This is a genomic window from Amycolatopsis sp. NPDC088138 (assembly GCF_044741685.1).
Lineage (GTDB): Bacteria > Actinomycetota > Actinomycetes > Mycobacteriales > Pseudonocardiaceae > Amycolatopsis.
Map to the genome: position 1 here is coordinate 1,198,929 of NZ_JBIUTB010000003.1, position 55,876 is coordinate 1,254,804.

The window sequence follows — 55,876 nt, forward strand, 5'->3', positions numbered from 1 at the left end:
AGCCACGCCCGCCGCTCGACCAGGCTTTCCACGCCACCGAGGCTCGTCGCGGGGCGGATCAGCCGGACCGCCGCGCAGAGCTTGTCGGCGGCTTCGGCGTCGGCCAGTTCGAACGCGACCATCATCCCGAAACCCGGGTAGCGCACCCGCGTCACCGACGGGTGCCCGTCGAGGCGCCCGGCCAGCAGCGCGGCCGTGCGGGACTGCTCGGCCAAGCGCACCGGCATCGTCCGCAGGCCCCGCAGCGCGAGCCACGCCTCCAGCGCGCCGGGCGTCGATCCGACGCGGGTCCGCGCGCCGCGCAGCTCGTCGGCGACGGCCGGGTCCTTGGCCACGGTGATGCCGAGCAGCAGGTCGCTGTGCCCGCCGATCAGCTTGGTCGCGCTGTGCACGACGACGTCCGCGCCCAGCTCCAGCGGCCGCTGCTGCAACGGCGTCGCGAAGGTGTTGTCGACGACGACCCGGCCTCGCGCGGCGGCGGCGATGGTCTCGATCTCCATGACGTCGAGCGTCGGGTTGGTCGGCGACTCCAGCCAGACCAGATCGGACGTCGCGGCCTCGGCGACCCAGGCCGCGGTGTCGGTCGGCTCGAGCTCGGTGACGGCGAGCTTGCCGAGCTTCTGCGCGTGGGTGAGCACCCCGCGGGTCACGGCGTAGCTGAACGTCGGGACGACCACCCGCGAACCGACCGGCAGCAGGTCCAGCACCGCGGACAGGGTGGCGACACCGGACGCGAACGCCGTCGCGTGGCCGCCTTCGAGCGCCCCGATGGTCTCCTCGAGCGCGTGCCAGGTCGGGGTGCCGTCGCTGCGCGCGTACACGAAGTCGCCACCGGCCTGGTACGTGCTGGTGGCGACGAGCGGGGTGTTCAGCGGCTCACCGGGACCGTGCGGCCGGCCGGCGGCGATGGCCTTGGTGCGGGGCGTCCAGTCGTCCATGCGATCACCGTAACCGCAGGTCATCCCCCGGTCACTGTGACGAAGACGGCCGGCCCGCCCGCGCGTCCGCGGGCGGGCCGACCTGGCTTCAGTGCGCGTACACCTCGAACTCGTACAGCGAGTAGCCGTACTTGGTGCCGCGCTGGACGCCCTGCAGCTTCACGAACCGGGCCTGCGTCGGCGTGAAGGACAGGTTGTCCTGGCCGCCGTCCCCGTTGGTGACGACCGCCGCGTCCGTCCAGTGCACGGCGTCCGGCGAGGTCTGGATCTTGTAGCCCTTGCCGTACGCCGATTCCCAGCTGAGTGCCACCCGCGAAACCGGCTGCACCGAGCCGAGGTCGACGGTGATCGCCTGGTCGTCGCTCCAGTCGCTGGCCCAGCGGGTCGAGGCGTTGCCGTCGATCGCGTTCGACGCCGGGGACGGGTAGAAGCCGGTTTCGGCGCTGGTGGCGCTGACCGTCTTCCCCGGCGCGAGGTTGGCGATGTTGTCACCGCGGTGCGCGGTGTACTCGACGACCTGCTGGAACGTCGGGCGGTTCTGCCAGGTGATCTTGTCCTGCGTGATGCCGCCCAGCGGGTTGTGCACGATCGTGTCGGCACACCACTGGTCGCCCGCGGAGCAGTTCGCGTCACCGGGGTAGACGGTGTTCGCGGCCTGGCCCGCGGCGGTGGTCAGCGAGTCGACGAGCGCCTGGCGGCACGTGGTGACGTTGCCGCCGCCGCAGAACGTGCTGCCGAGCGGGCCGGCCACCGGCTGGCCGAGCACCTGCCGGATGTCCTTGCTGACGTAACCCCACCAGCCGAACTGGAACGACGAGCCCTTGTGCGGCTGGCCGGTGTGCTGGCCGTTGCCGTTCTGGAAGCCGGACGGGCTTTCGTTGATGCCCAGCACGCCCGTCATCGCGTTGTAGGCGTTGTCGCCCATGCCCGGCTTGAACTCCGCCTGGACCAGCAGCGGCCACCACGCGTCGAAGATCCGGATCGCGTCGGCGTCGGCGTAGGCCTTGCTGCCGGGCGTGGTTTCCGTCCGCTGGTGGCCGTTGGCCATCCACGCCTTCAGCTTCGCCTCGGCGTCGGCGGCCGCACCGGTGGTCGGCGTCTTGTCGAGCACCTGCAGCAGCAGCGGCAGGACGCGCTCGGCACGCAGGTCGGCCAGCGCGGCGTCCTCCATCGCCTGGGTCAGGTTGACCCGGGTGACCTTGGTGCCGGTGAGGATCATCGTCTTGACGCGCGTGTCGAGCAGGTCGACACGGTGCACGGCCGACTTGTCGGCGCCCGCCGCCGCGTAACCGTTGGCCTGCGCGTTGTTCCAGCTGACGTAGTAGTCCTGGTTGACCGACTGCGGGTGCTGCGACGCCGGGGTGTAGGTCGCGACGTTGCCGGCCGGGTACCAGCCGATCCAGTCGTGCCCCTGGTCACCCCACACCGGCATGTTCGGGTCCACATTGGACTGACGAGCCGGGTTGGCGCCGGAGTTGAAGTACGCGATGTCCTTCGAGTCGGCGTAGAACCAGTTGAACGTGAAGTTGATGTCGGCCGCGGCCTTCTGGAAGTCCGCCGCGGACTTGACGTAACCCGGGTCGTTCAGCTCCTGGAAGCCGATCAGCGAGTCGGCCTCGTGGAAGAGCGAGGACCGCAGCTGCGCGTACGCCACGGGTTTGCCGCCGACCGTCGCCCGGCTGGTGACCGGGCCGTACTTCGTGCGGTAGGCACGCAGGGTGTACGAGCCGGCCGCGGTGCCGTCGGCCACCGTCGGGCTCCAGGAGTCCTTGACCTCCACGGTGTCCATCGGCAGGCACTGGCCCTGGTAGGTGTAGTAGTTCGAGTCCTTCGTCGGCGCCTTGCCGCTCGGGTCGCACAGGTTCAGCGCGTAGGTGTCGATGATGTCCTGCGCCGACGTCGTCGCGCTCCACGAGTAGTCCTGGCCGCGGCCCAGCAGCACGTACATGCTCAGCCCGGCGAAGGCGGCGCCGCGGGCGCTGATGCCCGGGCCCTGCAGTTCCTGCAGCAGGAGCAGCTGCGGCGCGAAGTACCCGGTCTGCGGGCCGAAGACGGCGACCGGGTGGCCGCTGGCGGTCTTCGAGCCGGACACGACCAGCGCGTTCGACATGCCGTGCTTGTCGGTCAGCATGTCGCCGGGCAGCACGCCGTTGTCGAACATCCCGCGGGCGGGCTCCTGCGCGGCCGGGGCCGGGACGTCCACAGTGGACGGAGTCGCGGTCGACGCCGAGCCGGTCTGGTCGAACACCAGCTGCTGCGGGGTCACCGAACCCTTGTCCGGCGGGGCCTGCCCGACCGGGTTGGCCGGGGTCTTGCCGTACGGGAACGTCTGCCCGTCGTGCAGCGTCTTGACGGCCTCGGGGTCGTCCTCGGACCGCAGGCTCTGCCAGACCTTCTCACCCTGCACGGCGCCGTACTGCTCCTGCAGCGCCAGCTTCGCGACCGCGTTCTGCACCTCGCCGCCGCCACCGGCGCCGAACTCGGCGCCGACCAGCGACGCGAGCGCGACCAGGTCGGTCAGCTTGAACGGGTCGATGGTGCCGGCGTTGGTGATCGCGTCGACGTGCCCGGTCAGCACGTACTCGCCCGGGAAGTAGCGGCCGCTGTGGGAGTCGGTGATGTACTTGTTGATGCCGTCGACGTACGCCTGCGCGTCCGCGAGGCCCTGCGCGCCGCGCGGGCCGCTCGCGGCGACGTGGTCGATCTGCTGCTGCAGCTCGGCTTCGGTGTACGGCGCGTTGGCGAAGAAGCTCTGCTCCAGCTCGCGGTTGGCCTGGGCGCCGCCGGCGAACGACGTCACCTGGCCGCGGGCGGCGTGGCGCAGGACGTCCATCAGCCACAGCCGGTCCTGCCCGGCCGCGTACCCGGCGCCGAACTCGGTGCCGGAGCGGGTGGTGCCGGTGATGTGCGGGACGCCGAGGGACTTGTCACGCACGATCGTCACGTCGGAACGCGGCTGGATCGTGCTGGCGACCTGGTCGGCGGCGACGCCGAACGACGAGTCGTTGAAGTACTGGTTGATCGCCCCGGTGGTCAGCGTCTGGTAGCCGCCGGCCAGCGAGGAGTACTTGCCGAGCTGGTCGGCCGCGTGCGCCGGGCGGGTGCCGAGCACCTTGTGCGCCAGGATGTCCGCGAGGGTGGCGCTGCCGTTTTCGCCGGGCGGCAGGATGTCGCTGCACTGCCCGCCGCAGTAGTCGTTGGGCGCCGCGGCCGCCTCGGCGGCCGGAGCGGTGACAGCGACCTGAGTGAGCCCGGCGACCAGGCCTGCCAGTGCCGTCAAGGTCAAGGTGCGGATGCCACGTCGCATCAAGGCTCCCTCGTTCCAGGAGAGTGACGAAGCGCACGCTACCCACCGGTAGGACAAGTGTGAAGACTTTTCGCGTTTTTCAGTCCTTGGGCGTAGTCCGAACGGCGCAGCCTCGCGCGCGTGGGTACGGTGGCTGCCATGACCTTGGAAAAGCCCCAAATCGACCGCCCGGACGGCACCCCGCCGGCCGACCTCGAGATCACCGACATCACGGTCGGTGACGGTGCGGAGGCCACGCCCGGCAAGTCCGTCACCGTGCACTACGTCGGTGTCTCGCACTCGACCGGCGAAGAGTTCGACGCCTCCTGGAACCGCGGCGAGCCGCTGCGCTTCGGCCTCGGCGCCGGCCAGGTCATCTCCGGCTGGGACCAGGGTGTCGCCGGGATGAAGATCGGCGGACGGCGCAAGCTCGTCATCCCGCCGCACCTGGGCTACGGCGACCGCGGCGCGGGCGGCGTCATCAAGCCCGGCGAGACCCTCGTCTTCGTCGTCGACCTGGTCGGCGTGAACTGACTTCCCCCGGCGGTGGCGGGGATCCCGCCACCGCCGCACCGGGTTTCGCTACCCTCGCCCCCATCGCCGGCCGGACGCCGGCCCAACCAGGGGGTTGAGAATGCGCATTCGCGCTCTGCTTTCCGCAAGTCTCTTCGCGCTCGCCGCGGCGGTCGTCACCGCCGCGCCGGCCTCGGCCGTGGCCAACGGCGCCGACGTCCCGCAGGGGACGTTCAAGTTCGCCGCGAAGCTGACCATGACGGACATCCCGCGGACCGACGGCACGAAGTACAACAGCGCGTGCTCGGGTTCGCTGATCGCCAAGAAGTGGATCATCACCGCCGGGCACTGCTTCCACGACGCGGCCCGCAACCCGGTCTCCGGCCCGGTGCCCTACCCGACGTCCGTGCTGCTGGGCACCACCACCGTGGACAAGCCGGGGGTCACCCGCAACGTCGTCACGGTGTACCAGTCACCGAGCAACGACATCGCGATCGCCGAGCTCGACAAGCCGGTCTTCGGCATCGAGCCGCTGTCGGTCGGCCGCAAGGCGCCCGTCGTGGGCCAGAAGGTCGTGCTCGCCGGCTGGGGCAGCCTGACGTCGGTCGACCCGACGCCGGGCACGAAGCTGCAGCAGGGCCTGATGAAGGTCGCGACGGTCGACCCGCTGTACACCGGCGTGACGGGCTTCGCCCCGACGTCGACGACGAGCGCGTGCACCTACGACTCGGGCGCCCCGTACTTCGTGCCGACGGGCAAGAGCGGCGGCCGCCTGGTCTCCATCGAGAGCGACGGCCCGGACTGCCCCCACGACCAGGCCGAGACGACGGCGCGTGTCGACGTCGTCGCGGACTGGATCGCTTCGCACATCGGCTGATTCCCGGCAAAACGGCCCCCGGCACCGCGCCGGGGGCCGTTTTGTTACTCCAAGCAGCGCATTTCCGGCCCCTGAGCCGTCGCTACGCTCGAAGGTGATCACCGGCGCGAGCCGCCGGTGCGTGACAAGGGGGATCCACCGATGCGCGTTCGCGCTGTGCTTTCCGCTGCCCTTCTGACCCTCGCCGCCGGCCTCGCCACCGCGGGACCGGCCTCGGCCGTGGCCAACGGTTCCGACGTCCCGGCCGGCCAGTTCCAGTTCGCCGCGAAGCTCACGATGACGAACATCCCGAAGCCCGACGGCACCAGGTACAACAGCGCCTGCTCCGGCGCGTTGATCGCGTCCACCTGGATCATCACCGCCGGGCACTGCTTCCACGACGCCAACCGCAACCGCGTCTCCGGCCCGGTGCCGTACCCGACGTCGGTGCTGCTCGGCACGGTCGACCAGAGCACGCCGGGCGTGACGCGCAACGTGGTGACCGTCTACCAGGCCGCCGCGAACGACATCGCGATCGCCACGCTCGACGCCGACGTCACGGGCATCACGCCGCTGACGGTCAACCGGGTGACGCCGTCGGTCGGCCAGCTGCTGACGCTCGCCGGCTGGGGCAGCCTCACCGCCACCAACCCGGCGCCGTCGACGAAGCTGCAGCAGGGGACGGTGAAGGTCGGTCAGGTGACGGCGGCCAACCTGGGTGTCCAGGGTGTCGCGCCGACGTCGACGACGAGCGCCTGCGTGTACGACTCGGGTGCGCCGTACTTCGTGGCGGCCGGCTCCGGTGGTCAGCTGGTCTCGGTGGAGTCGACCGGCCCGGACTGCCCCCACAACCAGCTCGAGACGACCTCGCGCGCGGACGTCGTCGCGGACTGGATCGCTTCGCACACGGGCTGACCTCCTTCCGGGCGTCACCCGGTGGTCCACCGGGTGACGCCCGGCCAGGGAATTCCCCTCAGCGGGGCGTCGGCAATAACCTCGAACGTCGATCATCAAGTCGACGAAGGGGAAGAATGCGCCTGCGCGCCCTGCTAGCCGCTGTTGTCCTGACCACCACCGCCGCCCCTGCCGCCTTGGCCGCGCCAGGGATCGCCAATGGCACGGACGTCCCCCAGGGGCAGTTCGGGTTCGTCGCGAAGCTCGCGATGACGAAGATCCCCCGCCCGGACGGTTCGACGTACAGCAGCTACTGCACGGGCGCGCTGGTCGCCCCCGGCTGGCTTTTGACCACGGGTCACTGCTTCCACGACGCCAACCGCAACCGCGTCTCAGGCAAGGTCCCCTACCCCACCACCGCAACACTGGACCTAACGGACGAAGCCACCGAATCAGGCGTAGCCCGCAAGGTGACCGAAGTGATCCAGGCAAAAGAGAACGACGTAGCCCTAGCCCACCTGGACACCCCCGTGAGCACGGTCAAGCCCCTGACGCTGAACCGAGCGCTCCCCAAGGTGGGCGACCAGCTCACACTGGCAGGCTGGGGCAGCCTGACCAGCACAAACCCCAAACCGGCAACCCGAATGCAACAGGGCACAGTGGCGGTGGCCAACGTGGCCCCGACGACACTGGGAGTCCGCGGCGCAAGCCCAGCAATCACCACAAGCGCCTGCACATACGACTCAGGAGCCCCGTACTTCACAGAAGCGGGCTTGGTAGCCCTGGAAGCAACGGGCCCAGGCTGCCCCCACGCAGGCATCGAAACCACGTCAAGGACAGACGTCCTGGCAGACTGGATCAAGAAGACAACGGCCTAAATACACCCGAATCTCAGCCGTAAGCGAACACCACGCAGAGCCAAACGGGTGATATTCACCACCCCCAACCCGGCGAGAAGCCGAGCCAACCGCACCGTGGGGGGTCCGGGGGGCTCGGCCCCCCCGGGAGGAACAGGGACAACGGGAAGAGGCCCCGACGCGCTAGCGTCGGGGCCTCTGAACAGCGTGGGCGAGGAGGGAGTTGAACCCTCACGTCCTTTCGGACACACGGACCTGAACCGTGCGCGTCTGCCATTCCGCCACTCGCCCGAGTGCTTCCTTGCGGCAGCGAGGAGAACACTAGCAGGTCGTTCGCACGGGTTTCACCGGGGGCCGTGTCGAGGCTCGCTCTCCCGGATAGGATCGGTGCGGAAGTACACGTGTGAGGAGGTTTTCCCCGGTGGGCCGCGCTGAGCGATTCGACAGGCGACTCGAGAACCTGGTGGGGAACACTTTCGCGCGCATGTTCGGTGGCAACGTCGTCACGCAGGAAGTGGCGATCGCGCTCGAGCGGGAGAGTGAGGAGAACGTTCGTGAGCTGGCAGGCGGTCGGCAGCTCGCCCCGAATCACTACATCGTGTCCTTGGGGACGGCTGACCACGAGCGCATGGCCGGTGACGAGCAACGCGTCACCCAGGTGCTGGCGAAGGCGGTGGCCGAACACCTCGCCGCCGAAGGCCTGGACACCTATGGTGACGTCGTCGTATCACTCGAGCGCAACGAGGCGCTGCATACTGGACAGTTCAAGACCCGTTCGTCCGTCGATCCCGACGCCCGCCCCGCAGGCGCCGGTTCACCACGGTCGGCACGACCCAGCAACGCAGGAGACCCAGCAATGAGCCAGCCCCCCGGCTACGGCCAATACGACCAGGGTGACCCGTACGGCCAGCAGGGCCAATACGGCTACGGACAGCAGGGTGGCCAGCAGCCCGGGTACGACCAGGGTTATGGCCAGCAGCAGGGCGGCTACGACCAGTACGGCCAGCCGCAGCAGGGTGGGGCCTACGACCAGGGTTACGCCCAGCAGCAGGGCGGTTACGACCAGGGTTACGCCCAGCAGCCCCAGCAGGGTGGTTACGACCAGGGTGGGTACGCCCAGCCCCAGCAGGGTGGCTACGACCAGGGCGGGTACGCCCAGCCCCAGCAGGGTGGCTACGAGCAGGGCGGCTACCAGCAGGGTGGGTACGACCAGTACGGCGGCCAGCAGCAGGCGCCCGGGTACGACCAGTACGGCGGCCAGCAGCAGGGCGGCTACGACCAGTACGGCCAGCAGCAGGCGTACGGCCAGCCGGCCGGCGACCCGTACGCGCAGCAGCAGGGCGGCTACGGCCAGCCCGCGGCCGGGCGTCAGCTCGCCGCGAGCCTGCAGCTGGACGACGGCTCGAACCGGACGTACTCCCTGAAGCAGGGTGGCAACGTCGTGGGCCGCGGCCAGGACGCCGACTTCCGGCTGCCCGACACCGGCGTCTCGCGCCGGCACCTGGAGATCACCTGGGACGGGCAGAGCGCGACGCTCGCCGACATCGGGTCGACGAACGGCACGACCGTGAACGGCACTCCGGTGCAGACTTGGCAGCTCGCGGACGGTGACGTCATCCGGGTGGGGCATTCGTCCCTGGTGTTCCGTACACAGGGCTGACTCCGGGCGCGAAATACTGTTCCCGCAGAATTGACGTGCGGGGGGACCGCGGCGTACCCGCGTCGCGGCTGCACGGAAGAGTCGGGAGCGGACACACCAAGTGCCAGAGCTGGTCGTACAACTCACCAGGGTGGGCTTCCTCGTGCTGCTCTGGCTCTTCGTGTTCGCCGCGCTCAGAGTCGTCCGCTCGGACCTCTACGCGGCGTCCGGCATGCGTGTCCAGGTGCCGACCTTCGGCCGCAAGAAGGAGAAGAAGCCGCGCGGCGGGAAGTCTCCGCAGCAGCTGCTGGTGACCCACGGCGCGCTCGCCGGGACCCGCATCGCGCTGGACGGCAGGCCGATCCTGATCGGCCGCGCCGACGACTCGACGCTGGTGCTCGACGACGACTACGCGTCGACCCGGCACGCACGGATCGCCCAGCGCGGTGAGGACTGGTACGTGGAAGATCTGGGCTCGACGAACGGGACCTATCTCGACCGGGCTAAGGTCACTGCACCCCTCCGGGTCCCGCTCGGAGTCCCCATCCGGATCGGCAAGACGGTGATCGAGCTTCGCCCATGACTCTCGTCCTCCGCTATGCAGCCCGCAGCGACCGGGGCCTGGTGCGTTCGAGCAACCAGGACTCCGTGTACGCCGGCCCTCGCCTGCTCGCGCTCGCCGACGGCATGGGTGGGCATGCGGCGGGCGAAGTGGCCAGCAAGGTCGTCATCGCCTCCCTCGCCCCGCTCGACGACGACGAGCCGGGTGACGACCTCCTCGCCCAGCTGCGCGAGGCGGTGGCGAACGGCAACGCCGCGATCGCCGAACTCGTGTCGCAGGACCCCGACCTCGACGGGATGGGCACCACGCTCACCGCCGTCCTGTTCGCCGGGACCCGGCTGGGTTTGGTGCACGTCGGCGACTCACGCGCCTACCTGTTTCGAAGTGGTCAGTTCGCGCAGATCACGCGCGACGACAGCTTCGTCAACGAACTGCTCGAACAGGGCCGGATCACGCCCGAGGAAGCGGCGGTGCACCCCCAGCGGTCGCTGCTGCTGAAGGCGCTGACCGGGCACGAGGTCGAGCCGAGCCTCACCGTGCGCGAAGCGCGCCCCGGTGACCGGTACCTGATCTGCTCGGACGGCCTGTCCGGGATGGTCAGCGACGAGACGCTCGCGGAGGCCGTGCAGATCAAGGACCCGCAGCAGTGCGCGGACCGGATGATCGAGCTGGCTCTCAAGGGCGGCGGCACCGACAACGTCACGGTGATCATCGCCGACGTCGTCGACGTCGACTTCGGTGAGGACGCGCCCATCGTGGGCGGCGCCGCCGGGGACGGCAGCGACGAGCGGCACCAGGGCGACTCGCCCGCGGCGCGGGCCAGGGCGCTGACCCAGCCCCCGCCGCAGCCGCGCCCGGAGCTGCCGCAGCCCACCGTGGACCCCAAGGCCAAGCGCCGGAAGCGGTTCCGCTGGCTGGCCGGCGCGCTGGTGGTGCTCGTGGTGCTCGCCGCGGCCGCCATCGCCACCCGCTACTTCGTGCTGAGTCAGTACTATGTCGGCGAAGGTGCGGACCAGGAGGTCGTGATCTACCGCGGCGTCCCCGGCAGCATCCTCGGCATCGACCTGCACACCTACGAGCAGGGCTCGTGCCCGCCGAACCAGGTGTGCACGGACAAGCTGCGCGTCGACCAGCTCCAGGAGGACGCGCGGCTGGCGGTGCAGAACGGCGTCAAGAAGGACAGCCTCGACGACGCCCGGAAGTACATCGACGACTTCCTGCAGCTGCACAAGCGCTTGAACAACTGCGCGCCGGCGGGGACCCAGCCGTCCCCGACGCCGACGCCCCCGGTCACGCCGACGACGACTCCGTCGGCACCGGCCGGTTCCACTGCTCCGTCGTCGGCGAACCAGCCTGCGGGGAGGGACTGCTCGACGCCGAGTTCGACGGCACCGACGACGGGAGGCGGTAACTGATGGGCCAGCCTGCCGCGAACACCGCCGAGCCGCTCGCGGCGCAGTTCCAGACGAACCCGCCGCGGGACGTCCCGACCCGGCGCAACACCGAACTGGTGCTGCTGGGGTTCGCGGCCTTCATCGTGACCATCGCGTTGGTCCTGGTGGAGGCGAACCAGGAGCAGGAACTCACCGCGTCGGTCCTCTGGCTCGGGCTCGCCTACCTCGGCGTGCTGACCGGGGCGCACCTCGCGGTGCGCAAGTGGGCGCCCTACGCGGACCCGGTGCTGCTCCCCTGCGTCGCGCTGCTCAACGGCATCGGCCTGGTGATGATCCACCGGCTCGACCTGGCCCAGGCCGAGAAGGCGCTGCAGAACGGCAAGGACTACTCGCCGGACGTCACCAAGCAGGTGCTGTTCACGGTCATCTCGCTGGCGCTGTTCATCGTGGTGCTGGTGGTCGTCAGCGACCACCGCACGCTGACCCGCTACGGCTACACCGCCGGCCTGATCGGCATCGTCGCGCTGGCGCTGCCCGCGCTGCTGCCGTCGAGCCTCTCCGAGGTCAACGGCGCCAAGGTGTGGCTGAAGCTGCCGGGCTTCTCGATCCAGCCGGGCGAGTTCGCGAAGATCCTGCTGATGATCTTCTTCGCCTCGTTCCTGGTGTCGAAACGCGACCTGTTCATGGTGGCGGGCAAGAAGTTCCTCGGCGTCGAGCTGCCGCGGGCCCGTGACCTGGGCCCGATCCTGATCTCCGCCGTCGTCTGCATCGGCGTCCTGGTGTTCGAGAAGGACCTCGGCACGTCGCTGCTGTTCTTCAGCGTCATCCTGGTGATGCTCTACGTGGCGACCGAGCGGGCCATCTGGGTCGTGCTCGGGCTGAGCTTCTTCGTCGTCGGCTGCGTGATCGCCTACAACCTCTTCGGGCACGTGCAGCAGCGCGTGGCCAACTGGCTGGACCCGCTGGCCACCTACGACGACGCCGGCGGCGGTTACCAGCTCGCCCAGGGCCTGTTCGGGCTCGGCACCGGCGGCGTCGGCGGCACCGGCCTCGGCGCGGGCCGGCCGGACATGGTGCCCGAGGCCGCCACCGACTTCATCACCGCGGCGATCGGCGAAGAGCTCGGCTTCATCGGGCTGGCCGCCGTCCTGATGCTGTACTTGATGGTGGCGATGCGCGGCATGCGGAGCGCGCTCGCCGTGCGCGACACGTTCGGCAAGCTGCTCGGCGGCGGGCTGGCGTTCACCATGGTCATGCAGATCTTCGTCGTTGTCGGCGGGGTCACGAAACTCATCCCGGAGACCGGTATCACCGCCCCGTTCCTGTCGAAGGGTGGTTCGTCGCTGCTGGCGAACTACATCCTGGTCGCCCTGCTGCTCCGGATCTCCGACGCCGCCCGCAGGCCCGGCACCCGTCCGAAACCGCAGCAGCCGCAGGCGCCGATCGCCGAGGCGCACACCGTGCTCGTGCAGCGCCCGCCGTCGGCGAACGGAGGCGCACAGGCATGAACACCCCGCTCCGCAAAGTCGGCATGGCGATGCTCGTGATGGTCATCCTGCTGCTGGCGAACGCCACCTACATCCAGGTGGTGAAGGCCGACGACTACCGCACCGACTCGCGCAACGCCCGCGTGCTCTACGACGAGTTCGCGCGCCGCCGCGGCCAGATCGTGTCGCAGGCGAACGGCGAGGTGCTGGCGAAGGTCGACCCGTCGAACGACAAGTACAAGTACATCCGGTCGTACGTCGACGGCCCGATGTACGCGCCGGTCACCGGCTACTACTCGATCAACTACGGCTCCGGCGGCCTCGAGCGCGCCGAGGACGACGTGCTGAACGGCTCGGACCCGCGGCTGTTCGTCCGGCGGCTGTCGGACATGGTCACCGGCCGCGACCCGAGTGGCGGCAACGTCCGGCTGACCATCGACCCGGCCGTCCAGAAGGCCGCCTACGACCTGATGACGCAGCGGGGCTACACCGGCGCCGTCGTCGCGCTGGAGCCCAGCACGGGCCGGATCCTGGCGATGGTCTCGACGCCGTCGTACGACCCGAACCTGCTCGCGTCCCACACGTCGAAGACGCAGATCGACGCCTGGAACGCGAACATCAAGAACGCCAAGAACCCCATGCTGAACCGGGCGATCTCGGAGACCTACCCGCCGGGGTCGACGTTCAAGCTGGTCACCGCCGCGGCCGCGCTCGAGGACGGCAAGGGCCCGGACACCCCGGTCAACCCGGCACCGAACACGAAGCTGCCCGGCACGAGCGTCACCCTGGAGAACTACGCCGGCGAAGCCTGCCCGGGCGCCACGTTCAAGGACGCGCTCGCGCACTCCTGCAACGTGCCGTTCGCGGAGTTCGCCGGTCAGCTCGGTGCCGACAAGATGAAGAAGACCGCGAGCAACTACGGCATCGGGCAGACGGACCTGACCGTGCCGATGAAGGTCGCGCCCTCCACCGTCGGGCCGCTGGACTCCCAGGGCGCGCTGTACCAGAGTGGCATCGGCCAGCGCGACGTGCGGATCACCCCGCTGCAGGACTGCCTGCTCGCCGCGACCGTGGCCAACAACGGGATGGCGATGAAACCGCAGCTGGTCCAGTCGGTCCTGGCACCGGACCTGTCCACCATCGAGGACTACAGCCCCACCGAGCTCACCGGCACACCGGCGCTGTCGTCGTCGAATGCCGCGATCCTCAAGGACATGATGATCGCTTCCGAGGGCTTCACCAAGGGCGGCGGCAAGCGCCCGGACATCCAGATCGCGTCGAAGACCGGCACCGCCGAGCACGGCACGGACTCCAAGAACACCGCCCCACACGCCTGGTACACCGCGTTCGCCCCGGCGAACGACCCGAAGATCGCGGTCGCCGTGATCGTCGAGGACGGTGGCAACCGCGGACTCGCGGCCACCGGTGGCTCGGTCGCCGCCGAAATCGGCCGCGCGGCGATCAACGCGAAACTCGGGGGTGGATAGCGCATGCTGTCCTCCGGTCACCTGCTGGCCGAGCGCTACAAGCTGACGAGCCGGATCGCCGTCGGCGGGATGGGTGAGGTCTGGCAGGCCAGCGACACCCGGCTCGACCGGACCGTCGCGGTCAAGATCCTCAAGTCCGAGCTGTCCGGCGACGCCGAGTTCCTCCACCGCTTCCGCACGGAAGCGCGGATGACGGCGTCCCTGAACCACCCCGGCATCGCCGCGGTGCACGACTACGGCGAGACCATCTTCGACGGCGATCTGTCGATCGCGTACCTGGTGATGGAGCTCGTCGACGGCGACCCGCTGGCCGGGTTGCTCGCCAAGCACGGCCGGCTGTCGGCGGAGTTCACGCTCGACATGCTGGAGCAGGCGGGCAACGCGCTGCAGGCCGCGCACGAGCAGGGTCTGGTCCACCGCGACGTCAAGCCGGGCAACATCCTGGTGACCCCCGCGGGCCAGGTGAAGATCACCGACTTCGGCGTCGCGAAGGCGGCCGACGCGGCCCCGGTCACCCGGTCCGGCATGGTCATGGGCACGGCGCACTACATCGCGCCGGAGCAGGCGCTCGGGCACCCGGCCGAGCCGGCGTCCGACGTCTACTCGCTCGCGGTGTGCGGCTACGAATGCCTCGCCGGGCACCGGCCGTTCCTGTCCGAGAACGCCGTGACGGTCGCCATGATGCACATCCGCGACATGGCGCCGCCGCTGCCGCCGGACGTCCCGCCCGCCGCCCGCGCGGTGATCGAGGCGACGCTGGTGAAGGACCCGCGGCAGCGCTACAACAGCGGCGGCGAGTTCGCGGCCGCCGTCGCCGCGGTGCGCGCCGGGCTGCCGCTGCCGGCGCCGTCCGGGCTGGTCAACGCGTCCTACTCGACCGGCCAGCAGCCCATCCAGACCGGGCAGCAACCGATCCAGCAGCAGCCCGTTCAGCAGCAGCCCGTTCAGCAACAGCCGGTGTCGCAGCAGATTCCGCAGCAGCAGCCGCACATGCCGATCGGGCCGCCGTCGCCCGCGATGAACCCGATGCCCGTCATCGGGCCGCCGTCACGGCCCGCGATGGGGCCGGTCATGGTGCCGGTCACCCGCAAGAAGCCGCAGTGGGGCTGGTGGGCGCTGCTCGCGGCGATCCTGCTCGTCGTACTGGTGGCGGGCATCGTGCTGATCGCCAAGATGATCGGCAGTTCCGGCTCGCCGCAGCACAACGGCCAGACGACGAGCCAGGTGGTCCCGGGCAGACAGCCGCCCGCGGAGGACCCGCCCGCTTCGAGTGCTTACCCGGCGGATACTCCCGGCACGACCGACGATGGCCAGCAAGGCATCATGACCACACCTTGGACGGAATGGAACGGCATCCAGAGATGAGCACACCCAGACTGCTCTCCAACCGGTACGAGCTGGGCGAAACGCTCGGCTACGGAGGCATGTCCGAGGTCCATCACGGCCACGACGTGCGACTCGGCCGGGAAGTGGCGATCAAGATCCTCCGTGCCGACCTCGCCAGGGATCCGCAGTTCCAGGAGCGCTTCCGTCGTGAGGCGCAGAACGCCGCCGCGCTGAACCACCCGGCGATCGTGGCGGTCTACGACACGGGCGAGACGAACACCGAGTTCGGGCCGCTGCCGTACATCGTCATGGAGTACGTCGAAGGCCGGACGCTGCGCGACATCGTCAAGACCGAAGGCCCCATGTCGCAGAAGCGCGCGATGGAGGTCATGGCCGACGTCTGCGCGGCGCTCGACTTCTCCCACCGCCACGGCATCGTGCACCGCGACGTCAAGCCGGCCAACGTGATGATCACGAAGAACGGCGCGGTCAAGGTGATGGACTTCGGCATCGCGCGCGCGATGCACGACGGCCAGTCCGCCATGACCCAGACCGCCGCGGTGATCGGCACGGCGCAGTACCTGTCGCCGGAGCAGGCCCGCGGTGAGTCGGTCGACGCCCGTTCCGACGTCTACGCCGCCGGTTGCGTGCTGTACGAACTGATCACCGGCGAGCCGCCGTTCACCGGCGACTCCCCCGTGGCGGTGGCCTACCAGCACGTCCGGGAGGACCCGAACCCGCCGTCGTCGGTCAACCCGGCGGTCGCGCCCGAGCTCGACGCCGTCGTGCTGAAGGCGCTGGCGAAGGGCCCGGCGAACCGCTACCAGTCGGCCGCCGAGATGCGCTCGGACCTGGTGCGCACGCTTTCGGGCCAGCGCCCGGCCGCGCCGATGGTGATGTCCGAAGACGAGCGCACGCAGGTGATGAACGCCGATCGCCGTCAGCCGCAGCGTTACGAGGAGTACGCCGAGCCGGACGACGAAGACCCGAAGGCCAAGCGTCGCCGCCGGACGCTCCTGGCGGTGCTGGCGGCGGTGTTCGTGCTGGGCGCGGTGCTGCTGATCATGTGGCTGTCGGGCTCGTTCAAGAGCAACCCGACCGCGGTGGAGATCCCGGACGTGCTGCACCAGACGGTGCCCCAGGCCCAGGAGCAGCTGCGGGGCAAGGGGTTCCAGTCGTTCACGACCAAGAACGTGACCTGCAACGTGCAGCCGACCGACGGCAGCCCGCAGTGCGGTCAGGACGACATCAACAAGGTCGTCAAGATCGACCCGAGCGTCGGGACCCCGGTCAGCACCGACGCGAAGATCACGCTGTACGTGGGTGTCGCGCCGGGCAAGGCCAGCGTGCCGGATCTCAAGGGCAAGTCGCGTGACCAGGCGGAGCAGGCCCTGACCGACGCGAAGCTCACGCTGAACCCGGACGTCACGGAGACCGAGGTCGACGACCCGAACCAGGCCGGCCTGGTGCAGTCGCAGACACCGGCCGCGGCGTCCGAGGTCGACGAGGGTACGAGCGTCAAGATCACGGTCGCGAAGTCCAAGGAACTGAAGCAGGTCCAGGACTTCACGGGCAAGCCGTACTCGCAGGCCGACTCGGCCCTGCGTGCCCTCGGTTTCAAGACCAAGAGGAACGACCAGGCTTCGGACACGGTCCCGAAGGACACCGTCATCACCCAGAACCCGAACGGTGGTTCGGTGGTGGCGGGCACCACGATCACGCTCACGGTTTCGACGGGTCCGGAGCAGACCGACACCCAGATCGAGATGCCGAACCTGGTCGGGATGACGGTCGACGAGGCCCAGTCGAAGCTGCAGAGCATGGGCTGGACCAACACGCTCAAGCAGCAGTCCGACCGGACCAGCAACAAGCCGGAAGGCACGATCACCCAGCAGAGCGCCAAGGCCGGCAGCAAGATCGACAAGGATCAAGCCGTGACGGTGGCGGTCTCGGAGGGCAACGGCTTCCCGACCGGGTTCCCGACGTCCACCACCGGGCCCTGACAGGCACATGAAGAAGGCCCGCACGGTTCCCACCGTGCGGGCCTTCTTTCGTTTCAGGCTTTGTCGAGAAACCCCTGGACGGCGCCGAGAACCTGCTCGGCGTCACTGCCGGCGCCGCAGTCGATTTCGAGTTCCTCGGCCGCGCCCGAGCGCTTGATCTTCAGGGACACGCGGGCCTGGCAGCCACGCAACCAGGCGAACAGGGACCGGCAGAAGACGACGGCGGAGGTGCTGGTCACGCCGACGACAACGGCGTCGAAGAGCTGAACCCGGCCGCGAAGCTCGTCTTCACCTCGCAACCAGGCGGCGAGGTCTCGAAGCTCGCCATCGGAGTTTGGCACGGTGATCGCTACGATCCCAGCCGTCACCCGGTCTCCCTTCGCCCAGAACCGGAGAGAACCCGAACCTTAGTCGTGTTCGACGATCCCCGGGAAGCCTCACCCGGGATTTGAAGATTGCAACTTGCACTCAGGAACGGCGTTGCACGAGCCGTGAGACGACGAGGAAACTCGCGGCGAGCACCACCACCGACGTGACCACCGCCAGCACCAGCGGACCGCCGACCGGTTCTTCGTCGGTCAGGGCGTGCAGCAGCGGGTGGACCAGCGGAATCTTCGCCAGCAGCACGACGACCAGGGTGATCACGGCGGCGAGCACCGTCCAGCCGATCCGGTGCACCAGCAGCCGCGAGCACGGCAGGGCGATCGCGATGCCCAGCAGCGCGCACGCGACGTGGGCGAGCAGCCCGACCCCCAGCGCGGCCGGCTGGATCTTGAGCGACTTGAGCGCCGACCACGCCTCGGTGATCACCGTCAGGACCAGCGAGCAGCCCAGCACGGTGAGGACGGCGCCGGTGATCACGCGCCGCCACTGCCGCGCGTGGCTCAAGGTGACCAGTCGCTGCACCGGGTCCTCGATGTCGAGCAGCGCGATCGTCAGCCAGCACGACACGACCAGCAGCCCGCCGGCGCTCACCCCGAACAACGGCAGCGGCGGGGAGTTCGGGTCGGCGTAGAGGATCACGCAGAGCGCGAGGTAGGCCAGCAACGCGGGCAGGTACCGCTGCGAATGTCCCAGCAGGGCCAGGTGATACCGCGTCAACGCGAGCACGGCGCGACCTCCCGGACCGACCAGCCGTCCTTCAGCGCGCGCAGCAGTACGGCGTCGACCGAACCGGCCTCGACGGTGAGCACGACCTGGGCTCCCTCGGCGACGGCGTGCCGCACGCCAGGCTCGTCCGCCCAGTCGGTGCCGTGCCCGCGCAGCACGACTCGCGTGGTCGGCTCGGAGTCTTCCGCGGTCAGCCGGCCGGCGGTCATCAGGTGCACGACGTCCGCGTGGTCGTGCACCACCTGCGGCCGGTGGTCGGTGAACACGACGCTCGCACCGCGCGCCCGCGTCTCGTCGACGAGCTCGCCGAGGATCGCGTGCGTGGCGACGTCGAGCCCGGACCACGGCTCGTCGAGGATCAGCAGGTCCGGCCGCACCAGCACGGCCTGCGCGAGCCCGACCTTCTGCGCGTTGCCCTTGGACAGCGTCCGCAGCGGTGCCGCCGGGCCGCCGACCAGCGCGAGCCGCTCGAGCAGCGGGTCGATCGCCGAGAGGTCGGTGAGCCCGCGGATGCGTCCCATGTGCCGCAGGTAGGCGCGCGCGCCCATGCGCTGGCCGGCCGGGAAGCGGTCCGGCAGGTAACCGATCCGCGGGCTTCCGCTGACGGTGCCGGTGGTGGCGTGCGAGACGCCGGCCATGATCCGCAGCAGCGTCGACTTGCCGGAGCCGTTGGTGCCGAGGATGCCCACGACCCGCCCGGGCTCGACGCTCAGGTCGACGTCGTGGAGGACGAAGTCCCCGCGCCCGTACCGCTTACCGACGCCCTCGAGCCGGATCACGCAACGGCGGCCTTCTGCAGCGCCTTCGTTGCCCGCTCCAGCTCGGCGACCCGCTTGGCGTCGACCGGGTGGCCGGCCGAAGCCATCCAGTTGGCCAGCATCCGGTGACCGCCCTCGGTGAGCACGGACTCGGGGTGGAACTGCACGCCTTCCAGCGGCAGCTCACGGTGGCGCATGCCCATCACGATGCCGGATTCGGTGCGGCCGGTGACCTCGAAGACGTCGTCCGGGATCGTCTCCGGGAGCACGGTCAAGGAGTGGTACCGGGTGGCCGTGAACTCCTCCGGCAAGCCCTTCAGGACGCCGACGCCGGAGTGGCGCACCTGGCTGGTCTTGCCGTGCAGCAGCTCGGGCGCGCGGTCGACGGTGGCGCCGTAGACGACGCCGAGCGCCTGGTGACCGAGGCAGACACCGAGCATCGGGGTCGACGTCTCCGCGCACTTGCGGATGACGTCCATGCTCTGACCAGCGCGTTCGGGGGTTCCGGGGCCGGGCGAGACGAGCACGGCGTCGAACTCCGGGACGCGGTCGAGGTCCACGACGTCGTTGCGCCAGACCGTGCAGTCGGCGCCGAGCTGGGCCAGGTACTGGACCAGGTTGTAAACGAAGCTGTCGTAGTTGTCGACGACCAAGACGCGCATGGCCGCGAGCTTACCGGCTCCCACTGACTGGACCGTACCGCAAATCACATTTTAGGTTAGGGCAACCTAACTTACGGTGGAGGGTGTGAGCCGATCCCTTCGCGTAGCCGTCGTGGGCGCTGGTCCCGCCGGCATCTACGCCGCCGACATCCTGGACAAGTCCGACGCCGACGTGACGATCGACCTCTTCGAGAGGATGCCCGCTCCCTTTGGCCTGATCCGCTACGGCGTCGCGCCCGACCACCCGCGCATCAAGGGCATCGTGACCGCGCTGCACAAGGTGCTGGACAAGCCGAACATCCGGCTGCTGGGCAACATCGACTACGGCACGGACATCAAGCTCGAAGAGCTGCAGGAGTTCTACGACGCGGTGATCTTCTCGACGGGCGCGTCCGCCGACCGCGCGCTCGACATCCCGGGCGTCGACCTCGAGGGCAGCCACGGCGCCGCCGACTTCGTCTCCTGGTACGACGGCCACCCGGACGTCCCGCGCACCTGGCCGCTCGAGGCGTCTTCGGTCGCGGTGCTGGGTGTCGGCAACGTGGCCCTGGACGTCGCGCGCATCCTCGCGAAGACGGCCGACGAGCTGCTGACCACGGACATCCCGGACAACGTCTACCAGGGCCTCAAGGCGAGCCCGGTGACGGACGTGCACGTGTTCGGCCGCCGTGGTCCGGCGCAGGCCAAGTTCACACCGCTGGAGCTGCGCGAGCTGGACCACTCGCCGAACGTCGAGGTCATCGTGTCCCCGGAGGACATCGAGTTCGACGAGGGCAGCATCGCCGCGCTGCGGGCGTCGAAGCAGATCGACATGGTCGTGAAAACGTTGCAGGAGTGGGCGATCCGCGACCCGGGAACGCGCCCGCGCCGGCTGCACCTGCACTTCTTCCACTCGCCGTCGGAGGTCCTGGGCGCCGACGGCCGCGTCACCGGCCTCCGCACGGAACGCACGGAGCTTACCGGCGACGGGAATGTGCGTGGCACGGGCGAGTTCCACGACTGGGACGTCCAGGCGGTGTACCGCGCGGTGGGCTACCTGTCGTCGCACCTGCCGGAACTCCCGTTCGACCACGTGAACGGCGTGGTCCCGAACCAGGCGGGCCGCGTGCTGGACCTGGACGAGAACCAGCTCCCGGGCGTGTACGTGACGGGCTGGATCAAGCGCGGCCCGATCGGCCTGATCGGCCACACCAAGGGCGACGCGGCGGAGACGATCGCCAGCCTGCTGACCGACGCGGACACGCTGACGGCCCCGAAGTACGACTCCCCGGACGCGATCCTCGACTTCCTGGCGGCGCGCGGAATCCCGTTCACGACCTGGGAAGGCTGGGGAAAGCTGGACGCCCACGAGAAGTCACTGGGCGAGGCCGGCGGCCGCGAGCGCATCAAGGTGGTGGAGCGCGAGGAGATGACCCGGGTCTCCCGCGCCTGAGTTTTCCCAACGCCGTGGCGGCCATTCCCGGGTAGCCCGGGATGGCCGCCACGGACCAGCCCCACGCGAAGTTCTTCCCCGGCCCAGCCCCCGCCCGTCCCTGGGGGGCGTCCCATGTCCAGCGTATCGGGACCTGGTCGCTCAAAAGGGTGACGCGGTGAATCTGTGGACAACTCGCCTGCTGTGGATGGTTTGTTTGCGCTTCAGCTCGCGCCGAGGTAGGCGAGTACCGCCAGCACCCGGCGGTTCGTGTCGTCCGAGGCCGTGATGGCCAGCTTGGCGAAGATGTTCGCCGTGTGCTTGCCGACCGCTCCTTCGCTGAAGTGCAGCCGAGCCGCGATCGCCGCGTTCGAACAGCCCTCCGCCATCAAGCCCAGGACCTCACGCTCGCGCGCGGTCAGGGCGGCCAGCGGGTCGGATGCGTTGCCCGCCACCAGTTTGGCGATCACCTCGGGGTCCATCACCGTGCCGCCCGCGGCCACTCGGCGGACCGCGTCGATGAACTGGTCCGCGTTGAACACGCGGTCCTTCAACAGGTAGCCGATCGCGCCGGTGCCGTCGGCCAGCAGTTCGCGCGCGTACAGCTGCTCGACGTGCTGGGACAGCACCAGGATCGGCAACGCGGGAATTTCGCGGCGGACGGCGAGGGCCACCTGGATGCCTTCGTCCGTGTTCGTCGGTGGCATCCGGACGTCCACAATGGACACATCCGGCCGATGAGAACGCAACGCCGACTCCAGTTCGGGGCCGGTGCCCACCGCGGCGACGATGTCGAAACCGTGGGCGGTCAGCAGGTGCGTCAGGCCGTCTCGGAGGAGGTATTGGTCTTCGGCGATGACGGCCTGGGGTCGCCCTCCTCGGGGGTTCCGGGTGGCGAAGCCCCCGGCCTGGGGCGAAGCCCCAGATGCAGCTGACACGGGACCTCCACCGTCGCGCTCGTCGGCCCGCCGATCGGGCTGGTCAGCGTCAACCTACCGTCGAAGCCGCCCAGCCGGCGCTCGATCCCGCGCAGGCCCGAGCCCCGCGCCGGGTCCGCGCCGCCCGGGCCGTCGTCGACCACTACCAGCGTCAGCAGGTCGTCGTCGAAGGAGACGGTGACGAACACGCGGCGCGAGCCGTGTTTTGCCGCGTTGCCCAGCAACTCCGACACCGCGAAGTACACACACGCCTCCACCGGTTCTTCGACGCGCCCGGGCAGCGAGCCGGTGACCTCCGCCTTCAGCGGGCTGTCCAGCGCGATCGCGCGCACCGCGTCGAGCAGCCCGCGTTCGGACAGCACCGGCGGGTGGATGCCGCGGATCAGCACCCGCAGTTCGGTCAGGGCCTCGGCCGACGCCGAGCGCAGCTCGGCCGCGAGCCTCTTCGCCGCCGCCGGATCGTGGTCCACCAACGCTTCGACCGCGCCGAGCTTCATCCCCATCGCGACCAGGCGCGACTGGATCCCGTCGTGCAGGTCGCGCTCGATCCGCCGCAGCTCCGCGGCCTGCGCGACCGTGACGTCCGTGCGCGTCTGCTTCAGCCGGTCGACCCGCTGGGCGAGCCGGGACGCCTCGGTCGGGCCCAGCAGCAGCCGCGCGAAGCGGACCGCCTGCTTCGCCAGGAACGTCGTCGGGACGAGCCCGAGGAGGAACGCGGCGAGCGCGATCGGGGTCAACGCGAGCGCGTCCGCGGTGTCCGACGGCTCCGGCAGGCCGACTATCGAGAACCACGGCCAGGTGACGTTCCACGTCGCCATGATCGGCCGCCAGATCCACAGGTCGATCAGGCCGAGGAAACCGCCGAACACCAGCACGGCCGTCGGCAGCGCCAGCAGCGCCGACACCGGCGGCAGCACGACGGCCGCCAGCACGTCGCGCCAGGTCGCCCGGTCGCGCATCACCCACCGCGTCCGCGAAAGCTGCACCGGCCACCACGGCTCTTCGTACAGTTGCTGGCCCACCTGGAAGAGGCCGTCGGGCCGCGGGGTCGGCAGCGGCGGCGCCGGCAGGTACGGGGTCGGGATCCGCACGCCCGTCCAGGTGCCGACCTCGCGGCGCAGGGTGTTCGCGATGGTCCGGCTCCACCGCACCACCGGCGCCGCCATCGGCGGGGCCACGAGCAGCAGGGCCACCGGCCACACCGCGAACGCCGTGAGCACCACCGAAAGCGCGAAGATCCCCAGCTGGTGCCCGAGCGATTCCAGCCGCTGGTGCACCCATCGCAACGCGCCGATCTTCACCACCGCGCCGGGCCGGCGGCCGAGCCACCAGCGCGTCCAGTGGCCGTAACCGCGCAGCGCCATCGGTCCGCCGAGCAGCGCGAAGACCGGCAGCAGCAACGTGACCAGCGGGTTCAGCAGCTGCCACATGAACTCGCGCTGCGCCGCCGGGTCCTCCATCACCCACGTGAGCCGCCGGCTCCAGCGGATCCAGAACGCGCGCTTGTAGAGCGTGTTGCCGTCGCGGTACCAGCCGTCGCGCTCCCGTTCGGGTTCCGGTGGCTCGGGCAGGTACGGCGGCTCGATTTCGACGCCGCACCAGCGCCCGGCCAGCACCCGGGCCGTCGCCGAGCGGTGCCGGGCCCATTCGATCGCGGGGCCGAGGAAGAAGACCAGGCCGAGGCACAGCAGCCCGAACGTGAGCAGCTCGAGCAGCACGTCGAGCCAGCTCAGCAAACCGAACGCGGCGAGCGCGAACGCCCGGCCGACCGCACGCACGTAGGTCATCGGCACCTCCTTCCCCGGTGATCCTCGCCGATCGGCCCGCGTCCGCGCACTGCCCGAAGGCCCCCGGCGAGGGTGGGCCCAGCTCTACCCCGGCGTCAGCAAAACCCTACTTGAGCTGGGGATTCAGGAGGATTCTCCGAGGGGCCGCGAGTTCGTAGTTTCGTAGCCATGCCACTCATCGAAGTCACCGACCTCCGCAAGCGCTACGGCAACCGGGTCGCGGTCGACGGCGTTTCGCTCTCCGTCGAACGCGGCGAAATCTTCGGCATCCTCGGCACGAACGGCGCCGGGAAGACCACCACGGTCGAATGCATCGAGGGCCTCCGCCAGGCCGACGCCGGCGAGCTGTCGGTGCTCGGCCTCAACCCGGCGACCGACCGGGCGGCGCTGACCCGCCGCGTCGGCGTCCAGCTGCAGGAGAGCCAGCTGCCGGCGAAACTGCGGGTGCGCGAAGCACTGGAGCTGTTCGCCTCCTTCTACCCCAACCCGGCCGACGTCGACGTCCTGCTCGAGCGGCTCGACCTGCGCGACCACGCCCGCAGTTACTTCGGCAAGCTCTCCGGCGGCCAGAAGCAGCGCGTGTCGATCGCGCTCGCCCTGGTCGGGAACCCGGAGCTGGCGATCCTCGACGAGCTGACCACCGGCCTCGACCCGCACGCCCGCCGCGACACCTGGAAGCTCGTCGAGGCCATCCGCGACGCCGGGGTCACGGTCCTGCTCGTCACGCACTTCATGGACGAGGCCGAGCGGCTCTGCGACCGCGTCGCGATCTTCGACGCCGGCCGCGTCGTCGCGACCGGCACCCCCGCCGAACTCCGCGCCACCGCCGGAGAATCCACTTTGGACGACGCGTTCGTCTCGCTCACGAGGAGTGCCCGGTGAACACGTTCGCCAAGATCACCGCCACCGAAACGAAACTCTTCCTGCGCACGCCGATGTGGGCGCTGTTCGGCCTCCTGCTGCCGCCCGCCCTGCTGCTCGGCATCGGCGCGATCCCCGGTATGTCGGAGCCGAGTGAAGTCACCGCCGGCTACCGGTTCATCGACCTGTGGGTGCCGTCGCTCATCGTCGTCAGCCTCGCGATGCTGGCGCTGCAGGCGATCCCGGGCGCCGTCGCGACCTACCGCGAGCAGGGTGTGCTGAGACGGCTGGCCACGACACCCGTCCACCCGGTGAACCTGCTGGGCGCGCAGCTGCTGATCCACGTCGCCGTCGCGCTGGCGGGCGTCGTGCTCGTGCTCGGGCTGGGCCACGCCGTCTACGACGTCCCGCTGCCTCGCCACCCGCTGACGTTCCTGGTGACGCTCCTGCTCGGCGCCGTCTCGGTGTTCGCGCTCGGCCTGATCGCGGCCGCGCTCGCCCGCACCGCGAAGAGCGCCGGCGGGCTCGCGATGATCGCGTTCTTCCCCATCATGTTCTTCGGCGGTGTCTACCTGCCGCGGCCGCTGCTGCCGGACGTCCTGCGCCGGATCGGCGACTACGTCCCGCCGGGCTCGCAGCCGCTGCAGGACGCCTGGGTCGGCAACGGCGTCCAGCCGCTGCAGCTGCTGGTGCTTGCGGCGTTCGCCGTAGCCGGGACGGCATTGGCCGCACGGCTCTTCCGCTGGGAGTGACCGGGTCTTCCGCCATATTGGTGATGATCATCGTTTTCTCTTGTGGCCGGGCCACCCGGCCGGTAGCCAAGAGGGTGGCCCTGCTCAAACTGGAGGTTCGATGTCCCTGGACGTGTCACCCGCGCTGCTGGAGAAGGCCGAGCGCGGGGAGGTCTCCGACGCCGAATTCGTCACGTGCGTCAAGGAATCCCTGCCCTACGCCTGGGAAGTCATCACCGGCGTCATCGCCGACGCCGAGGGCGCCGCGGACGGCTTCGCCGACAACGAGACGCCGCCGCCGAGCGAAGCCGCTCGAGGACAGCTGCTGCGGGCGCTGGCCTCGGACGCGATCCGCGGCGGGCTGGAGCGGCACTTCGGCGTCAAGCTGGCGTTCCAGAACTGCCACCGGGTCGCCGTGTTCAAGAACTCCGAGCTCGACGGCGACCGCTACCGCGCGTTCGTCTCGCCGCGCGGGCAGCTGCTCAACCAGAGCCCGGAGCTGCGGGACTGCTAGCCCGCAGCGCGGGCAGCACCTCGGTGCCGATCCGCGCGATGTTCGCGTAAGTCCCCTCCGGCGTACCGGACGCCTCCACGAGCATCAGCACGTGGGAGACGCCGGTGCGCCGGAGGCTCGTTTCCAGCGTCCGCACGCAGTGCCCGGCGTCGCCGACCGGGTGAATCGCGCACAGCCGTTCGGTGTACTCCCCCGGATCCCGCGCGGGCCCCGGCCGTCCGTCGACCGTGACGTGCGCGCCGAGCCCGTCGCGCAGCCAAGCAGGCAGCGCTTTGCGGACGACGTCGACGTCGTCCACCTGGCACAACACCGTGGACACGTGACCGGCGGCCGATCCGTAGGCCTCGACGGTCGCCGCCTTCTCCGCGTCGTCGGCGTGCAGGCCCAGCAGCATCGGCAACCCGCGCCGGGCGGCCACGCGCACCGCGTCCGACTTCGGGCCACCGACCGCCACCACGACGTCCGGCCGCCGTTCCGGCGACGGCACCACCGGCACCTCCCGGAAGCCGAAGTGCCGTCCGGCTGCGCTCACCCGGCCCGTCGTGGCGCGCAGGAAGACGTCGAGGCTCTCTTCGAAGCCGGTCTCGTAGCGGTCCAGGCCGGTGCCGAACACCTCGAGGTCCTGCCACGGGCCGCCGCGCCCGACGCCGAGCCGCAGGCGCCCGCCGGAGACGGCGTCGAGCATCGACCACTGCTCCGCGAGCGCCACCGGGTGCGTCGTCGACAGCACGCTGACCGCGGTCCCGACGCCGATCCGCGACGTCCGGCCGAGCACGTGCGCGGCGAGCGTGATCGCCGACGGGCACACGCCGTAGGGCATGAAGTGGTGCTCGGCGAACCAGACGTCGTCGAAGCCGGCTTCTTCGGCCAGCTCGGCGGCGCGGACCGACCGGCGCAGGACGTCGCCGTCGGCCTGGCCGGGAAATCGCCCGCTGACCAGGAAGATCCCGAACCTCACAGAGCCAGCTCGTTCCCCAGGTACCGCACGAACAGCTCGTTGTGCAGCACCCGCGGCGAATGGCGCGTCCGGACGAGCGCGATCGCTTCCGTCACCCCGAGCCCCAGCTCGACGAGCGTCCGCGCGACGACCAGGCCGGACCGGTTGTACCCGGCGTGGCAGCGCACGAGCGTCTTGCGGCCCCCGCGCACGGCCGCGGCGGCGAGCACGGCCAACCGCGCGACCTGCTCGAGCTGCTCCGGGGACAGCGGTCCGTCCGGGATCGGGACGCAGTGGTGCTCGACGCCGTCCGGCGGCCCGTGCCCTTCGCGGCGGTAAAGGCTGATCACGACATCGAACTCGCGCGCGACGACCACCGGCACCTCACCCGTCGCGTCGAACCGGGTGTGCCCGCCGATCCAGAGGCACGGCCGGACCTCGCTCCAGACCGGGTCGTCCACGTACCAGCTCAGTTGACCGCGACCTCGTTGAACCACAGGCGCGGCTCCAGCCACGGGAACACGATGAACATCAGCAGGGCGACCACGCCGAGCGCGAGGACGACGGACAGTGTCAGCTTCGCCGCGAACGGGCCCGGCAGTTTCCGCCAGATCCAGCCGTACATCAGGCTTCCCCGATCTTCGAGAGCAGGTCGCCGTAGTCCTTGACCTGGTTCTTCGGCACCTGCTGGGTGAGCACCGAGGTGATGATGAGCCGCTGCTGGGCGGAGAACTGCGGGTGGCACGTCGTGAGCGTGAGCAGCGCGGCCTGCTGGGCCTTCGGCAGCGTGTCGGCGCCCTTGTACGGGACCGGGTTCACCGCGGTGCCCTGGCTGGGCAGCACGACCTTGCGGCCGAACGTCTCGCTGTACGCGCCGCCGTCCTCGCTGTTCGTGTCACGCAGGGTCGAGACGCCCTTGCACCTGGGGTCGGCACCCTTGCCGCCGGCCCAGTCCTTCATCTCGTCGTCGTACGGGAGGACCTTGTAGATGTAGAAGTCGGTCGAGGTTTCGATCACGATCTGGTCACAAGATGAGAGGTTGTCCAGATCGTTGAACGGGGCGCCCTTGCCGACGCGGTGGCCGGCGACGGCGAAGTTGCCGGGCTCGCCGGGCAGCGACGTGCCCTTGTAGTGGCCGGGACCGACCTCCAGGGCGGCGTCGTCGGTGCCCTCCTGGATGGTGAAGTTGTAGTCGACGCCGAACGTCGGGATGTGGATCCGGGCGAACGCCTTGCCGTCGACCAGCTCGGGGTGCAGCGTGCGGTCGTGCGCCCACTCGCCGTCGAGCTGGTCGCTCGCCTCGGACTGCTTGCCCGCCGAGAACAGGTCGGTCACGTAGAGCTCGTAGACCATGAACAGCAGCACGACCAGGCCGAGCGTGATGAGGATTTCGCCGGCCGTCCGGATCGCCACGCCACCCTTGCCCAGCGGGGCCGGGGCGGGTTTCTCCTTGGTCGCGGTGCCGCCCTTGCCGACGGGGGCGAACACCACGGTCTCCTCGGCCGAGCCGGGCGGCGGGGCCGGGCTGGTGTAGCGCCGGGGAGGTGGACCCTGCGGACGACGCGGCGGCTGCCCCTGGGCCCGTCCCGGCGGCACCTGGCCGCCAGGGGGCGTCACGGGCGCCCGGCGCTGGGGCGCGGGCCGCTGTCCGGGTTGTCTGCGCCGGTCGTCATCCGGTCCTTCGCGCGTAGCCACGCAAGCTCCTCTCAAGCCGCGTCGAACCCTGGGTGACGCCGTTGTCACGGTCCGGGAAATCCGACCACTCCTGGCCGCTGCTTTCCTGCGGTCATTTACGTTAACGTGTGCACGTGGCGCCGGTTGCGCACCCTCAGCGGGACAGCGCCACCTGACGAGCCCGAAGAGCACCGCGAGGAATCACACGATGCCCAAGTCCAAGGTCCGCAAGAAGACCGCTTACACCCCGCCTGCCGACCGGCGTACGCCGGTGAAGGTGCGGGCCGCAGGCCCCACTGGCCTCGCCTGGAAGATCCCGATGTTCGGGTTCATGGTCCTGGGCTTGGTGTGGCTGCTCGTGAACTATATCGCCGGGGACAAGATCTCCTGGATGGCCGACCTGGGCAACTGGAACTTCGCCGGCGGGTTCGCGCTGATGATCGCGGGTCTGCTCATGACGATGCGCTGGCGCTGATTATTACTCCAAATGGCGGCTTGACGTCGAATTACACCGGTGTGACTCATCCCCAGTGTGGATAACCCCTGTGGATAACTACCCCACCTCGTGGGCACCGCGCCGGGCCCTTGTGGTATCGGCCTGGGCCCTCACGGCGTTGCTGGTGCTCGGCGTGGTCGTCGACGCGCTGACCGGCGACCGCGGCGGGCTGGTGCTGTTCGCACTGGCCGCCGTGGCGATCGGCGCGTTCTCGGCGCACGCCACGATCGTCCGGCCCCGGCTGGCCGCCGGGGCCGAGGGCCTGCTGACGCGGACGCTCGGCGGCACGCGGCAGCTGCCCTGGGGCGAGACCCGCACCCGGCTGCGCACCACGCGACGGCTGGGCCGCGACGGCGTCACCCTCGAGATCGAGCACGACGACCAGCTGTACGTCTTCGGGTGGCTGGAGCTCGGCGAGGACCCACGGGACGTCCTGGACGTCCTCAGCACGCTGCGCGCGCGAAGCTAGGTGCAGTTGTAGAGCTGGACCCCGCGGTACGGGACGAGGCCGCAGGTCTGGGCCGCGAACTGGCTGTCCTTCCAGACCAGCAGGCCGACGATCGCGACGACGATGATCACGAGCCCGATGGCCTGCCAGCGCGCCTGGTTGACCTCCGGCGCGTAGAGCAGCGCGACGGTGACCAGCGCCCCGGTCACCAAGCCGCCGACGTGCGCGTAGATCGAGATGCCCGGGATGCCGAAGGTGATGAAGGCGTTCAGGGCGAGCGTGATGAGCAGGCCGGTCGGGTTCAGCCGCAGCTTCAGCACGATCACCGCGTAGGCGCCCATCAGGCCGAACAGCGCGCCGGACGCGCCGGCGGTCGACTTCTGGGGGTCGTCGAACAGCAGCACGGCCGCCGACGCGCCGAGCATCGAGATGAAGTAGAGCGCCAGGTACCGGCCGCGGCCGGTGATCTGCTCCAGGGACCGGCCCATCATCCACAGCGAGAACATGTTGACCGCGACGTGGATCGGGCCGAAGTGCAGGAAACCGCTGGTCAGGACCCGCCACCACTCGCCGCCGCCGAGGGTCGCGCTGCCGTACAGCTCGCCGTACTGGAAAGCGTTCGAGAAGTCGTTGTCCGAGAGGCTCTTCGCCTGGAACGCCGTGAAGAGGAAGACCAGGACGTTCACCGCGAGGATGACCTGGGTGACGAGCACCGACTGGGACAGCCGCGCGCCGAAGACGGTGCGCTGGCCGAAGCCGGCGTCCTGGTAGCTGCGTTGCTGACGGCGCTGCTGCTGGCTGCCGGCCTGCACGCAGTCGGTGCACTGGAAGCCGACGGGAGCTTCCCGGAGGCAGTCCGGGCACGCCGGACGCCCGCACCGGGAACAGCTCAGCCCGGTCGGGCGGTTCGGGTGCCACCAGCACCCGGGGAGGGCGGCCTGGGGTTGCGCGGCGGGGTTCGGCGGTTGGCTCACGATAGGAACCAACCTACCGAAACTCCCGGCCGGTCAGCCCGCGTGGTCGATGGTGACCTTCTCGATGACGACGTCGGACAGCGGACGGTCCGCGGGCCCGGTCGACGTACGGCCGATGGCGTCGACGACGGAGCGCGACTCCTGGTCGGCCACCTCGCCGAAGATCGTGTGCTTGAAGTTCAGGTGGGTGGTCGGAGCCACGGTGATGAAGAACTGCGAGCCGTTCGTGCTCGGCCCGGCGTTCGCCATGGCCAGCAGGTACGGCTTGCTGAACTGCAGCTCCGGGTGGAACTCGTCGCCGAACTTGTAGCCCGGGCCGCCGCGACCGGTACCGGTCGGGTCGCCGCCCTGCAGCATGAAGCCGTCGATGACGCGGTGGAAGATCGAACCGTCGTAGAACGGCCCGGAGTTCGTGCCCGCCGCGTTCGGCTGGGTGTACTCCTTGGTGCCCTCCGCGAGACCGACGAAGTTCGCGACCGTCTTCGGCGCGTGGTCGGGGAACAGGTTCAGGTTGATGTCACCCTGGTTGGTGTGCAGCGTCGCTTTCACGCTTTCATCGTGCCATCTGCGGCGGGCGGCGGGGAAAAGGGGCACGATAGGTTACGGGCAACAGAGCAGTGTCAAAACGATTGATGAGGTGAAGGCCATGTCCCGGGCGACAGCCCAGGCCGTCGATGCCGCCGACAAGCTTGTCTCCGAGGGAGCCAAGACCGGCCGCCGCGTGCAGAAGCAGCTCGCGAAGAAGACGGAACTGACCCGCAAGGAGCTCAAGAAGAGCTCGAAGGCCGCCCGCAAGGAGGCCCTCGCCCGGCTCTCCGAGCTGCGCAAGCCTGGTCGCAAGGCGAAGAAGGCCGCCATCAAGGCCGCGAAGGCGGCCGGCGAGTCGAAGCGTCGCGGCAAGAAGGACTTCAAGTCCGCGAAGAAGGACTTCGCCGCTGCTGTCGTCGAGGCGAAGGCTGCTGCCAAGGGCACCCGCAGCCGTCGTCGCTGGCCGTGGCTGCTCGGGCTGGTCGTGGTCGGCGCGGGCGCCGCCTACGTGCTGCGCTCGAAGCAGGAGCCGCCGGTCGCCCCGGCGCCGCCGAAGGCCACCCCGCCCGCTCCGCCGAAGCCGGCCGAAGCGGCGAAGCCCGCCGCGGCTCCCGCGCCGAAGCCGAGCCCGCAGGCGAACGGCAAGTCGCCGTCCTCGGCGCCTGCCGAAAAGAAGAACTGAAGACGACGCGAAGAGGCCCCCGGGGTGCACCGGGGGCCTCTTCAGTCGTGCTCAGGTGGTGATCAGACCGCGGCGGCGTGCTTGTCGACCAGCTGGCCGAGACGCGGCAGCGCCTCCTCGACGTTCTTCTTGCCGTTCGGGCGCAGCTTGCCGTAGACCTTCTTGATGCTGTCGCGGCTGCTGCGCTCGGCGCGCGAGTCGGTGACGCTCAGCAGCGCGTCGGAAGCCTCGTCCGAGCGGCTGGTCAGGTAGGCGCCGAAGTCGCTGCCGCCCTGGGCGCGGTAGTCGCCGTAGAACGGCTCGAGCGCGCCGACGAAGTCGGGCAGCAGCGTGTCGACGGCCGAGGGGATGATGCCCGGCTTGATCTTCTTGACCGCGGCGAAGCCGGTCTTGACGACGGCACCCGAAACGCCGCCCTTGTCCGAGACCTCAGCGTCCACGAGGCCTTCGAAGTCGCTCACGACAGCCGGGCGACGGCTGGAGTCGAGCAGGATGTCCTTGAGGGTGTCAGCCACGAATCTTGTCCTTTGTCGTTGCAGAGTTGGTGCCCCGCCCCGGGGTGGGGATTCCCCGGCGGCTGCGGTGCGCGAGTCCACGAAGCCTGCGCGTGACGCACAGGGTAATACAAGATCAACTTCACTCACCCGTGTGGCTACGACTACCTAGAGCTTCAGGGCGGTGATGGCCTTCCTGACCACGGAGCGTGCCTTCACGCTCTGCTTCTGGTTCGTCGTCGCGACCACCGCCGCAGCCCCCTTCGAGACCGCGTAGACGGCGCCGTCGTCGGTGGACTGGTAGCCACCCTTCCAGCCGGTCGGGTCAGATGCCGGGTTGGACGTCTCGACCGGGGCCACCTTGTTGACCAGCGCCGTTGCCACCGCGGCGTCTCCGACGTACACCCGGACGGTCAGCTGGATCTTGCCGTCCGGGCGGTAGAAGAAACACGCCGGATGGGGCTGGTCGGCGGACACGCGTACCTTCGAAACGTGCTGACCGTTCGCGTCGGCCACGAACTGGCTGTCGAGGTACGGGCAGTCTTCGGTGTCCCCGGGCTGGGGGTCCGGCGGGAGCTCGGTGCCCGCGGCCGCGCCGGCGGACTTGGACGGCGGACTGGGAGTCGCGGTCCCGGACACGATGGTGGCGCTGCAGCCGGCCAGCAGGGCCACGGCTGGCGCAAGAAGTACGAGTCGTCGTCGCATAGCGTGCTCAGTCAACCATGTCCAGTCACACGAGCGAGTGCGGTCGATAGTTCAAGTACCACACCGTATTTGACCAATCACACATTGTGTTCCCTGGTGGATTAGGGTCACCTAACCTGGCGGTCACGTTTCTTTCCGACAGCCAGCCTGGGAGACGACGAAATGATGGTGTTCGACAAGGGCCGCGATCACGTGATGGCCCTCTTCCGCATTGTGTTCGGTTTCCTGTTCCTCTGCCACGGCGCTTCGCGGCTTTTCGGCCTTTTCGGGGCCCGTGCGGCAGAATTCGGCGCCTGGCCGTCCTGGTGGGCGTCGCTGATCCAGGTCGTCGGCGGCGTGCTGGTGACGATCGGCGTCGCCACCCGGCCCGCCGCGGTGCTCTGCTCCGGTTCGATGGCGTTCGCCTACTTCACCGTGCACCAGGGCGGCGGTCTCCTGCCCATCGAGAACGGCGGTGAGGCGGCCGCGCTCTTCTGCTGGGGCTTCCTGCTCATCGCGTTCGCCGACCGGGGCCGCTGGTCGGTCGCGGGCGTGTTCCGCCGGGCCCCCGCCCAGGTGGAAACCGCTGCTTGACGGGCCGACCGGCCGACATCGGCACCGCCCGGCGTGGGAGCATGGCCGGGCGGTGTCCGTCTTCGGCGTGGGAGGTCCCCCGGCGTGCTCACTTCCGAGCAGTACCTCGGTGCGGTGGCCGAGCGCATCCAGCGCTCCGGTGGCCGGCTGAACTCCGTGCAGTTCGGGCCCGCGGTCGCCGTGGTCGGGCTGTTCACCGAGTCGGTGATGCTCACGACGATGAACTACTGCGTGGTCGCCTGCGCCATCCCGGAGGTCAACGCCGCCGCGCTGTACGACTTCACCAGCCGCGCCACGCAGCACGCCCGCGCGAACGTGCTGGGGACCGTCGGCTGGACGGCGGGGTCGGTCGTCATCGCCGGGCTCGTCGGCCAGCGGGTGTACCCGGACGCCGCGCAGGCCGCGACGGCGAAGTCGGGCAACCAGTTCGGCGGTGAGACGCGGATGGTCGCCGTCGACCTCTCGGCCGGGCAGACGTACGCGTTCGTCGGCACGAAGCTCTGGGGCGCCGCCGTGCAGGGTTCGGTCAACGCGAAGCTGTTGTACTGCTTCCCGCAGCCCGCCGAGGTGTACCAGCAGGTGCAGTGGCAGCAACAACAGCAGCAGCAGCAACAGCTCCCGCCGGCCCAGCAGCCGCCGCCGGGTTGGCAGCAGCAGCAGCCGTACCAACCGCCCCAGGGCCAGCCTCCGTACGGTTACTGACATGGTCGCGTTGCGTGGATGGCCCTCGTTCCCCGAAGAACTGCCCGGGTTCACCCCGGAGACGGCACCGCCGGAGCCGCGGGAACTGTTCCTGGAGTGGCTGGCCGAAGCCGGTGAGCACGTACTGGCGCCGCACGCCGTCACACTGTCCACTGTGGACGCCGATGGCGCGCCGGACGCGCGGGTGGTGATCCTCAAGGACGTCGGGCCCGGCGGCTGGGCGGTCGCCACCAGCTCGGAAAGCCCGAAAGGCCTGCAGCTACGCAAGGATCCGCGCGCCGCGCTGACGTTCTTCTGGCCCGGCCGCGGCCGCCAGGTCCGGCTGCGCGGGCCGGTCTCCCCCGCCGCGCCCGAGGTGTCCGCCGAAGACTTCCTGGCGCGGCCGCCCGCGTCGCGCGTCGAGGCGTTCATCGGGCACCAGTCCCAGGTGCTGCACGACCCGGCCGAACTCGACACCGCCGCCGCGGAAGCCGCGCGTTGGGTCGAAGAAAACCCCGGCGTCGCCCCGGAAACCTGGACGCGGTACCTGGTGGACCCGGACGAGGTCGAGTTCTGGCAGGCCAGCCACGACCGCCGGCACGTGCGGCTGCGGTACCGGAAGGCCGACGGCGAGTGGGTCCGCGAGCGGCTCTGGCCTTGACGCACCGGGGGCGGCGCGGGTAGGCAGGAAATCCGACAAAACGGAGGCCCTGATGCGCCGAACCGTCGTACTCGCCCTCACCGCCACCCTCTCCGCCGGACTGCTGTCCGCCGCTTCCGCCGGTGAGCTGTCCCCGTCCCAACGGCCTGCCGTCTTCGAGACGGTGTTCGCTTCACCGCTCGGCCTGGAAGGCCTGACCACCGACGGCCGCGGGAACCTCTACTCACCGGCGCGCGGCGCCGATCCCTGCCCGGTCTACCGCGTCGCGGCCACCGGCGGCCCGGCCGCGGTCGTCGGCACGATCCCCGCGCCGTGCAGCCCGGCCGGGCTGACCTTCGACCGCCGCGGCCGGCTGTACGTCGCGAACGCCGACACCGTGGTGTCGTTCGTGCCGGACGCGGCGAACCCGCCGGCCGCGACGGTGTTCACCCGCGGCGTCCCCGGCGCGAACGGCCTGGCCTTCGATCGCGCCGGCGCACTGTGGATCTCCGACGGCGGCACCGGCCAGGGCCGCGTGTGGCGGGCGGGCACCGACGGCGTCGCCGCCGAGATGTTCCGCGTGCAGCCGCTGGTCAGCGACGTCAACGTGGTGAACGGCGTCGGCGGCGTGGGCCGGGACGTGCGCGGGCTGCCGCCGGGCTCGGTGACCATCACCCCGAACGGCCGGACCGCCGCGGACACCGCCGGCTCGCAGCACATCGTCGCGAACGGCCTGGCGTTCACCGAAGACGGCACGCTCGTTGTCGCCGACACCGCGCGCGGCGCGCTCTGGCGCGTCCCGATGGGCCGCGACGGCCGGCCGCGCGCGTCGACCGGCTGCGACGCCGCGTTCCCGGCGAACACCCTGTGCCTGGACGACGTCGAGGTCCAGCACCCGTACCTCGAAGGCGCCGACGGGATCGTCCTCGACCGCGCGGGCAACGTCTGGACGGCGGCGAACGAGCGCAACGCGATCGTGCTGGCCCGGCGCGACGGCCGCGTCGTCGAGTACTTCCGCAACCCGGCCGACGCGACGACGAAACTGCGCAACGGCGGGCCGCTCGAGTTCCCGACCAGCCCGGTCCTGCTCCCGGACGGCCGCCTGTGCGTTACGCAGTCCGACGGCAGCCGCCGGGACAACTTCCCCAACTCGGCGGGCGAAGCCGGCCCGGGAAAGCCGGCTCTGGCGAAGATCTCCTGCGTCAAGCGCTGAGCGCGGCCAGGCGCGGCGCCTTCCCGGCCTCGCCGAGGTTCCGCGGCGGCGAGCTCTCCTTCGGCCGCCGACGCGCCTCGCAGCGCGCCGTCGAGGCCCTGCTGATGACCGACACCCGGCAAGTATGGGCCGTTCGGGGGTGTTCCACGCCGGGCCCGGTGTGGCCATGATGGATCATGCGTTCGAAACTGCTGACCGCCGGGCTGGTCCTGGCGCTGACCGCCGCACTCGGTGGTGTGGCCGCGGCCGACACGCGTCCTGGGGGACGACCGAAGCTGACGGACTCGCACCCGTGCCCGAGCCAACCGGGCTTCACCTGCTCGACCCTGACCGTTCCACTCGACCACACCGGCCGCGTCCCGGGCACGCTCGACCTGCCGATCGCGACCGCGGACAACGTCACCGCGCCGAAGGGCGTACTCCTGTTCCTCACCGGCGGCCCCGGTCAGGGCGGCGTCGGCACCATCACGCGGATCGCCACGCAGCGGCTGCCGGAGGTCGCGAAGGACTACCGGATCGTCATGCTGGACCAGCGCGGCACCGGCCCGTCCCTGGCGCTGCAGTGCCCGGGCCTGCAGGCGCAGATGGGCAGTTCGGACATCGCGACGCCGACGCCGGACGCGGTCACCGAATGCGCCCGCATCCTCGGCAAGACGGCGCCGCTGTACTCGACGGACCAGACCGTCGCGGACTTCGACCAGCTGCGCCAGGCGCTGAACGTGCCGAAGATGGTCGTCGACGGCGTCTCGTACGGCTCGTTCACGGCGGCGCGGTACGCGATCGCGCACCCGGGCAACGTCAGCAAGGTCGTGCTGGACTCGGTGCTCCCGCACCACGCGACGCCGTCGGCCTCGCTGTACCTAACCGGGCTTCAGGCCGAAGCGCGTGTGCTGCGGCTGGCCTGCGCGACGGCTCCGGCCTGCGGTTACGACCCGGCCGACGACCTCGCGTGGGTGGTCCGCCACCGGAGCACGGCGGACGGCGTGAAGATCTTCGACACGATCGTCTCGTACGAGTTCGCCGACCCCAGCTACCGCGATCCGGCGGCGGGCGACATCATCGGCGCGCTGCACGCGGCCCGCGGCGGCGCCCCGGAACAGCTGGACCAGCTGCTGGAGGCGTACAAGTCCGGCGGCGACGACCCGGCGTCGTTCAGCTCGGGCCTCCACGCGGCGACGCTCTGCGCGGACCAGCGGTTCCCGTGGGGTTCGGCGGCGACGCCGGTTTCCCTGCGCCAGCCGCTGTTGTCACTGACCTCGCGCACGCTGCCGGCGTCGGCGACCTGGCCGTACACGACGGCGGTGGCGACGCAGCAGGGCTTCATCCAGAGCTGCCTGCCGTGGCCGGCGGAGCGTCCCGGGTCCAACCCGTCGTCGCGGCTCCCGAACGTCCCGGTGCTGCTGCTGAACGGCGACCACGACCTGTCGACGCCGCTGGAATGGGCGAAAGAGGAGGCCAAGCAGGCACCGCAGGGGAAGCTGGTGGTGGTCCCGGGAGCGTCGCACTCGATCCAGAACCGCGAACGAGGCCACGCGGGCCGCGACGCGGTGATCGCGTTTCTCGGCTGAGTGGACGTCCGGTATTCGGCGTCGACCTGGCAGCAACCACTGCGGCAGCCGACGCCGACGGGCCTCGCGATGCTGGATGCGGTCGCCGACCGCGTCCTGGCGCTCGGTGACGGCCGGCTGCGGGTCGCGATCGACGGCCGGACCGCGGCGGGGAAGACGAGCTTCGGGCACCAGCTCGCAGAACGGATCGGTCGTTCCGGCCGGCCCGTTCTGCGGGCGTGCCTGGACGACTACCGCAACGCCTTCAACTACGACGCCGTGGTCAGGCTCCTCCTGGCCCCCGCTGACGCAGATCGACCATTCAGCGGAGCTGTCGATCGAGCGAGGTGCCCGACGCGACCAGTCCTGGGCAGGCTCGGAAGCCGAGGCAGTACACCGGTTTCGGTACCTGCCCGCGGAACGCTGCTACCTCGCGGAGGTGGATCCACGCGCGGTGGCCGACGTCGGCATCGACAACACGGTGTTCGAGCGGCCGACGTTCTTGTGGAGCTGAGCCGCCTTATTGCCTTGCCGCCCCGTGGCGGCGGTGTCTACGTTCCGGTGATGCGTTCACGACTGCTGGCGGTGACCTTCGAGGCGGTCGACCCTGCCGAACCGGCACGCTTCTGGGCCGGCTTGCTCGGCCGGGAGGTCGTCGAGGATGACGGCGGTGTGCTGCTACCGGGCGGGGACACCCAGCTCGGCCTGCGGTTCGTACCAGGCCGCGCCGGCCGGCTGGGCGCGAACCGGATGCACCTGCACCTGACCAGCACCGACCTCGACGACCAGCAGCACACGGTGGCCACGGCGGTCAGCCTCGGCGGCCGCCACGTCGACGTCGGACAGCGCCCCGAGGAGGCGCACGTCGTCCTGGCCGACCCGGCGGGCTACGAGTTCTGCGTGATCGAGCCCGGCAACGGCTACCTCGCTGGGTGCGGTCCGCTGGGTGAGCTCACCTGTGCCGGCAGTCGTCAGGTTGGGGAGTTCTGGAGCGAGGCGCTGGGCTGGCTCCTGGTGTGGGACCGGGGCGAGCAGATCGCGATCCAGTCACCGCGCGGCGGCACGAAACTCGCATGGGACACGTGGGACGGCACACCCGTGGCGCCGAACCAGCAGCGCTTCGAGCTGCTCCCGGACGGCGACCAGCGGGAGGCGGTCGACGAGCTGATCTCCCTCGGTGCGGCTCGGCTCGACGCCCGCGACGACAGCACCGTCGTGCTGGTGGATCCGGACGGCAACGAGTTCTACGTACGGCCGACCGGTCGCCACCCCGGGCCGCTGGCGGAGTGACGGACACAGCTGACTGACACAACGAAGACCAGGTCCGCGGAAACACCGCCTGACCTGGCCTTTGTCACGTCCTGGGGTTGTGGAGCTGAGGGGAATCGAACCCCTGACCCCCGCCTTGCAAAGGCGGTGCTCTACCAATTGAGCTACAGCCCCGGGCGCGGGCGGCGGACCGCCCGCACGGAGACTCAGTTGTGGGAAGCGCCCGCCGGCTTGGCCGGGGTGGTTCCGTTGTTCGAGGGGACCGGAGCGGTCGCCTCGCGCCAGAGGTCGGCTTCGGCCTTCGCCGCCTTGTTGCGCTTGACCACGAACAGGACGCCGCCCGCGATGACCGCGAGTGCCAGCAGCTTCTTCACCGAAGCCCCCTTCTCATTGCTTCCCTTACCCCGCGATGTTACTGCACCCGGCCCGGCACGAAGTCGGCCGGTGCCGGAGCGCGGTGTTCCACGTGGAACCACTGGCACCGCACGTAACCCAGGTCACAACGGCACCGAAATACGGAGCCACGCAACACCGTTGTACTGAGTGGTCGACCACCAACTCAGCCCTGCCGGCACTTCTCTTCCCGGCAGGGCTGACCCGTACCTCAGGGCAGGAACATCCCGGCGCCCTGGTCCCCGACCTGAGGATTCGGCACGACGTCAGTCCGCCGAGCGTCCCCGAGTCCCCTGGCGATCCGCTTGCCGCCACGCCCTCGGTCCTTGAGATCAACAACCAGGCCAACGCCAAGCAGCACCACAACAACAATTCCCAAGACGATCCAACCCATAACAGGCCCCCTTCGTCCCCTCGACGGTAAACCGAGAAGGCAGCAACGGACCCAAAGCTTGACCAAGACTTAGGGCCACGAATTCGACCACTCGTTTCCTGACCGCGCGGTCGTGGGCGGCAGCGTGAGCCGGCGCACCAGGCAAGGGAGGCACTCCCAGTACCTGGGTCACCAGGGTCTCCCAGACGTCCAGAACGCCTGCCAACCTGCTTGAGTCGGCTCTCAGCCAAGCCCTGAAAGGAACGAAGACCAATGGCGGGCAACCAGTTCACCACTCACGCAGACCTTTTTGATCTGAGTGGGAAACACGCACTTATCACTGGCAGCACCAGAGGAATCGGAATGATGATCGCGTGCGGCCTTTTGCAGGCGGGCGCGCGCGTCGTCATCAGTTCACGCAACGCAGACACGTGCGCGGAGGCACAGCGAACACTGTCCGAATTCGGCGACGTTCAAGCAATCCCCGCCGACCTGTCCAGGTACGACGAGTGCCGGCGACTCGCTGATCTTGTCAAAGCCGACTCGGAACGCCTGGACATCCTCGTCAACAACGCGGGAGCGATGTGGCGCGAGCCGCTGGAGACGTTCCCGGCCGAGGCCTGGGACGCGGTGGTCGACCTCAACCTCAAGTCGCCGTTCTGGCTGGTGCAGGCGCTGCTCCCCGCGCTTCGCAAGGCGGGCACCGCCGATGATCCCGCGCGGGTCGTCAACATCGGCAGTATCGCCGCCATCCACGTCGCCGACTCGCCCAACTACTCCTACGCCAGCAGCAAAGCGGGACTCCATCAACTCACCAGGGTGCTGGCCCGAGAACTGGGCCCGCAGCACATCACGGTGAACGCGGTGGCCCCAGGACCGTTCCCGTCGCAGATGATGGCGGCCACGCTCGATGCCATCGGCGACACGATCGCGGCGAAGGCCCCTCTGCGACGGCTCGGCCGCGACGACGACATGGCGGGTATCGCCGTGTTCCTCGCCAGCCGGGCCGCGTCCTACCTCACGGGCACCATCATCCCGGTCGACGGCGGCATCGCCACGACCGCAACCGGTACCTAGGCGGGTACCAGCAGAACCTCCCTTCGCCCGCGGACAGGGCTTACGGTGACGAGATGGCCAAGATCGATCCGCGCACCGAGATCAAGGAGTTCCTCAGCTCCCGTCGCGCGCGGATCACGCCCGAGCGGGCCGGACTGCCCGCCTACGGCGGCAACCGCCGGGTCAAAGGTCTGCGTCGCGAAGAGGTAGCTCTGCTGGCCGGGGTGTCGGTCGACTACTACGTGCGCATGGAGCGCGGCAGCCTCGCCGGCGCCTCCGACGGGGTGCTCGACGCGTTGGCCTCTGCCTTGCACCTCGACGAGGCGGAGCGCGATCACCTGTTCCACCTCGCGCGGCAGTCCAGGGCGCCCGGCGGTCCACGCCGCCGGCGCCCTGCCGTGACGGTACGTCCGGCGCTTCTGCAGGTGCTCGACGCCATCACCGATGCGCCGGCGTGGATTTGCAACGGCCGTTACGACGTGCTGGCCACGAATCACCTTGCCCACGCGCTCTATTCACCAGTGCTGGCCGACCCGCGACGCCCGGCGAACACCGCGCGGTTCGTGTACCTGGATCCCGAATCGGCAAAAACGTTCTTCGTCGACTACGACCAGATCGCCGGCGATACGGCCGCGAAGCTGCGCATGGAAGCCGGCCGCAATCCGCACGACGAGGATCTGTTCGCCCTGGTCGGTGAGTTGTCGACCCGCAGCGAACTGTTTCGGCAGCGGTGGGCATCCCAGGACGTTCGGCTCCACCGGTCCGGACGCAAGCGGCTGCACCACCCGGTCGTGGGCCGGCTCGACCTGGACGTCGAATCGATGGAACTGCCTGCCGAACCCGGCTTGCTCCTGACCGTCTACACCGCGCCCGCCGGCACGGCGACCGCGGACGGTCTGGCCTTGTTGGCGTCATGGGCGGCTAGCCAGGAGAAGCCAGTGCGGTGACCGCTGACCTACGTCATGGACGCAACCGCGGCAACGTCGTCGATAGCAATCGCGGACTACCTAGACGACCGCGTGCTGCTCGTCCCGCGGGCGGCGCTGCGCCCAGGAGAAGATCCGGATGACAAGCATCGTGCTGGTACACGGCCAGTGGCACGACCCTGGACACTTCGATCTCGTCGCCGCTCCGCTGCGAGACTCCGGTGCGGTGGTCGTCGTTCCCGAACTGCACCGGGGATCTTTGGCCGCGGACACCGCAGCAGTGCAGGCCGTCGTGGATGACCTGCACGAGAAGCCGGTCGTGCTCGGCCACTCCTACGGTGGTTCAGTGATCACCGGCCTCACCGGCGCCGCGCACCTCGTGTACCTCGCGGCGTTCGTTCCCGATGAGGGGGAGAGCGCGGCGAGTCTCGGCCGCTCGACCCATCTGATCGGCCCGGCCGTCATACCGCTGGAGGACGGCTCGACCCGCTTGGACCTGGCCATGGTGACCCAGGCGATGTACGAGGGCTGCGAACCGGAGCGAGTGACCTGGGCTCTTGCCTTGCTGCGTCCTCAAGGCCCTGGATGCGGCCGAGGTGTACCGGCCCGACAGGCGTGGCACGACACACCGTCGACCTACGTCGTCTGTTCACACGACCGTGCCGTCGACCCAGACCTGCAGCGGAAGATGGCCCTTCGCTGTGAAACAACGCTGACCTGGAACTGCGGCCACTCGCCGTTCGTGACTGACCCCGAACTCGTCATCGATCTGCTGCGCGACATCCGAAGCTGACAATTCAGGACAACCATGCGGCAGGCAGGCAGCAAAAAGCCCGGTTCGCACATCGCGAACCGGGCTTGACTTGCGTGGGCCTACCAGGACTTGAACCTGGGACCTCTTCGTTATCAGGCCAAGACCACCCGTTCACGATCAAGGCGCATGCCGTTGACTTGGGGCTCGAACGTCCGCAGACGTCCTGCGAGGTACTTGGTGATGCAGCCTGATTGTCAGGCGGCTCGTCAGGCTGCACCTATCACTCTGACTAAGAGTGACTACCTCGCATGCGTGCATTCCCGTACCTCACAGCGACCGACTCGGTACCCTGCGAGTGATGACTCACGTCACCGCTCGCAGAGTGATCCAACACGGCGCCGAGGCGATGGACAGCATCTTCGCCGGCACGTAAGCGGGAGACCGAAGCGGCTGGTCCGGCTGCTATGGCCGGACCAGCTGCTTCGACGTCGCGAATCTCCCTTTCTTCGTCCGCCTACGGAAAACCGATCTTCAGCGGGGCTTGCTCGTCGTCTGCAGTTGAGATGTAGCAGTGAGTCAACCTGCGACGACTGTCTCTCTATGGAGAACGACGCGCACGTCATGGGTCGACGGCGAGCGAGCGGCGCATTTGCAGCGGCTTTGGCGCTCCTCTTGCTTGGTGTTGTGGTGCTGTTGGACTTGATCAACTGGTCGAGCATCGGGCGATGGAGCTTGCCGAGAGCACCATGGTTAGCGACGTTCGCAGCAGCCGCCGTCTTTACAATCATCGGCGGCTGGACCTGGCGGAAACCGGAGCGTCCGTCACGCTCACAGCCGCCAGGTCTGAGCTGGTGGTTGGTGATCACTGCGGGAGTGGTGGTTGGGATGGTCGCTTGGGGCGCGACGAGCTGGCTGCTCGCAGAGGCTGATTCCGCCAAAGACCGCGGCTCGGCACGTGTTGATGCCATTAAGACTGGCCTCGGCATCGGCGCCGGTGCTACTGGCATCTTCGCTTTGCTGCTCGCTGTCCGACGCCAGATTCATCAGGAAAAGGCCACGGCCGACACCACCCTGGATGCTACCGAACGTCGCGTCACCGAGCTTTACACCAAGGCCGTCGAGCAACTCGGCTCGCCCAAAGCCCCCGTTCGACTCGGAGGTCTTTACGCCCTCGAACGCCTCGGTCAGAATCACCCGGATCAGCGCGCCACCATCGTCAACGTCATCTGTGCATACCTGCGGATGCGCTATACGGTTCCGGCGGAGCCGCCTGAAGACGCGAGTCCTGACCAACTTGACCGCTACGAAGACCGAGCCCAAGAAGCTCAAGTACGCATTACCGCGCAGCGCATCCTTCATCGGCATCGCGAGATACCCTCAACGAGCCCAATCTTCTGGGATGACGTCGCCATCATCATCGACCTCGCTCACGCGAACATGGCCGGCGCGGACCTCACCCTCTCGAAGCTCGTAGCTACGGACTTCACGCATGCGAGGCTTGCTGACGCGAACTTCCTGAAGTCGAATCTCTCCTACTCAACTTTCGTGCATGCAGATCTCCGCGATGCCAAGTTGCGTTCCGTGGTACTCGATGGGGCGGACCTCACACATGCAGACCTCAGCGATGCAGAACTCATTGGAGCATCGCTTTGTGAGACTAACCTCACCCACGCGAACCTCAGCCGGGCAAATCTCCAAGGCGCAGACCTCACAGGTGCGGATCTCACTCGGGTCGACCTCAGAGGCGCAAACGTCGAGCTTGCAAAACTGGAAGGCACTAACCTCACCGCTGTGCTTATCGACAAAGATACGCGGATCAACCTTCCGCCAGAGTTCTTCGCGCTGGACGCGGACGAACTGGTGCGCCAGCAGGCCTCCCCAGACGCTGCACCTAAGTGACGCTCGTAGGCTGTCAGCCTTGGCCAACACCCCATGGCTAGTGAACCGCAGCTCGGCGCCATCGCCCGACAAGACGAACCTGCTGGTGCATGGCGGGTAGTCAGGCTGCAGCAAAAAGCCCGGTTCACCAGTGAGGTGAACCGAGCTTTGACTTGCGTGGGCCTACCAGGACTTGAACCTGGGACCTCTTCGTTATCAGCGAAGCGCTCTAACCACCTGAGCTATAGGCCCTTGAACGAGGAGAACTTTACAGGACCCCCGAGGGGGCCCTGCAACCGGGTTACTCCCGTTCCGACAGCGTGACTTCCAGGCCTCCGGCGAGGTCGGCGGACACGTTGTAGATGAACGCGCTGACCGTGGCCAGTGCCGACACCAGGACGATGTTGATCGCTCCCAAGATCGCCGCGATGCCGAAGACGCGGCCCGCGCTGATCAGGGGTTCCGAGGAGGCGTTCGCGCCTTCGCCGCCGACCAGGGAGGAGTACGTGCCGTTCAGCTTGTCCCAGACGCCCATGCCGTCGAGGACCGTGTAGAGGACGCCGACCGCGACGAGCCAGACGAAGAACATCGCGACGCCCAGTACCAGGGACAGCTTCAGCACCGACCACGGGTCGAAGCGCTTGACCTGCAGGCTTGCCCGCCGCGGGCCTCGGCCCGGGCGTCGGAGGGCGCTCGGGCGGGCGCGCTGGGACGAGGCCGACGGGACGGCGGCCGCGGACGGCTCGCCGCCCGGTGGGGTGTCGCCGCTGCCGAAGAGGCGGGGGGCGGCACTGCCGGTCACCACCGGGCGGTCGGCCGGGGAGACGGGTTGCGTCTCGCCGGCCGGGTGCGCTTCCTCCGTGGCCAGCCCGACCGTCGCCTCGGCGTCGCCGCCGTCCTTGCCTACCCGCTGCCAGGGTGGGCTCGCCGGAGTCCCGTTCGAACCCGCTGCCTCGGGATTCTCGGATGGTGTCACGAAGAGTCAGTCCTTACCCGTGCCGTGGAGACGCCGTTCGCGCTGGAACCTACTGCTCCGGCGTCGCCGTCGTTTCTTCACCCGCGTCTGTCGCTTCGACCACGGTTTCTTCGGACACAGTTTCCACCGTGTCGTCCGCTTCCGCAGTTTCCGCGCTGTCACCGTTGGCGACGTCCGAGGGCTCGTCCGCGTTGCGTGCGACGGCGAGAAGAGTGGTGCCTTCGCCGAGATTCATCAGCCGGACCCCCTTCGTCTGCCGCCCTGCCTTGCGCACATCGCCCGCCGGCGTGCGGATCACGCCGCCGCTCGAGGTGATCGCGTACAGCTCGTCCTCGGCGTCGACGATCAGCGCACCCACCAGCCTGCCACGTTTGCGGTCGTGCTGAATGGTGAGCACACCCTTGCCGCCGCGGCCCTGCACCGGGTAGTCCTCGATCGGCGTGCGCTTCGAGTATCCGCCATCGGTCGCGACCAGCAGGAACTTGTCGGGCTTGACCACACTGATGCCGAGCAGTTCGTCGCCGTCGTTGAACCGCATGCCGAGCACGCCGGACGTCGGACGGCCCATCGGCCGCAGTGCCTCGTCCGTCGCGTGGAAGCGGATGGACTGGCCTTCGGCCGACACCAGGAGCAGGTCGTCCTCGGCCGCCGCCAGCACCGCGCCGACCAGTTCGTCACCTTCGCGCAGGTTGATGGCGATGAGGCCGCCGGAGCGGTTCGAGTCGAAGTCGGTGAGCTTGGTCTTCTTCACCAGGCCGCGCTTGGTGGCGAGCACCAGGTACGGCGCGACCTCGTAGTTCTTGATCTGGATGACCTGGGCGATCTGCTCGTCCGGCTGGAACGCCATGAGGTTCGCCACGTGCTGGCCGCGCGCGTTGCGGTTGGCCTCGGGCAGGTCGTACGCCTTGGTCCGGTAGACGCGGCCCTTGTTCGTGAAGAACAGCATCCAGTCGTGCGTCGAGCAGACGAAGAAGTGCTGGACGATGTCGTCCTGCTTCAGCGTCGCGCCCTGCACGCCCTTGCCGCCGCGCTTCTGCGAGCGGTAAAGATCGGTTTTCGTCCGCTTGGCGTACCCCGTGCGGGTGATGGTGACAACGACGTCCTCGACCGCGATCAGCTCTTCGTCGGTGACGTCGCCGCTGAACCCGATGATCTTCGTGCGCCGGTCGTCGCCGTACTTCTCGACGATCGCCATCAGCTCGTCGCGGATGATCGCGCGCTGGCGTTCCGGCTTCTCGAGGATGTCCTTGAGGTCGGCGATCTCCAGCTCGATCTCGGCCAGCTGGTCGATGATCCGCTGCCGCTCCAGCGCGGCCAGGCGCCGCAGCTGCATGTCGAGGATCGCGGTGGCCTGGATCTCGTCGACGTCCAGCAGCTCCATCAGGGCCGGCCGGGCCTCGTCCGCGGACGGCGACCGCCGGATCAGCGCGATGACCTCGTCGAGCGCGTCGAGCGCCTTGACGTAACCACGCAGGATGTGGGCCCGCTCTTCGGCCTTCTTCAGGCGGAACCTGGTCCGCCGGACGATGACCTCGACCTGGTGCTTCACGTAGTGCCGGATGATCTGGTCGAGCCGCAGCGTGCGCGGCACGCCGTCGACCAGCGCCAGCATGTTGACACCGAAGTTCTGCTGCAGCTGCGTGTGCTTGTAGAGGTTGTTCAGCACGACCTTCGCGACCGCGTCGCGCTTGATCGTGACGACGATCCGCATGCCGGACCGGCTGTTGGACTCGTCGGCGATGTCGGCGATGCCGGTGAGCTTGCCGTCGCGGACCAGGTTCGCGATGTTCTCGACGAGGTTGTCCGGGTTGACCTGGTACGGCAGCTCGGACACGACCAGGATCGTGCGGCCCTTCGCGTCCTCTTCGACCTCGACGACCGCGCGCATCCGGACCGAGCCGCGGCCGGTGCGGTAGGCGTCCTCGATGCCGGACGTGCCGAGGATCATCGCCTTGGTCGGGAAGTCCGGGCCCTTGATCCGCACCAGCAGCGCGGCCAGCAGCTCGTCGTCGTCGGCCTCCGGGTTCTCCAGCGCCCAGACGACGCCGTCGGAGACCTCGCGCAGGTTGTGCGGCGGGATGTTCGTCGCCATCCCGACCGCGATCCCGGAACCACCGTTGACCAGCAGGTTCGGGAACCGCGCCGGCAGGACGTCGGGCTCCTGCGTGCGGCCGTCGTAGTTGTCGGAGAAGTCGACGGTGTCTTCTTCGATGTCGGCCAGCATCTGCATGGCCAGCGGCGCGAGCCGGGACTCGGTGTACCGCATGGCGGCCGCGGGGTCGTTGCCCGGCGAGCCGAAGTTGCCCTGGCCGTCGATCAGCGGGTACCGCATCGACCACGGCTGGGCGAGCCGGACCAGCGCGTCGTAGATCGCCGAGTCACCGTGCGGGTGGTAGTTGCCCATGACGTCGCCGACGACGCGGGAGCACTTGTTGTACCCGCGGTCCGGCCGGAAGCCGGAGTCGAACATCGAGTACAGCACCCGGCGGTGCACCGGCTTGAGGCCGTCCCGGACGTCCGGGAGCGCGCGCGCCACGATGACGCTCATCGCGTAGTCGATGTAGGAGCGCTGCATCTCCTGCTGGATGTCGACCGGTTCGATCCGGTCGTGGTCCGGCGCCGGCGGCAGTGTTTCCGTCATGAGGTCCTTCTCGGGTGCGGGGTCCTAGCGGGACGAGTACGGGTGGACGCCTACACGTCCAAGAAGCGCACGTCCTTGGCGTTGCGCGTGATGAACGAGCGGCGCGCCTCGACGTCCTCGCCCATCAGGACGGAGAACAGCTCGTCGGCCTGCGCGGCGTCGTCGAGGGTGACCTGGCCCAGCAGCCGGTTGGCCGGGTCCATCGTGGTCTCCCACAGCTCCTCGGCGTTCATCTCGCCGAGACCCTTGTAGCGCTGGATCGCGTCGTCCTTCGGGAGCCGCTTGCCGCCCTCGACGCCGGCCTTGATGACGGCGTCGCGCTCGCGGTCGGAGTACGCGTACTCCGGTTCGGACCGCGGCCACTTGATCTTGTACAGCGGCGGCCGCGACAGGAAGACGTGGCCGTGCTCGATCAGCGGGGTCATGAAGCGGAACAGCAGGGTGAGCAGCAGCGTGGTGATGTGCTGGCCGTCGACGTCGGCGTCGGCCATCAGCACGATCTTGTGGTAGCGCAGCTTCGACAGGTCGAACTCGTCGTGGATGCCGGTGCCCAGCGCGGTGATCAGCGACTGGACCTCGGTGTTCTTGAGAACGCGGTCGATGCGGGCCTTCTCGACGTTGATGATCTTGCCGCGGATCGGCAGGATCGCCTGGTACATCGAGTCCCGGCCCTCCTTGGCCGAGCCGCCGGCCGAGTCACCCTCGACGATGTAGAGCTCGCACTCCTCCGGCTTGGTGGAGCGGCAGTCCTTGAGCTTGCCGGGCAGGCCGCCGATGTCGAGCGCGCCCTTGCGGCGGACGAGGTCACGCGCCTTGCGCGCGGCCATCCGGGCCTGCGCCGAGGAGACCGACTTGTTGATGATCGTCTTCGCCTCGGCGGGATTGCGCTCGAACCAGTCGGCCAGCCATTCGTTCGACTGCTGCTGCACGAACGTCTTCGCCTCGCTGTTGCCCAGCTTGGTCTTCGTCTGGCCCTCGAACTGCGGCTCGCCCAGCTTGATCGAGACGATCGCGGCGAGACCCTCGCGCACGTCGTCACCGGTCAGGTTGGTGTCCTTCTCCTTGAGCAGCTTCTTCTCGCGCGCGTACGTGTTGACGACACGGGTCAGCGCGGCGCGGAAGCCCTCTTCGTGGGTGCCGCCCTCGTGGGTGTTGATCGTGTTGGCGAACGTGTAGACCGACGGCGTGAAGCCGTTGTTCCACTGCATCGCGACCTCGACCTCGAGGCCGACGCCCTTGGCGTCGAAGGAGATCACGCTGGGGTGGATCGGGTCCTTGCTGCCGTTGATGTGCTTGACGAAGTCCTCGAGCCCGCCCGGGTAGCAGTAGACCTTCTCCTTGACGCGGGCGACCTTGCCCTCGGCGTCGGCTTCGGTCTCCTCGTCGGCGACGCGCTCGTCGCGCAGCGACAGCGTCAGTCCCTTGTTGAGGAACGCCATCTCCTGGAGGCGGCGCGAGATCGTCTCGAAGTTGTAGGTCGTGGTCTCGAAGATGCTGTCGTCGGCCCAGAACGTCATCGTCGTGCCGGTCTCGGTGGCCGGGCCGAGGTCTTCGAGCTCGCCGGGCAGCTGGTCGGTGTACAGCTGGCGCCAGCTGCGGCCGCCGTACTTGACCTCCGCCAGCAGTTTCGTCGACAGCGCGTTCACCACGGAGATGCCGACGCCGTGCAGGCCGCCGGACACCGCGTAGGAGTCGCTGTCGAACTTGCCGCCCGCGTGCAGCTGGGTGAGCACGACCTCGATGGTCGGCTTGTGCTCCTTGGGGTGCATGTCGACCGGGATGCCGCGGCCGTCGTCGACGACGCGCACCCCGCCGTCGGCGAGGAGAGTAACCTCGACCTTGGTGGCGTACCCGGCCATCGCTTCGTCGACCGAGTTGTCGACGACCTCCTGAACGAGGTGGTGCAGGCCGCGTTCACCGGTGGAGCCGATGTACATGCCGGGACGCTTGCGGACCGCTTCGAGGCCTTCGAGCACCGTGATCGATGACGCGTTGTACTCGCTCTTGTTCTCGGTCACAGGCCTTGTTTCTCCTCGTCTCGCGCGAGCGGACGTTCGCTCCCTCCCAGTGTACTTGGCCGCGTCCGCTGACATGCGGCAAGGACACCCCTGAACGCGTCACAGACGGACGAAATCGGTCCGAGCCGAGTCTTGACGTAATTCAGTGCGTCTGGATGCGTTCTCGGGGCATTCAACCGAGCAACGCGCAAGCCGGGTCAGCCGTACGTGTCACGCGGGCCGCGACCCGGCACGTGACGGGGGCCTTTCCGCCAGCTCGGGGCCATCGGACCCTGGATCCGCATGCGCTTGACCACGCCGTTCCCGACCCCCGCCGCGATCTTGGCCAGCAGTTTTCCCTGCAGCAGGCGGAGCTGGGTGGCCCACGCGGTGGAGCTGGCCCGGACCGTCAGCTCGCCGTCTTTCAGCGCGACCGGTTGGGCGTGTTCGGCGACGTCTTCGCCGACCAGGCGCGCCCACTGCGCGAAGACGCGGGCGCCGGAGACGCTCTCGTTCCAGCCGCGGTCGCTGACCAGCCGCGAGACGAGCCGGCCGAGCGGCTGCGGGTCACGCGCGTCCGCGCCGGGTCCCGACCAGCGGCGACGCCGCGGGTTCTGGCCGCCGGTGACCACGCGACGGCGCTGGCCCGGCGGGGCGCCCCGCTCCTTCGCCTTCGCTTTCGCCGCCTCGAGCGCGGCGTGCGCGAGGTCCCGGCCCGTCATCGGCACCTCGTTCGGCCCAGCGGTGCCGTCACGCTCAGTGCCGGAAGTCGGTTTAGACGCCGCGGCGGACCCGCCGCGGGGCGTTTTGTGCCACTCATCTGGCCGTATGGTCACGGGCGGCGATAACTCATTCACCGTGTTATCCACACTGTCCACAGGTTTGTCCCCAGATCGGGTGCGGTTTGTGTCGCCGCTCACACCGGGTGCCCGTTTCGGCGCTCGATCGAACCGTTCAGCCACGCGTGACCTCACCATCCGCCACCACGAACCGGCTCCCCGCCAGCTCGCTGGGCACGTCTTCGTCGACCGCGGCGGTCACCAGCACCTGTTCGGCGCTCGCCGCCACTTCGGCCAGCCGGGCCCGGCGCTTGCGGTCCAGCTCGGCGAACACGTCGTCGAGCAGCAGCACCGGCTCACCCGCCTCCCCGCGCAGCAGCTCGTAGCTGCCGAGCCGGAGGGCGAGCGCGAACGACCACGACTCGCCGTGGCTCGCGTACCCCTTGGCCGGCGCTTCGCCGAGGATCAGCTCCAGCTCGTCCCGGTGCGGGCCGACCAGGCTGATCCCCCGCTCCAGCTCCGCCTTGCGAGCTTCCCCGAGCGCCTTCACCAAGACGTCCTTGAGGACTCCGGGTTGCGCCCGTTCCCCGTCCGGTACGCCGTACGTCTCCGGCAGGGCCTCACCCAGCGAAGACTTGTACGAGATCTTCGCCGGCCGGGAGTCCGGAGCGACACCCATGTACGCCGAAGCCGCGTACGGACCGAGGTCCGCGACGAGGTTCAGGCGCGCGGCCAGCAGCTCCGCGCCGGCCACAGCGAGGTGGTCGTCCCAGACTTCGAGCGTCGACAGCGCGTACGGGTCCTCCCGCCCGGTCCGGCGTTTACCGGCCGTCTTGAGCAGGGCGTTGCGCTGCTTCAGCACCTTCTCGTAGTCCGCACGAACCCCGGCGTACCGCGGCGCGCGCAGCACCAGCAGCTCGTCGAGGAACCGGCGTCGCTCGCCAGGGTCGCCCCGCACGAGCGCCAGGTCCTCCGGGGAGAACAGCACCGTGCGCAGGATGCCGAGCACGTCCCGCGGCCGGCCGACCGCACCGCGGTTGACCCGGGCGCGGTTGGCACGACCGGCGGTGATCTCGAGCTCGACGGTCAGCTCGCGGTCGTCGTTGACCACCGCGACCCGCACCAGCGCACGCTCACAACCGTGCCGGATCAGCGGCGCGTCCGTCGCGACGCGGTGGGATCCCAGCGTCGCGACGTACCCGATCGCCTCCAGCAGGTTGGTCTTGCCGCGACCGTTCTGGCCGACCAGCACGGTCGGCCCCGGTTCGAGGGCGAGATCGGCCTGGGGCCAGGAGCGGAAGTCGGTGACCTGCAGATGTCGCAGATACACGTGGTTCCTTCCCGGACGGGACCTACCCGCCGACCTTCTTCACGGCGTGCCCGCCGAACTGGTTGCGCAGTGCGGCGACCGCGCGCATCGCGGCCGAGTGCTCCTGGCGGGAGGCGAACCGGGCGAACAGCGCGGCCGAGATGACCGGCGCCGGCACCGCGTTGTTGATCGCCTCTTCGAGCGTCCACCGGCCTTCGCCGGAGTCCTCGACGTAACCCTCGAGGTCGTCCAGCTCCGGGTCCTCGTCGAGCGCGCGCACGAGCAGGTCGAGCAGCCAGGACCGGACGACGGTGCCGCGCTGCCAGCCCTTGATCACCGCGGGCACGTCGTCGACGACCTTCGCGGCCTCGAGCAGCTCGAAGCCTTCGGCGAAGGCCTGCATCATGCCGTACTCGATGCCGTTGTGGATCATCTTCGCGTAGTGGCCGGCCCCGACGCTGCCCGCGTGCGAGAAGCCTTCCTCACGCGGGCCTTCCGGGCGGAGCGCGTCGAAGATCGGCATCGCGCGCTCGACGTCGGCCGCCGTGCCGCCGACCATCAGGCCGTAACCGTTGTCCTTGCCCCACACGCCACCGGAGACACCGCAGTCGGCGTACCCGATCTTCTTCGCGGCGAGGAGCTCGGCGTTCAGCTTGTCGTCGGTGTACTTCGAGTTGCCACCGTCGATGACCATGTCACCTTCGGACAGCAGGTTGCCCAGCTCGGTGATGGTCTGCCGCGTCGGGTCGCCTGCGGGGACCATGATCCAGACGATCCGCGGAGCGTCCAGTTTGGACACCAGGTCTTCGAGCGACGTGGTGTCGCTGACGTCCGGGTTGCGGTCGTAGCCGACCACTTCGTGACCGGCCGCGCGCAGCCGCTCACGCATGTTGAAGCCCATCTTGCCCAGGCCGATCAGACCGAGCTGAACCATGAGATCCCCTTACGTGCGAACAAGTTTTGCGGGTCAGCCCGGCAGGCGGACCGGCATCAGGAGGTAGAGGTAGCCGGGGACGAGGTTGCCCTCGGCGTCGGCGGGCTTGATGAGGGCGGGGCGGTTCGGCGTCGTGAACGTCAGCTCCGCCCGGTCGCTGTGGAGCGCGCCGAGGCCGTCGACGAGGTAACCCGGGTTGAACGCGATCGTCACCGGCTCACCTTCGTAGTCGACCTGGAGCTCTTCTTCGGCGCTTCCCTCGTCGTCGCCGCCCGCGGACAGCCGCAGCGTGTTGTCCCCGAACTCCAGTCGTACCTGAGTCCCCCGCTCCGCGACCAGGGAAACGCGCTTGATCGACTCCGTGAGAGCGGACACGTCGATGACCGCGCGTGAGGTGTGCGTCGCGGGCAGCAGCTGGCGGTAGGGCGGGAACTCCGCGTCGAGCAGGCGGGTCGTCGTGTAGCGCCCGGAACCGGAGAGGCCGAGCAGGCCTTCGCCGCTGGCGAGTGCGAGCCGGATCGTGGCGCCGCTCGCGCCGAGCGTCTTGGCCGCCTCGGCGAGGGTGCGCGCCGGGACGAGCACCGCGGCGTCGGCGAGGCCTTCGGCGGGCTGCCAGGTGAACTCGCGCATGGCGAGCCGGAACCGGTCGGTCGCGACGAGGGTCAGCGAGCTGCCGGAGATCTCGAGCCGCATGCCGGTCAGCATCGGCAGCGTGTCGTCCTTGCCCGCGGCGACGACGACCTGGGTGACGGCCTGGCCGAACGCGTCGCCGGCGAGCTCACCCGCGAAGGCGGGCTGGGACGGCAGCTGCGGGTAGTCCTCGACCGGCATGGTCGGCAGGGAGAAGCGCGCGCTGCCGCACGTGATCGTGGCGCGGGCGCCGTCGACGGCGATCTCGACCGGCTGGTTCGGCAGGGACTTGGTGATGTCGGCGAGGAGCCTGCCGGACACCAGCAGGCGACCGCCGTCGGCGATCGTCGCCGGGACGCCCACCGTGGCGGACACCTCGTAGTCGAAGCCCGACACGGTCAGCGCGTCGGACTCGCCGTCCGCACCGGCGTCGAGCAGGACACCGCCCAGTACCGGCACGGGAGGCCGGGAGGGGAGGCTTCTGGCCACCCACGCGACGGCGTCGGCGAGCCCGTCACGCTCGACGCGGATCTTCATGCGCGCATCCTTTCGACGACCGAGCCGTGATCGGCTCGGGCCAGGCCTCGTTCTGGCTGGGCAGTGACCGGCTGCCTCGTCCGGCCGGCCCGCTCTCCGGTTGAGCGACCGGAGCACGGACCAGGAGCAGGGGTTCGGTGCAGGGGTTCACGGTAGGCCGTCGCGGGCACCGCCGTCACCTCGGCCTCCCCTTGACTTTGTCGACTTGACGACACGATCTCGCGGCTGTCCCCAACTTCGTCCTTCGCCTGTTTTTATCTTTTTTCTCTTAGAAGAGATCTAAAAGGCAGTAGCAGTAGTAAGCGTTGTGGATTGTGTGGATTGAGGTCGTTCACGCAGGTCGGAGTGCCTGCGGGCATGTGGAGAACCGTGGTGGTGGATCTGTGGGCAACTCGGGGCGTCGGTGGATGGTTTCGGGAGGCCCTCGATTCGTCCACAGATCGGCCGGGTTGTCCCCATGGTTGTCCCCAGGTTCGGGAGTGTTTCTGGGGGTGGACGACACGGTCCGAATCGCTCTACCGAGTGACGGCGCCCTCCTGTGCACAGCATGTGGGCAACCTGTGGAATCAGCGTGGACAAGGGTGTGGATTCTCTGTGGATCACCTGTGGGCGGGGTGTGGACGGAATCCGGGTCGTCGCTGCTCAGAGATCCGCTGGCGCTGTGGGCAAACTGCCCACACCATGGGGAAACTTCCTTGTGTACAAACAATTTTCGCGAGTTTGCGAAGCGCGCGTACGCGTCCTTCGCTGCTTCGCGGGCCGTAGTGCGCTTCGGACGGTCCAAAGACGACAAAGGGGCGTCCACAGTGCGTGGACGCCCCGAAGTCGTTGCGGGATAAGGGGATGTGCTACTGGCGGGCGCGCTGCTTGATGCGCGACGTCAGCTCCTGCACCTGGTCGTAGATGCGCCGGCGCTCGGCCATCTCCTTGCGGATCTTCTTGTCCGCGTGCATGACGGTCGTGTGGTCGCGGCCGCCGAACGTCTGCCCGATCTTCGGCAGCGACATGTCGGTCAGCTCGCGGCAGAGGTACATCGCGATCTGGCGGGCCGTGGCGAGCGCCTTCGTCTTGCCGGGGCCGCACAGGTCGTCGAGCGTCACGTCGAAGAACTCGGAGATGACGCCCATGATCGTGGGCGCGGTGATCTCCGGGGCGTGGGAGTCGGGGATGAGGTCCCGCAGCACGATCTCGGCCAGGCCGGCGTCGACCGGCTGCTGGTTGAGCGACGCGAAGGCCGTGACGCGGATCAGCGCGCCTTCGAGCTCCCGGATGTTCGCCTCGACGCGCGAGGCGATGAACTCCAGGACGTCACCCGGCACCGCGAGCCGATCCTGCGCCGCCTTCTTGCGGAGGATCGCGATGCGCGTCTCGAGCTCGGGCGGCTGGATGTCGGTGATCAGGCCCCACTCGAACCGCGTGCGCAGCCGGTCCTCCAGCGTCTCGAGGCGCTTCGGCGGGCGGTCGGAGCTGACGACGATCTGCTTGTTCGCGTTGTGGAGGGTGTTGAAGGTGTGGAAGAACTCTTCCTGCGTACCTTCTTTGCCTTCCAGGAACTGGATGTCGTCGACGAGCAGGATGTCGATGTCGCGGTAGCGCCGCTGGAAGGCGACCTTGCGGTCGTCTCGCAGCGAGTTGATGAAGTCGTTCGTGAACTCTTCGGTCGAGACGTACCGGACGCGCATGCCGGGGAAGAGCCGCTGGGCGTAGTGGCCGACCGCGTGCAGCAGGTGCGTCTTGCCGAGCCCGGACTCACCCCAGATGAAAAGGGGGTTGTACGCGCGGGCCGGGGCTTCGGCGACCGCGACCGCCGCCGCGTGG

53 protein-coding genes and 3 tRNA genes (2 of these 56 only partly in view) are annotated in these 55,876 nt (G+C 69.2%); 28 read left to right on the forward strand and 28 right to left on the reverse strand.

All coding sequences use genetic code 11. From position 1 onward, the window contains the following. Together ACIOD2_RS20975 and ACIOD2_RS20980 are read right to left on the reverse strand one after the other, a co-directional pair. Positions 1–938, reverse strand: partial view of a trans-sulfuration enzyme family protein gene (locus ACIOD2_RS20975; protein ID WP_400540224.1) — the 5' portion only. 103 nt of this gene lie to the left of the window's left edge; only the first 938 of its 1,041 coding nucleotides appear in the window; its start codon is at positions 936–938; the stop codon falls past the left edge of the window. An 88-nt stretch (positions 939–1,026) separates the two neighbouring features. Next, positions 1,027–4,245: a penicillin acylase family protein gene (locus tag ACIOD2_RS20980; protein WP_400540226.1), complete on the reverse strand. Its 3,219-nt coding sequence runs from the start codon at positions 4,243–4,245 to the stop codon at positions 1,027–1,029. A 138-nt stretch (positions 4,246–4,383) separates the two neighbouring features. Here ACIOD2_RS20980 and ACIOD2_RS20985 point away from each other — a divergent pair, with 138 nt between their 5' ends. The 4 genes from ACIOD2_RS20985 to ACIOD2_RS21000 all read left to right on the forward strand — a co-directional run bounded on the left by ACIOD2_RS20985 (position 4,384) and on the right by ACIOD2_RS21000 (position 7,365). Next, positions 4,384–4,758 (forward strand): FKBP-type peptidyl-prolyl cis-trans isomerase, encoded by a 375-nt coding sequence (locus ACIOD2_RS20985; RefSeq protein ID WP_400540228.1) that lies wholly within the window; start codon positions 4,384–4,386, stop codon positions 4,756–4,758. 100 nt (positions 4,759–4,858) lie between these two features. Next, positions 4,859–5,614, forward strand: a complete 756-nt coding sequence (locus tag ACIOD2_RS20990; protein ID WP_400540230.1) for a S1 family peptidase — start codon at positions 4,859–4,861, stop codon at positions 5,612–5,614. 141 nt (positions 5,615–5,755) lie between these two features. Continuing rightward, positions 5,756–6,508: a S1 family peptidase gene (locus ACIOD2_RS20995; RefSeq protein ID WP_400540232.1), complete on the forward strand. Its 753-nt coding sequence runs from the start codon at positions 5,756–5,758 to the stop codon at positions 6,506–6,508. 116 nt (positions 6,509–6,624) lie between these two features. Then, a complete protein-coding gene (locus ACIOD2_RS21000) occupies positions 6,625–7,365 on the forward strand; it encodes a S1 family peptidase (RefSeq protein ID WP_400540234.1) in 741 nt (246 codons plus the stop codon). A 187-nt stretch (positions 7,366–7,552) separates the two neighbouring features. Here the strand turns inward: ACIOD2_RS21000 and ACIOD2_RS21005 are convergent. Next, a tRNA-Leu gene (locus tag ACIOD2_RS21005) sits at positions 7,553–7,635 on the reverse strand. Positions 7,636–7,765: 130 nt separating this feature from the next. Between ACIOD2_RS21005 and ACIOD2_RS21010 the strand changes: the two genes are divergently transcribed. The 7 genes from ACIOD2_RS21010 to pknB all read left to right on the forward strand — a co-directional run bounded on the left by ACIOD2_RS21010 (position 7,766) and on the right by pknB (position 17,242). Then, positions 7,766–9,004, forward strand: a complete 1,239-nt coding sequence (locus tag ACIOD2_RS21010) for an FhaA domain-containing protein (RefSeq protein WP_400540236.1) — start codon at positions 7,766–7,768, stop codon at positions 9,002–9,004. A gap of 100 nt (positions 9,005–9,104) precedes the next feature. After that, on the forward strand, positions 9,105–9,566 hold the full coding sequence (locus ACIOD2_RS21015) for an FHA domain-containing protein (protein WP_247059705.1): 462 nt from the start codon (positions 9,105–9,107) through the stop codon (positions 9,564–9,566). Then, positions 9,563–10,960: a PP2C family protein-serine/threonine phosphatase gene (locus ACIOD2_RS21020; protein ID WP_400540238.1), complete on the forward strand. Its 1,398-nt coding sequence runs from the start codon at positions 9,563–9,565 to the stop codon at positions 10,958–10,960. Before ACIOD2_RS21015 ends, ACIOD2_RS21020 begins: the two co-directional genes overlap by 4 nt. Then, the gene (locus ACIOD2_RS21025) at positions 10,960–12,447 is read left to right on the forward strand and encodes an FtsW/RodA/SpoVE family cell cycle protein (protein ID WP_400540240.1); all 1,488 of its coding nucleotides are present in this window, start codon (positions 10,960–10,962) and stop codon (positions 12,445–12,447) included. Before ACIOD2_RS21020 ends, ACIOD2_RS21025 begins: the two co-directional genes overlap by 1 nt. Then, a complete protein-coding gene (locus tag ACIOD2_RS21030; RefSeq protein WP_400540242.1) occupies positions 12,444–13,913 on the forward strand; it encodes a peptidoglycan D,D-transpeptidase FtsI family protein in 1,470 nt (489 codons plus the stop codon). Before ACIOD2_RS21025 ends, ACIOD2_RS21030 begins: the two co-directional genes overlap by 4 nt. Before the next feature lie 3 nt (positions 13,914–13,916). Further along, positions 13,917–15,278: a serine/threonine-protein kinase gene (locus ACIOD2_RS21035; RefSeq protein ID WP_400540244.1), complete on the forward strand. Its 1,362-nt coding sequence runs from the start codon at positions 13,917–13,919 to the stop codon at positions 15,276–15,278. Further along, a complete protein-coding gene (gene pknB, locus ACIOD2_RS21040) occupies positions 15,275–17,242 on the forward strand; it encodes a Stk1 family PASTA domain-containing Ser/Thr kinase (RefSeq protein ID WP_400540246.1) in 1,968 nt (655 codons plus the stop codon). Before ACIOD2_RS21035 ends, pknB begins: the two co-directional genes overlap by 4 nt. A gap of 53 nt (positions 17,243–17,295) precedes the next feature. On the opposite strand, the gene ACIOD2_RS21045 is transcribed toward pknB, so the two are convergent. The 4 genes from ACIOD2_RS21045 to ACIOD2_RS21060 all read right to left on the reverse strand — a co-directional run bounded on the left by ACIOD2_RS21045 (position 17,296) and on the right by ACIOD2_RS21060 (position 19,772). Further along, the gene (locus ACIOD2_RS21045) at positions 17,296–17,610 is read right to left on the reverse strand and encodes a hypothetical protein (RefSeq protein ID WP_323325343.1); all 315 of its coding nucleotides are present in this window, start codon (positions 17,608–17,610) and stop codon (positions 17,296–17,298) included. A gap of 100 nt (positions 17,611–17,710) precedes the next feature. Further along, the gene (locus tag ACIOD2_RS21050) at positions 17,711–18,352 is read right to left on the reverse strand and encodes a hypothetical protein (RefSeq protein ID WP_400540248.1); all 642 of its coding nucleotides are present in this window, start codon (positions 18,350–18,352) and stop codon (positions 17,711–17,713) included. Continuing rightward, a complete protein-coding gene (locus ACIOD2_RS21055; RefSeq protein ID WP_400540250.1) occupies positions 18,340–19,131 on the reverse strand; it encodes an ABC transporter ATP-binding protein in 792 nt (263 codons plus the stop codon). The genes ACIOD2_RS21050 and ACIOD2_RS21055 overlap by 13 nt, the downstream gene beginning before the upstream one ends. After that, positions 19,128–19,772, reverse strand: a complete 645-nt coding sequence (locus tag ACIOD2_RS21060) for an aminodeoxychorismate/anthranilate synthase component II (RefSeq protein WP_400540252.1) — start codon at positions 19,770–19,772, stop codon at positions 19,128–19,130. The genes ACIOD2_RS21055 and ACIOD2_RS21060 overlap by 4 nt, the downstream gene beginning before the upstream one ends. Positions 19,773–19,884: 112 nt before the next feature. On the opposite strand from ACIOD2_RS21060, the gene ACIOD2_RS21065 reads away from it, so the two are divergent. After that, the gene (locus tag ACIOD2_RS21065) at positions 19,885–21,204 is read left to right on the forward strand and encodes an FAD-dependent oxidoreductase (RefSeq protein ID WP_400540254.1); all 1,320 of its coding nucleotides are present in this window, start codon (positions 19,885–19,887) and stop codon (positions 21,202–21,204) included. 203 nt (positions 21,205–21,407) lie between these two features. Here ACIOD2_RS21065 and ACIOD2_RS21070 read toward each other — a convergent pair whose 3' ends face one another. Next, positions 21,408–22,007: a LuxR C-terminal-related transcriptional regulator gene (locus ACIOD2_RS21070; protein WP_400540445.1), complete on the reverse strand. Its 600-nt coding sequence runs from the start codon at positions 22,005–22,007 to the stop codon at positions 21,408–21,410. After that, the gene (locus ACIOD2_RS21075; protein ID WP_400540256.1) at positions 22,004–23,908 is read right to left on the reverse strand and encodes a histidine kinase; all 1,905 of its coding nucleotides are present in this window, start codon (positions 23,906–23,908) and stop codon (positions 22,004–22,006) included. The genes ACIOD2_RS21070 and ACIOD2_RS21075 overlap by 4 nt, the downstream gene beginning before the upstream one ends. A gap of 168 nt (positions 23,909–24,076) precedes the next feature. Here ACIOD2_RS21075 and ACIOD2_RS21080 point away from each other — a divergent pair, with 168 nt between their 5' ends. From ACIOD2_RS21080 to ACIOD2_RS21090, 3 genes are all read left to right on the forward strand, one after another. Further along, positions 24,077–24,790 carry an ABC transporter ATP-binding protein gene (locus ACIOD2_RS21080; protein WP_400540258.1) on the forward strand — a complete coding sequence of 238 codons (714 nt, stop codon included), beginning with the start codon at positions 24,077–24,079 and terminating at the stop codon, positions 24,788–24,790. Continuing rightward, the gene (locus tag ACIOD2_RS21085; RefSeq protein WP_400540260.1) at positions 24,787–25,521 is read left to right on the forward strand and encodes an ABC transporter permease; all 735 of its coding nucleotides are present in this window, start codon (positions 24,787–24,789) and stop codon (positions 25,519–25,521) included. The genes ACIOD2_RS21080 and ACIOD2_RS21085 overlap by 4 nt, the downstream gene beginning before the upstream one ends. Positions 25,522–25,621: 100 nt before the next feature. After that, a complete protein-coding gene (locus tag ACIOD2_RS21090) occupies positions 25,622–26,014 on the forward strand; it encodes an SCO5389 family protein (RefSeq protein WP_323325327.1) in 393 nt (130 codons plus the stop codon). Here the strand turns inward: ACIOD2_RS21090 and ACIOD2_RS21095 are convergent. The 4 genes from ACIOD2_RS21095 to ACIOD2_RS21110 are packed head-to-tail and all read right to left on the reverse strand — an operon-like array spanning position 25,983 to position 28,646. Beyond that, positions 25,983–26,972: an LLM class flavin-dependent oxidoreductase gene (locus tag ACIOD2_RS21095; protein ID WP_400540262.1), complete on the reverse strand. Its 990-nt coding sequence runs from the start codon at positions 26,970–26,972 to the stop codon at positions 25,983–25,985. The genes ACIOD2_RS21090 and ACIOD2_RS21095 overlap by 32 nt on opposite strands. Beyond that, entirely contained in the window at positions 26,969–27,412 is a 444-nt protein-coding gene (locus ACIOD2_RS21100) for a protein phosphatase (protein WP_400540264.1), read from the reverse strand. The genes ACIOD2_RS21095 and ACIOD2_RS21100 overlap by 4 nt, the downstream gene beginning before the upstream one ends. An 8-nt stretch (positions 27,413–27,420) precedes the next feature. Continuing rightward, positions 27,421–27,576 (reverse strand): hypothetical protein, encoded by a 156-nt coding sequence (locus ACIOD2_RS21105; RefSeq protein ID WP_400540266.1) that lies wholly within the window; start codon positions 27,574–27,576, stop codon positions 27,421–27,423. Further along, complete coding sequence (locus tag ACIOD2_RS21110; protein ID WP_400540268.1) at positions 27,576–28,646, reverse strand: class E sortase; 1,071 nt, start codon at positions 28,644–28,646, stop codon at positions 27,576–27,578. Before ACIOD2_RS21110 ends, ACIOD2_RS21105 begins: the two co-directional genes overlap by 1 nt. A 187-nt stretch (positions 28,647–28,833) precedes the next feature. Here ACIOD2_RS21110 and crgA point away from each other — a divergent pair, with 187 nt between their 5' ends. Both crgA and ACIOD2_RS21120 read left to right on the forward strand, forming a co-directional pair. Continuing rightward, entirely contained in the window at positions 28,834–29,100 is a 267-nt protein-coding gene (gene crgA, locus ACIOD2_RS21115; RefSeq protein WP_020642616.1) for a cell division protein CrgA, read from the forward strand. A 112-nt stretch (positions 29,101–29,212) separates the two neighbouring features. Beyond that, a complete protein-coding gene (locus ACIOD2_RS21120; protein WP_400540447.1) occupies positions 29,213–29,590 on the forward strand; it encodes a PH domain-containing protein in 378 nt (125 codons plus the stop codon). Here the strand turns inward: ACIOD2_RS21120 and ACIOD2_RS21125 are convergent. Both ACIOD2_RS21125 and ACIOD2_RS21130 read right to left on the reverse strand, forming a co-directional pair. Continuing rightward, a complete protein-coding gene (locus tag ACIOD2_RS21125; RefSeq protein WP_400540271.1) occupies positions 29,587–30,543 on the reverse strand; it encodes a rhomboid family intramembrane serine protease in 957 nt (318 codons plus the stop codon). The genes ACIOD2_RS21120 and ACIOD2_RS21125 overlap by 4 nt on opposite strands. Positions 30,544–30,576: 33 nt before the next feature. Beyond that, positions 30,577–31,092 carry a peptidylprolyl isomerase gene (locus ACIOD2_RS21130; RefSeq protein ID WP_400540273.1) on the reverse strand — a complete coding sequence of 172 codons (516 nt, stop codon included), beginning with the start codon at positions 31,090–31,092 and terminating at the stop codon, positions 30,577–30,579. Between the two features lie 97 nt (positions 31,093–31,189). On the opposite strand from ACIOD2_RS21130, the gene ACIOD2_RS21135 reads away from it, so the two are divergent. Continuing rightward, positions 31,190–31,753 carry a hypothetical protein gene (locus tag ACIOD2_RS21135; protein WP_400540275.1) on the forward strand — a complete coding sequence of 188 codons (564 nt, stop codon included), beginning with the start codon at positions 31,190–31,192 and terminating at the stop codon, positions 31,751–31,753. Between the two features lie 62 nt (positions 31,754–31,815). Here the strand turns inward: ACIOD2_RS21135 and ACIOD2_RS21140 are convergent, their stop codons facing one another. Further along, on the reverse strand, positions 31,816–32,268 hold the full coding sequence (locus tag ACIOD2_RS21140) for a DUF6918 family protein (RefSeq protein WP_400540277.1): 453 nt from the start codon (positions 32,266–32,268) through the stop codon (positions 31,816–31,818). Between the two features lie 147 nt (positions 32,269–32,415). Beyond that, positions 32,416–32,952: a DUF2020 domain-containing protein gene (locus ACIOD2_RS21145; protein WP_400540279.1), complete on the reverse strand. Its 537-nt coding sequence runs from the start codon at positions 32,950–32,952 to the stop codon at positions 32,416–32,418. A 162-nt stretch (positions 32,953–33,114) separates the two neighbouring features. Here ACIOD2_RS21145 and ACIOD2_RS21150 point away from each other — a divergent pair, with 162 nt between their 5' ends. From ACIOD2_RS21150 to ACIOD2_RS21175, 6 genes are all read left to right on the forward strand, one after another. Then, positions 33,115–33,525 (forward strand): DoxX family protein, encoded by a 411-nt coding sequence (locus tag ACIOD2_RS21150; protein ID WP_400540281.1) that lies wholly within the window; start codon positions 33,115–33,117, stop codon positions 33,523–33,525. Between the two features lie 84 nt (positions 33,526–33,609). Further along, a complete protein-coding gene (locus tag ACIOD2_RS21155; RefSeq protein WP_400540283.1) occupies positions 33,610–34,227 on the forward strand; it encodes a hypothetical protein in 618 nt (205 codons plus the stop codon). Between the two features lies 1 nt (position 34,228). Continuing rightward, positions 34,229–34,867 carry a pyridoxal 5'-phosphate synthase gene (locus ACIOD2_RS21160; RefSeq protein ID WP_400540285.1) on the forward strand — a complete coding sequence of 213 codons (639 nt, stop codon included), beginning with the start codon at positions 34,229–34,231 and terminating at the stop codon, positions 34,865–34,867. 52 nt (positions 34,868–34,919) lie between these two features. Continuing rightward, on the forward strand, positions 34,920–36,059 hold the full coding sequence (locus tag ACIOD2_RS21165) for an SMP-30/gluconolactonase/LRE family protein (protein WP_400540286.1): 1,140 nt from the start codon (positions 34,920–34,922) through the stop codon (positions 36,057–36,059). A gap of 176 nt (positions 36,060–36,235) precedes the next feature. Further along, positions 36,236–37,627 carry an alpha/beta fold hydrolase gene (locus ACIOD2_RS21170; RefSeq protein ID WP_400540288.1) on the forward strand — a complete coding sequence of 464 codons (1,392 nt, stop codon included), beginning with the start codon at positions 36,236–36,238 and terminating at the stop codon, positions 37,625–37,627. A 543-nt stretch (positions 37,628–38,170) separates the two neighbouring features. Then, positions 38,171–38,896 carry a VOC family protein gene (locus ACIOD2_RS21175; RefSeq protein ID WP_400540290.1) on the forward strand — a complete coding sequence of 242 codons (726 nt, stop codon included), beginning with the start codon at positions 38,171–38,173 and terminating at the stop codon, positions 38,894–38,896. Positions 38,897–38,976: 80 nt separating this feature from the next. On the opposite strand, the gene ACIOD2_RS21180 is transcribed toward ACIOD2_RS21175, so the two are convergent. Beyond that, positions 38,977–39,049 (reverse strand) — tRNA-Ala (locus ACIOD2_RS21180). 32 nt (positions 39,050–39,081) lie between these two features. Further along, a complete protein-coding gene (locus tag ACIOD2_RS21185; RefSeq protein WP_086679331.1) occupies positions 39,082–39,249 on the reverse strand; it encodes a DLW-39 family protein in 168 nt (55 codons plus the stop codon). Positions 39,250–39,914: 665 nt separating this feature from the next. Here ACIOD2_RS21185 and ACIOD2_RS21190 point away from each other — a divergent pair. From ACIOD2_RS21190 to ACIOD2_RS21205, 4 genes are all read left to right on the forward strand, one after another. Then, entirely contained in the window at positions 39,915–40,718 is an 804-nt protein-coding gene (locus ACIOD2_RS21190) for an SDR family oxidoreductase (protein WP_400540292.1), read from the forward strand. A gap of 53 nt (positions 40,719–40,771) precedes the next feature. After that, on the forward strand, positions 40,772–41,644 hold the full coding sequence (locus tag ACIOD2_RS21195; protein ID WP_400540294.1) for a helix-turn-helix transcriptional regulator: 873 nt from the start codon (positions 40,772–40,774) through the stop codon (positions 41,642–41,644). A 118-nt stretch (positions 41,645–41,762) separates the two neighbouring features. Beyond that, positions 41,763–42,416 (forward strand): alpha/beta hydrolase, encoded by a 654-nt coding sequence (locus ACIOD2_RS21200; protein ID WP_400540296.1) that lies wholly within the window; start codon positions 41,763–41,765, stop codon positions 42,414–42,416. Positions 42,417–42,977: 561 nt separating this feature from the next. After that, positions 42,978–44,276, forward strand: a complete 1,299-nt coding sequence (locus ACIOD2_RS21205) for a pentapeptide repeat-containing protein (protein ID WP_400540298.1) — start codon at positions 42,978–42,980, stop codon at positions 44,274–44,276. A 157-nt stretch (positions 44,277–44,433) separates the two neighbouring features. Here ACIOD2_RS21205 and ACIOD2_RS21210 read toward each other — a convergent pair. From ACIOD2_RS21210 to dnaA, 9 genes are all read right to left on the reverse strand, one after another. Next, positions 44,434–44,507: transfer RNA gene (locus ACIOD2_RS21210), tRNA-Ile, on the reverse strand. Between the two features lie 49 nt (positions 44,508–44,556). Continuing rightward, entirely contained in the window at positions 44,557–45,231 is a 675-nt protein-coding gene (locus tag ACIOD2_RS21215) for a DUF3566 domain-containing protein (RefSeq protein ID WP_400540300.1), read from the reverse strand. A gap of 49 nt (positions 45,232–45,280) precedes the next feature. Then, on the reverse strand, positions 45,281–47,872 hold the full coding sequence (gyrA, locus tag ACIOD2_RS21220) for a DNA gyrase subunit A (RefSeq protein WP_400540302.1): 2,592 nt from the start codon (positions 47,870–47,872) through the stop codon (positions 45,281–45,283). A gap of 50 nt (positions 47,873–47,922) precedes the next feature. Further along, entirely contained in the window at positions 47,923–49,890 is a 1,968-nt protein-coding gene (gene gyrB, locus ACIOD2_RS21225) for a DNA topoisomerase (ATP-hydrolyzing) subunit B (protein ID WP_400540304.1), read from the reverse strand. Between the two features lie 197 nt (positions 49,891–50,087). Beyond that, positions 50,088–50,591 carry a DciA family protein gene (locus tag ACIOD2_RS21230; RefSeq protein ID WP_323325283.1) on the reverse strand — a complete coding sequence of 168 codons (504 nt, stop codon included), beginning with the start codon at positions 50,589–50,591 and terminating at the stop codon, positions 50,088–50,090. 232 nt (positions 50,592–50,823) lie between these two features. Then, positions 50,824–51,978 (reverse strand): DNA replication/repair protein RecF, encoded by a 1,155-nt coding sequence (recF, locus tag ACIOD2_RS21235; protein ID WP_400540307.1) that lies wholly within the window; start codon positions 51,976–51,978, stop codon positions 50,824–50,826. A gap of 22 nt (positions 51,979–52,000) precedes the next feature. Further along, positions 52,001–52,891, reverse strand: coding sequence for a phosphogluconate dehydrogenase (NAD(+)-dependent, decarboxylating) (gene gnd, locus ACIOD2_RS21240; RefSeq protein ID WP_400540309.1), 891 nt, complete (start codon positions 52,889–52,891; stop codon positions 52,001–52,003). Between the two features lie 33 nt (positions 52,892–52,924). Then, positions 52,925–54,058: a DNA polymerase III subunit beta gene (gene dnaN / locus ACIOD2_RS21245; protein WP_323325277.1), complete on the reverse strand. Its 1,134-nt coding sequence runs from the start codon at positions 54,056–54,058 to the stop codon at positions 52,925–52,927. 848 nt (positions 54,059–54,906) lie between these two features. Then, a protein-coding gene (dnaA, locus tag ACIOD2_RS21250; protein ID WP_400540311.1) for a chromosomal replication initiator protein DnaA crosses the window boundary here: on the reverse strand, positions 54,907–55,876 show its 3' portion. 641 nt of this gene lie beyond the right edge of the window; 970 of the gene's 1,611 nt are visible here — the last part of the coding sequence; its start codon lies off the right edge, out of view; it ends in the stop codon at positions 54,907–54,909.

What these genes read in the sequence shown, in the direction of transcription:
- ACIOD2_RS20980 (WP_400540226.1), bottom strand. Translation starts at nt 4,245, where the DNA reads ATGCGACGTGGCATCCGCACCTTGACCTTGACGGCACTGGCAGGCCTG.
- ACIOD2_RS20985 (WP_400540228.1), top strand. Translation starts at nt 4,384, where the DNA reads ATGACCTTGGAAAAGCCCCAAATCGACCGCCCGGACGGCACCCCGCCG.
- ACIOD2_RS20990 (WP_400540230.1), top strand. Translation starts at nt 4,859, where the DNA reads ATGCGCATTCGCGCTCTGCTTTCCGCAAGTCTCTTCGCGCTCGCCGCG.
- ACIOD2_RS20995 (WP_400540232.1), top strand. Translation starts at nt 5,756, where the DNA reads ATGCGCGTTCGCGCTGTGCTTTCCGCTGCCCTTCTGACCCTCGCCGCC.
- ACIOD2_RS21000 (WP_400540234.1), top strand. Translation starts at nt 6,625, where the DNA reads ATGCGCCTGCGCGCCCTGCTAGCCGCTGTTGTCCTGACCACCACCGCC.
- ACIOD2_RS21020 (WP_400540238.1), top strand. Translation starts at nt 9,563, where the DNA reads ATGACTCTCGTCCTCCGCTATGCAGCCCGCAGCGACCGGGGCCTGGTG.
- ACIOD2_RS21025 (WP_400540240.1), top strand. Translation starts at nt 10,960, where the DNA reads ATGGGCCAGCCTGCCGCGAACACCGCCGAGCCGCTCGCGGCGCAGTTC.
- ACIOD2_RS21030 (WP_400540242.1), top strand. Translation starts at nt 12,444, where the DNA reads ATGAACACCCCGCTCCGCAAAGTCGGCATGGCGATGCTCGTGATGGTC.
- ACIOD2_RS21035 (WP_400540244.1), top strand. Translation starts at nt 13,917, where the DNA reads ATGCTGTCCTCCGGTCACCTGCTGGCCGAGCGCTACAAGCTGACGAGC.
- pknB (WP_400540246.1), top strand. Translation starts at nt 15,275, where the DNA reads ATGAGCACACCCAGACTGCTCTCCAACCGGTACGAGCTGGGCGAAACG.
- ACIOD2_RS21060 (WP_400540252.1), bottom strand. Translation starts at nt 19,772, where the DNA reads ATGCGCGTCTTGGTCGTCGACAACTACGACAGCTTCGTTTACAACCTG.
- ACIOD2_RS21075 (WP_400540256.1), bottom strand. Translation starts at nt 23,908, where the DNA reads ATGACCTACGTGCGTGCGGTCGGCCGGGCGTTCGCGCTCGCCGCGTTC.
- ACIOD2_RS21080 (WP_400540258.1), top strand. Translation starts at nt 24,077, where the DNA reads ATGCCACTCATCGAAGTCACCGACCTCCGCAAGCGCTACGGCAACCGG.
- ACIOD2_RS21090 (WP_323325327.1), top strand. Translation starts at nt 25,622, where the DNA reads ATGTCCCTGGACGTGTCACCCGCGCTGCTGGAGAAGGCCGAGCGCGGG.
- ACIOD2_RS21105 (WP_400540266.1), bottom strand. Translation starts at nt 27,576, where the DNA reads ATGTACGGCTGGATCTGGCGGAAACTGCCGGGCCCGTTCGCGGCGAAG.
- crgA (WP_020642616.1), top strand. Translation starts at nt 28,834, where the DNA reads ATGCCCAAGTCCAAGGTCCGCAAGAAGACCGCTTACACCCCGCCTGCC.
- ACIOD2_RS21135 (WP_400540275.1), top strand. Translation starts at nt 31,190, where the DNA reads ATGTCCCGGGCGACAGCCCAGGCCGTCGATGCCGCCGACAAGCTTGTC.
- ACIOD2_RS21145 (WP_400540279.1), bottom strand. Translation starts at nt 32,952, where the DNA reads ATGCGACGACGACTCGTACTTCTTGCGCCAGCCGTGGCCCTGCTGGCC.
- ACIOD2_RS21150 (WP_400540281.1), top strand. Translation starts at nt 33,115, where the DNA reads ATGATGGTGTTCGACAAGGGCCGCGATCACGTGATGGCCCTCTTCCGC.
- ACIOD2_RS21160 (WP_400540285.1), top strand. Translation starts at nt 34,229, where the DNA reads ATGGTCGCGTTGCGTGGATGGCCCTCGTTCCCCGAAGAACTGCCCGGG.
- ACIOD2_RS21165 (WP_400540286.1), top strand. Translation starts at nt 34,920, where the DNA reads ATGCGCCGAACCGTCGTACTCGCCCTCACCGCCACCCTCTCCGCCGGA.
- ACIOD2_RS21170 (WP_400540288.1), top strand. Translation starts at nt 36,236, where the DNA reads ATGCGTTCGAAACTGCTGACCGCCGGGCTGGTCCTGGCGCTGACCGCC.
- ACIOD2_RS21175 (WP_400540290.1), top strand. Translation starts at nt 38,171, where the DNA reads ATGCGTTCACGACTGCTGGCGGTGACCTTCGAGGCGGTCGACCCTGCC.
- ACIOD2_RS21190 (WP_400540292.1), top strand. Translation starts at nt 39,915, where the DNA reads ATGGCGGGCAACCAGTTCACCACTCACGCAGACCTTTTTGATCTGAGT.
- ACIOD2_RS21195 (WP_400540294.1), top strand. Translation starts at nt 40,772, where the DNA reads ATGGCCAAGATCGATCCGCGCACCGAGATCAAGGAGTTCCTCAGCTCC.
- ACIOD2_RS21200 (WP_400540296.1), top strand. Translation starts at nt 41,763, where the DNA reads ATGACAAGCATCGTGCTGGTACACGGCCAGTGGCACGACCCTGGACAC.
- ACIOD2_RS21205 (WP_400540298.1), top strand. Translation starts at nt 42,978, where the DNA reads ATGGAGAACGACGCGCACGTCATGGGTCGACGGCGAGCGAGCGGCGCA.
- gyrA (WP_400540302.1), bottom strand. Translation starts at nt 47,872, where the DNA reads ATGACGGAAACACTGCCGCCGGCGCCGGACCACGACCGGATCGAACCG.
- ACIOD2_RS21230 (WP_323325283.1), bottom strand. Translation starts at nt 50,591, where the DNA reads ATGACGGGCCGGGACCTCGCGCACGCCGCGCTCGAGGCGGCGAAAGCG.
- gnd (WP_400540309.1), bottom strand. Translation starts at nt 52,891, where the DNA reads ATGGTTCAGCTCGGTCTGATCGGCCTGGGCAAGATGGGCTTCAACATG.
- dnaN (WP_323325277.1), bottom strand. Translation starts at nt 54,058, where the DNA reads ATGAAGATCCGCGTCGAGCGTGACGGGCTCGCCGACGCCGTCGCGTGG.